Annotated in this window: 44 protein-coding genes and 4 pseudogenes (2 of these 48 only partly in view); 19 read left to right on the top strand and 29 right to left on the bottom strand. The window is 51.3% G+C overall.

Going from position 1 to position 57,671, the window contains the following annotated elements; translation table 11 throughout:
• Positions 1 to 1,072: the 5' portion of a response regulator transcription factor gene (locus ACL02P_RS22955; RefSeq protein WP_009224680.1), read on the bottom strand. 530 nt of this gene lie to the left of the window's left edge; 1,072 of the gene's 1,602 nt are visible here — the first part of the coding sequence; the start codon lies at positions 1,070 to 1,072; its stop codon lies beyond the left edge, outside the window.
• A gap of 269 nt (positions 1,073 to 1,341) precedes the next feature.
• On the opposite strand from ACL02P_RS22955, the gene ACL02P_RS22950 reads away from it, so the two are divergent.
• Together ACL02P_RS22950 and ACL02P_RS22945 are read left to right on the top strand one after the other, a co-directional pair.
• Positions 1,342 to 2,313: an ABC transporter permease gene (locus ACL02P_RS22950; RefSeq protein ID WP_009224679.1), complete on the top strand. Its 972-nt coding sequence runs from the start codon at positions 1,342 to 1,344 to the stop codon at positions 2,311 to 2,313.
• 21 nt (positions 2,314 to 2,334) lie between these two features.
• Positions 2,335 to 3,228: a carbohydrate ABC transporter permease gene (locus ACL02P_RS22945; RefSeq protein ID WP_009224678.1), complete on the top strand. Its 894-nt coding sequence runs from the start codon at positions 2,335 to 2,337 to the stop codon at positions 3,226 to 3,228.
• A 77-nt stretch (positions 3,229 to 3,305) separates the two neighbouring features.
• On the opposite strand, the gene ACL02P_RS22940 is transcribed toward ACL02P_RS22945, so the two are convergent.
• The 4 genes and pseudogenes from ACL02P_RS22940 to ACL02P_RS22925 all read right to left on the bottom strand — a co-directional run bounded on the left by ACL02P_RS22940 (position 3,306) and on the right by ACL02P_RS22925 (position 9,042).
• On the bottom strand, positions 3,306 to 3,794 hold the full coding sequence (locus tag ACL02P_RS22940) for a low molecular weight protein-tyrosine-phosphatase (protein ID WP_412838155.1): 489 nt from the start codon (positions 3,792 to 3,794) through the stop codon (positions 3,306 to 3,308).
• Between the two features lie 101 nt (positions 3,795 to 3,895).
• Positions 3,896 to 4,527 (bottom strand): annotated as a pseudogene (locus ACL02P_RS22935) (GyrI-like domain-containing protein).
• Between the two features lie 307 nt (positions 4,528 to 4,834).
• A complete protein-coding gene (locus ACL02P_RS22930) occupies positions 4,835 to 7,981 on the bottom strand; it encodes a discoidin domain-containing protein (protein ID WP_412838154.1) in 3,147 nt (1,048 codons plus the stop codon).
• A 233-nt stretch (positions 7,982 to 8,214) separates the two neighbouring features.
• Positions 8,215 to 9,042, bottom strand: a complete 828-nt coding sequence (locus ACL02P_RS22925; protein ID WP_260069783.1) for an AraC family transcriptional regulator — start codon at positions 9,040 to 9,042, stop codon at positions 8,215 to 8,217.
• A 239-nt stretch (positions 9,043 to 9,281) separates the two neighbouring features.
• Between ACL02P_RS22925 and ACL02P_RS22920 the strand changes: the two genes are divergently transcribed.
• The 4 genes from ACL02P_RS22920 (at position 9,282) to ACL02P_RS22905 (ending at position 13,979) form a co-directional block, all read left to right on the top strand.
• Positions 9,282 to 10,448, top strand: a complete 1,167-nt coding sequence (locus ACL02P_RS22920; protein ID WP_412838153.1) for a Gfo/Idh/MocA family protein — start codon at positions 9,282 to 9,284, stop codon at positions 10,446 to 10,448.
• 512 nt (positions 10,449 to 10,960) lie between these two features.
• On the top strand, positions 10,961 to 11,809 hold the full coding sequence (locus tag ACL02P_RS22915) for a sugar phosphate isomerase/epimerase family protein (RefSeq protein WP_412838152.1): 849 nt from the start codon (positions 10,961 to 10,963) through the stop codon (positions 11,807 to 11,809).
• 9 nt (positions 11,810 to 11,818) lie between these two features.
• Positions 11,819 to 12,928 (top strand): Gfo/Idh/MocA family protein, encoded by a 1,110-nt coding sequence (locus ACL02P_RS22910; RefSeq protein WP_260069780.1) that lies wholly within the window; start codon positions 11,819 to 11,821, stop codon positions 12,926 to 12,928.
• Positions 12,929 to 12,947: 19 nt separating this feature from the next.
• On the top strand, positions 12,948 to 13,979 hold the full coding sequence (locus ACL02P_RS22905) for a Gfo/Idh/MocA family protein (protein ID WP_412838151.1): 1,032 nt from the start codon (positions 12,948 to 12,950) through the stop codon (positions 13,977 to 13,979).
• Between the two features lie 135 nt (positions 13,980 to 14,114).
• Here ACL02P_RS22905 and ACL02P_RS22900 read toward each other — a convergent pair whose 3' ends face one another.
• The 7 genes from ACL02P_RS22900 to ACL02P_RS22870 all read right to left on the bottom strand — a co-directional run bounded on the left by ACL02P_RS22900 (position 14,115) and on the right by ACL02P_RS22870 (position 21,181).
• Positions 14,115 to 14,306 (bottom strand): hypothetical protein, encoded by a 192-nt coding sequence (locus ACL02P_RS22900; protein ID WP_036644918.1) that lies wholly within the window; start codon positions 14,304 to 14,306, stop codon positions 14,115 to 14,117.
• A gap of 262 nt (positions 14,307 to 14,568) precedes the next feature.
• Complete coding sequence (locus ACL02P_RS22895) at positions 14,569 to 15,066, bottom strand: hypothetical protein (protein ID WP_412838150.1); 498 nt, start codon at positions 15,064 to 15,066, stop codon at positions 14,569 to 14,571.
• Complete coding sequence (locus ACL02P_RS22890) at positions 15,063 to 16,160, bottom strand: carbohydrate ABC transporter permease (protein ID WP_260069777.1); 1,098 nt, start codon at positions 16,158 to 16,160, stop codon at positions 15,063 to 15,065. Before ACL02P_RS22890 ends, ACL02P_RS22895 begins: the two co-directional genes overlap by 4 nt.
• Positions 16,160 to 17,245: a carbohydrate ABC transporter permease gene (locus tag ACL02P_RS22885; protein WP_407673853.1), complete on the bottom strand. Its 1,086-nt coding sequence runs from the start codon at positions 17,243 to 17,245 to the stop codon at positions 16,160 to 16,162. Before ACL02P_RS22885 ends, ACL02P_RS22890 begins: the two co-directional genes overlap by 1 nt.
• Before the next feature lie 151 nt (positions 17,246 to 17,396).
• Positions 17,397 to 18,815: an ABC transporter substrate-binding protein gene (locus ACL02P_RS22880; protein ID WP_260069775.1), complete on the bottom strand. Its 1,419-nt coding sequence runs from the start codon at positions 18,813 to 18,815 to the stop codon at positions 17,397 to 17,399.
• 363 nt (positions 18,816 to 19,178) lie between these two features.
• A complete protein-coding gene (locus ACL02P_RS22875; RefSeq protein WP_323075868.1) occupies positions 19,179 to 20,207 on the bottom strand; it encodes a LacI family DNA-binding transcriptional regulator in 1,029 nt (342 codons plus the stop codon).
• 458 nt (positions 20,208 to 20,665) lie between these two features.
• On the bottom strand, positions 20,666 to 21,181 hold the full coding sequence (locus tag ACL02P_RS22870) for a DUF6273 domain-containing protein (RefSeq protein WP_412838149.1): 516 nt from the start codon (positions 21,179 to 21,181) through the stop codon (positions 20,666 to 20,668).
• 385 nt (positions 21,182 to 21,566) lie between these two features.
• Between ACL02P_RS22870 and ACL02P_RS22865 the strand changes: the two genes are divergently transcribed.
• The 3 genes from ACL02P_RS22865 to ACL02P_RS22855 are packed head-to-tail and all read left to right on the top strand — an operon-like array spanning position 21,567 to position 23,190.
• Positions 21,567 to 21,926, top strand: a complete 360-nt coding sequence (locus ACL02P_RS22865; protein WP_036644910.1) for a PadR family transcriptional regulator — start codon at positions 21,567 to 21,569, stop codon at positions 21,924 to 21,926.
• On the top strand, positions 21,923 to 22,600 hold the full coding sequence (locus ACL02P_RS22860; RefSeq protein WP_036644908.1) for a permease prefix domain 1-containing protein: 678 nt from the start codon (positions 21,923 to 21,925) through the stop codon (positions 22,598 to 22,600). Before ACL02P_RS22865 ends, ACL02P_RS22860 begins: the two co-directional genes overlap by 4 nt.
• On the top strand, positions 22,597 to 23,190 hold the full coding sequence (locus ACL02P_RS22855) for a DUF4825 domain-containing protein (protein ID WP_412838148.1): 594 nt from the start codon (positions 22,597 to 22,599) through the stop codon (positions 23,188 to 23,190). The genes ACL02P_RS22860 and ACL02P_RS22855 overlap by 4 nt, the downstream gene beginning before the upstream one ends.
• Before the next feature lie 154 nt (positions 23,191 to 23,344).
• On the opposite strand, the gene ACL02P_RS22850 is transcribed toward ACL02P_RS22855, so the two are convergent.
• Both ACL02P_RS22850 and ACL02P_RS22845 read right to left on the bottom strand, forming a co-directional pair.
• Positions 23,345 to 23,515, bottom strand: coding sequence for a hypothetical protein (locus tag ACL02P_RS22850; RefSeq protein WP_412838147.1), 171 nt, complete (start codon positions 23,513 to 23,515; stop codon positions 23,345 to 23,347).
• Positions 23,516 to 23,517: 2 nt separating this feature from the next.
• Positions 23,518 to 23,862 (bottom strand): DUF1492 domain-containing protein, encoded by a 345-nt coding sequence (locus ACL02P_RS22845; protein ID WP_009224658.1) that lies wholly within the window; start codon positions 23,860 to 23,862, stop codon positions 23,518 to 23,520.
• 179 nt (positions 23,863 to 24,041) lie between these two features.
• Between ACL02P_RS22845 and ACL02P_RS22840 the strand changes: the two genes are divergently transcribed.
• Complete coding sequence (locus tag ACL02P_RS22840; RefSeq protein ID WP_412838146.1) at positions 24,042 to 24,194, top strand: hypothetical protein; 153 nt, start codon at positions 24,042 to 24,044, stop codon at positions 24,192 to 24,194.
• 263 nt (positions 24,195 to 24,457) lie between these two features.
• Here ACL02P_RS22840 and ACL02P_RS22835 read toward each other — a convergent pair whose 3' ends face one another.
• From ACL02P_RS22835 to ACL02P_RS22805, 7 genes are all read right to left on the bottom strand, one after another.
• Positions 24,458 to 25,495, bottom strand: a complete 1,038-nt coding sequence (locus ACL02P_RS22835; protein WP_412838145.1) for a glycoside hydrolase family 18 protein — start codon at positions 25,493 to 25,495, stop codon at positions 24,458 to 24,460.
• A 62-nt stretch (positions 25,496 to 25,557) separates the two neighbouring features.
• Positions 25,558 to 28,185 (bottom strand): transglutaminase domain-containing protein, encoded by a 2,628-nt coding sequence (locus ACL02P_RS22830; protein ID WP_412838144.1) that lies wholly within the window; start codon positions 28,183 to 28,185, stop codon positions 25,558 to 25,560.
• A gap of 6 nt (positions 28,186 to 28,191) precedes the next feature.
• Complete coding sequence (locus tag ACL02P_RS22825; RefSeq protein ID WP_412838143.1) at positions 28,192 to 29,238, bottom strand: carbohydrate-binding family 9-like protein; 1,047 nt, start codon at positions 29,236 to 29,238, stop codon at positions 28,192 to 28,194.
• Between the two features lie 39 nt (positions 29,239 to 29,277).
• Positions 29,278 to 30,717: an alpha-L-fucosidase gene (locus tag ACL02P_RS22820; protein ID WP_412838142.1), complete on the bottom strand. Its 1,440-nt coding sequence runs from the start codon at positions 30,715 to 30,717 to the stop codon at positions 29,278 to 29,280.
• Between the two features lie 60 nt (positions 30,718 to 30,777).
• Positions 30,778 to 32,418 (bottom strand): extracellular solute-binding protein, encoded by a 1,641-nt coding sequence (locus ACL02P_RS22815; RefSeq protein ID WP_412838141.1) that lies wholly within the window; start codon positions 32,416 to 32,418, stop codon positions 30,778 to 30,780.
• 41 nt (positions 32,419 to 32,459) lie between these two features.
• Positions 32,460 to 33,365 (bottom strand): carbohydrate ABC transporter permease, encoded by a 906-nt coding sequence (locus ACL02P_RS22810; RefSeq protein ID WP_009224651.1) that lies wholly within the window; start codon positions 33,363 to 33,365, stop codon positions 32,460 to 32,462.
• Between the two features lie 18 nt (positions 33,366 to 33,383).
• Entirely contained in the window at positions 33,384 to 34,346 is a 963-nt protein-coding gene (locus tag ACL02P_RS22805; RefSeq protein WP_412838140.1) for an ABC transporter permease, read from the bottom strand.
• Between the two features lie 358 nt (positions 34,347 to 34,704).
• Between ACL02P_RS22805 and ACL02P_RS22800 the strand changes: the two genes are divergently transcribed.
• On the top strand, positions 34,705 to 37,011 hold the full coding sequence (locus ACL02P_RS22800) for a helix-turn-helix domain-containing protein (RefSeq protein WP_412838139.1): 2,307 nt from the start codon (positions 34,705 to 34,707) through the stop codon (positions 37,009 to 37,011).
• Between the two features lie 76 nt (positions 37,012 to 37,087).
• Here the strand turns inward: ACL02P_RS22800 and ACL02P_RS22795 are convergent, their stop codons facing one another.
• Both ACL02P_RS22795 and ACL02P_RS22790 read right to left on the bottom strand, forming a co-directional pair.
• Positions 37,088 to 38,257: an SEC-C metal-binding domain-containing protein gene (locus tag ACL02P_RS22795; protein ID WP_009224648.1), complete on the bottom strand. Its 1,170-nt coding sequence runs from the start codon at positions 38,255 to 38,257 to the stop codon at positions 37,088 to 37,090.
• A gap of 22 nt (positions 38,258 to 38,279) precedes the next feature.
• Entirely contained in the window at positions 38,280 to 39,266 is a 987-nt protein-coding gene (locus ACL02P_RS22790; RefSeq protein ID WP_009224647.1) for a Gfo/Idh/MocA family protein, read from the bottom strand.
• A gap of 157 nt (positions 39,267 to 39,423) precedes the next feature.
• Here ACL02P_RS22790 and ACL02P_RS22785 point away from each other — a divergent pair, with 157 nt between their 5' ends.
• Together ACL02P_RS22785 and ACL02P_RS22780 are read left to right on the top strand one after the other, a co-directional pair.
• Positions 39,424 to 39,936 (top strand): hypothetical protein, encoded by a 513-nt coding sequence (locus tag ACL02P_RS22785; RefSeq protein ID WP_009224646.1) that lies wholly within the window; start codon positions 39,424 to 39,426, stop codon positions 39,934 to 39,936.
• A 500-nt stretch (positions 39,937 to 40,436) separates the two neighbouring features.
• Complete coding sequence (locus ACL02P_RS22780; RefSeq protein ID WP_412838138.1) at positions 40,437 to 41,045, top strand: DUF1273 domain-containing protein; 609 nt, start codon at positions 40,437 to 40,439, stop codon at positions 41,043 to 41,045.
• 91 nt (positions 41,046 to 41,136) lie between these two features.
• Here the strand turns inward: ACL02P_RS22780 and ACL02P_RS22775 are convergent, their stop codons facing one another.
• The 5 genes and pseudogenes from ACL02P_RS22775 to ACL02P_RS22755 all read right to left on the bottom strand — a co-directional run bounded on the left by ACL02P_RS22775 (position 41,137) and on the right by ACL02P_RS22755 (position 48,835).
• Positions 41,137 to 41,463 carry a hypothetical protein gene (locus ACL02P_RS22775; RefSeq protein ID WP_412838137.1) on the bottom strand — a complete coding sequence of 109 codons (327 nt, stop codon included), beginning with the start codon at positions 41,461 to 41,463 and terminating at the stop codon, positions 41,137 to 41,139.
• A 189-nt stretch (positions 41,464 to 41,652) separates the two neighbouring features.
• A pseudogene (locus tag ACL02P_RS22770) lies at positions 41,653 to 42,809 on the bottom strand (IS110 family transposase).
• 236 nt (positions 42,810 to 43,045) lie between these two features.
• Positions 43,046 to 44,467 carry a hypothetical protein gene (locus ACL02P_RS22765; protein WP_412838136.1) on the bottom strand — a complete coding sequence of 474 codons (1,422 nt, stop codon included), beginning with the start codon at positions 44,465 to 44,467 and terminating at the stop codon, positions 43,046 to 43,048.
• Positions 44,467 to 47,553 carry an AAA domain-containing protein gene (locus tag ACL02P_RS22760; protein ID WP_412838279.1) on the bottom strand — a complete coding sequence of 1,029 codons (3,087 nt, stop codon included), beginning with the start codon at positions 47,551 to 47,553 and terminating at the stop codon, positions 44,467 to 44,469. The genes ACL02P_RS22765 and ACL02P_RS22760 overlap by 1 nt, the downstream gene beginning before the upstream one ends.
• Positions 47,554 to 47,641: 88 nt before the next feature.
• Positions 47,642 to 48,835, bottom strand: a complete 1,194-nt coding sequence (locus ACL02P_RS22755) for a transposase (RefSeq protein ID WP_412838135.1) — start codon at positions 48,833 to 48,835, stop codon at positions 47,642 to 47,644.
• Positions 48,836 to 49,246: 411 nt separating this feature from the next.
• Between ACL02P_RS22755 and ACL02P_RS22750 the strand changes: the two genes are divergently transcribed.
• The 4 genes and pseudogenes from ACL02P_RS22750 to ACL02P_RS22735 all read left to right on the top strand — a co-directional run.
• Positions 49,247 to 50,575 (top strand): IS1380 family transposase, encoded by a 1,329-nt coding sequence (locus tag ACL02P_RS22750; RefSeq protein WP_009227150.1) that lies wholly within the window; start codon positions 49,247 to 49,249, stop codon positions 50,573 to 50,575.
• A 356-nt stretch (positions 50,576 to 50,931) separates the two neighbouring features.
• Positions 50,932 to 52,548, top strand: a complete 1,617-nt coding sequence (glgP, locus tag ACL02P_RS22745; protein ID WP_412838134.1) for an alpha-glucan family phosphorylase — start codon at positions 50,932 to 50,934, stop codon at positions 52,546 to 52,548.
• Between the two features lie 243 nt (positions 52,549 to 52,791).
• Positions 52,792 to 54,012: an IS256 family transposase gene (locus ACL02P_RS22740; protein WP_412838133.1), complete on the top strand. Its 1,221-nt coding sequence runs from the start codon at positions 52,792 to 52,794 to the stop codon at positions 54,010 to 54,012.
• Positions 54,013 to 54,370: 358 nt separating this feature from the next.
• Positions 54,371 to 55,326, top strand: a pseudogene (locus ACL02P_RS22735) (IS3 family transposase); the annotation flags it as partial.
• A gap of 156 nt (positions 55,327 to 55,482) precedes the next feature.
• Here ACL02P_RS22735 and ACL02P_RS22730 read toward each other — a convergent pair.
• Positions 55,483 to 56,673: a transposase gene (locus ACL02P_RS22730; RefSeq protein WP_412837041.1), complete on the bottom strand. Its 1,191-nt coding sequence runs from the start codon at positions 56,671 to 56,673 to the stop codon at positions 55,483 to 55,485.
• A gap of 130 nt (positions 56,674 to 56,803) precedes the next feature.
• On the opposite strand from ACL02P_RS22730, the gene ACL02P_RS22725 reads away from it, so the two are divergent.
• Positions 56,804 to 56,968, top strand: coding sequence for an IS3 family transposase (locus ACL02P_RS22725; RefSeq protein ID WP_412838132.1), 165 nt, complete (start codon positions 56,804 to 56,806; stop codon positions 56,966 to 56,968).
• Between the two features lie 411 nt (positions 56,969 to 57,379).
• Positions 57,380 to 57,671 (top strand): annotated as a pseudogene (locus ACL02P_RS22720) (phosphodiester glycosidase family protein); it runs 929 nt beyond the window's last position.

Below are 57,671 nucleotides of genomic sequence, written 5' to 3'. Positions count from 1 at the left end.
TATCGATCCGCAGCTGGCGAACGTTTATGAGATAATCATGCAACATCGCTTCCGCCTCTTCGCTGCGCAGCTGCTGCAGCGCCTCCAGCCACGCCTGCTCCGGGAAGGGCGGCAGCGTGCCGTAGCGGTATCCCGGTTTGACGTCACCTGCGACCAAAATCTGCCCCGGCCCAAGGAAAAAACGCTCGTCTCGCAAGCTGCGCACCCGTTCATACAGTTGGGCGATGCCGGCCGGTTCGACCGCTTCGTTGCCGATGGCGAGCGTGACTGACAGCCCCAACAATCCCCGGACCGTCTGCTGCAGCGTCCCCCACTGCTCTCGCGTCATGGCGGGCTGGCTTCCGCTTTCGGGTTCAGCCGCGATAAAGATCGCCAGCTCCCCTTCCTGCAGCACAGCAACCACCGCGTCCTTACGGACGGCGTGGAAATATTCCTCCGTCACCTCGGGCAGACGGGAGATCGCGGCTTCCAACGAACCCGCCTCCCCTGTGCCGTCGGGCTCTCCGCCGTTGATGCCGCTTGCGCTGCGGTCCGCGCTGCAAAGCGCCAGCGAATAGGAAGGGCCGGAGGCTCCTCCCCGTTCCAGCTTGCGAAGCTCGGCGGTGAGCTGCTCCTGCCGAACCGGTGATTTTTCGTGGAGTAGCTCTTTCAACAACTTGGCTTTCGTCATCTGAACCGATTTATATTTTAAACGTACCTCTTCGCACTTTTGCTTCACCCGCGCCATTACTCCGGAGATTTCCTCCAGATCCAGCGGCTTAAGCAAATAACCGACCGCTCCGACGTGCAAGGCTGATTTCACATAACTAAACTCGTCATGACCGGTCAGAAATACAATCTGCATCCAGTCATACTGCTCCCTGACCCACCTTGCCAACTCCAGGCCGTCCATGAAGGGCATCTGGACGTCTGTCAGCACAATGTCAGGCTGAATGGCTTGGATCTTCTCTTGGGCATCCTTCCCGTTGATGCCGACGCCGGCGACGTATATCCCCATCTCCTCCCAACGGATGAAGTCCCGCATCATCTCCAATTCCAATTGCTCGTCGTCCACCAGAAAAATGCTGTACATGCCGCAAGCCCCCTTCGTATGTCTTTCTATGCCTGATCACCGTCCTGGGAGGACGGTCCTTTCAACTTACGACTTCCTGCGTCCACTTTAATTATAGCGCTTACATCTTCGGGAGCTGAATCCTCCTTTCGCATGAAAGTTATTTTCAAGCATGATTCGATGTTTTGCTTTATCGACACGGATTTTTCGGGGGTCTTATAATTTTTTTAAGCCATAGGCTGGACGTCCTGACTTGAACTTGAACTAGAAAACCAATGCGAGGTGCCGCTATGCAAACCGACTTGAAGCTACGTGAAGGCACGGACCTGAACCTCCCGCGCCGGAAAGTTTGGCCCGTCTTCAAACAACAAAAATACCTGTTCCTCTTGATGCTGCCGGCGCTCATCTGGGCGATCCTGTTCGCCTATGCTCCAATGGCCGGATTGTATATGTCGTTCGTGAACTACCAGCCCACGCTCGGCCGTTTCTGGTACAGTCTGTTCCACAGCGAATTCGTGGGATTGCAGTGGTTTCGTTATTTTTTTAATAACGGCGATTTCCTGATCATCCTGCGCAACACGTTGGCTTCGACGTTGATTACACTCCTGTTCTCGTTTCCGATGCCAATCCTGATCGCGCTGGCCATTAACGAAATCAAAAACGTCCAATTCAAAAAAATCGTGCAAACGTCCTCCTATTTGCCGTATTTCATCTCCTGGGTTATCGCGGCCAACATTATCGTTACGCTGCTGTCCTCGGATGGTGCGGTGAACGCGTTGCTGAAGTTTCTCCATATTACCAATGAGAGCATCCTGTTCCTGCAAAACGGCAAGTACTTCTGGTGGATTGTCGCCTTGGGCAATACGTGGAAGGATATGGGCTACAGCTCGATCATGTATTTGGCGGCGATCTCTTCCATCAACCCGGAATTGTACGAAGCGGCCAAGGTGGATGGGGCCAACCGGTTTAAGCAAATCCGTTATATCACGTTCCCGCATCTAAAGCCGACGATCGTCATCCTGCTGATTCTGGCCATGGGCGGCATTCTGAACGCCGGGTTCGACCAGCACTTCCTGCTCGGGAACGATTTGACGAAGGATTACTCCGACGTGCTCTCAACCTACTCGTTCCGCTACGGGATCCAGAACGGGATGTTCTCTTACGCTTCCGCTGTCGGCATGTTCAGCTCGGTGGTCGCCTTTATCATCGTGGTGATCGTCAACCAAATCGCGAAAAAAATCAACGGCCAGTCCTTATTCTAAACCTGGCATGGAGGGAACTGCATGAAAAATCAAAAAACGATGACCGAGCATCTGTTTGATGCGGCCTTGTACCTGTTCCTGACGTGCATCTTTCTCGTCACGTTTTATCCGTTCTGGAACATCCTGATCATCTCGCTGAACGATGCGACGGACTCGCTGCGCGGCAACCTGTATTTCTGGCCGCGAGAGTTTACGACAGCCAGCTATATTACCATCTTCCGCAACCCGGAAATCTGGAGTGCGCTGCAGGTGACGGCGCTGCGGACAGTGATCGGGACCGCGGTGTCGATTATCTGTATCTCCATGCTGGCTTACTCCTTAAGCAAACGGTATTTGCTCGGCTGGAAGTATTTTTCGTTCTTCTTTGTGTTTACGATGTATTTCGGGGGCGGCTTGATTCCAACGTATATGGTGATCAAGGCGTTGGGGTTAATTGACTCGTTCTGGGTGTTTATTTTCCCGGGGCTGATCGGAGTGTTTCTGATGATCCTCGTTCGCACCTTCATCGAGCAGTTGCCCGGCGAAATCGAGGAATCGGCCAAAATCGACGGCGCCAACGATTTGCAGGTTTTCGTCCGCATCGTTCTTCCGCTGTGTGTACCGGTGCTGGCGACGATTGGCTTGTTCCTGGCCATCGGCCACTGGAATGCTTGGTACGATTCCTATATTTACACGTATAAACCGGAGCTTAAGACGCTGCAGGCCGTTCTGGTCAAGATCCTTAACCAATTCCAGACCGGCGCGATGATGACCGATGCCCAGCAGCTGGCGCAAAACGCCAAGCGCATCCCGGTCTCCAGCGAAAGCATTCGGATGGCGGTCACGATGGTGGCGACGCTGCCGATCATCATGGTGTACCCGTTCGTGCAAAAATATTTCGTCAAAGGGATCATGATGGGCGCGATCAAAAGCTAACAATTAAGAAACCCGTCGCGGCGATTGCCGGACGGGTTCTGTGTTTGTGGTTGGCTCTTGTTTAGGCTGATCTGGGCTTAGCCAAAGGCGTGCTCCTGCCGGATCAATTCCAGTAAAGCGCGGCAGCCCTGCTGCACCAGGCCGTAGACCTCTTCGAAATTCCCGGTGTAATACGGATCGGGAACTTCCTTTAGCTGCGATTCCGGCACCAGATCCAAGAGTTTCACGATCCGGGCATTGGTCTTGCGGGCCAACGCCTTCAAATCACGTTCGTTCTGGTTATCCATCGCAATGATATAGTCAAACTTGGCAAAATCGTCCTGCGCCACCTGCCGCGCTTTCAGCCCTTCATAGGAAATGCCGTACTGATCCAAAATGCGGCGCGTGCCGTGATGCGGCGGATTGCCTGTATGCCAGTTGCCGGTTCCCGCCGAATCGATCACAAACCGTTCGCTGAATCCAGCTTCGTTCACCAGATGCCGAAAGACGGCTTCCGCCATGGGCGAACGGCAAATGTTCCCCAGGCATACAAACAACACTCCCACTTTGCGCTTCTCGTTTTCCATGGTTCTCCTTCTTCCTTCCTGTCACCTATCTGCTCAACACTCTCTCTTAGCAGATAGTACTATAGGTTAAGCCGGAGAACAACCATAGCTCAGTCGAAGCTTCAGCCTTTGCGCACCACCGGAATCCAGATTTCACTTCGATAGTTGGGCAGGGAGGTGTCCGGGCTCTCGTTCCATAGGAGCTCCGGTCCTTCGGCCAGCTCGTAATGAGCGGACGGGAACCACTCGGAATAAATCCGTCCCCAAACGTTCTGCAGCGCATCCGGGAATGGGCCGACGGCAGTGAACACCGCCCATGTCGAAGCGGCCACCGCAAGCGATGCATAGCCGTCCGGGCAAACCTGCGTTGTCGCCACGCCAAGATAATGGTCCAGCTCCCCCTGCTCCTCCATGCGCCCTTCCGGGAAATTAATCGACGCGCTGATGATCCCGGCCGGTTCGAGATTGGACAACCCCTTCAGCTGAGCGATCTTCTCCGGGGTTAACTGCTGCGCCATTTCTGCGATATGCGGATTTACTCCGTGAAATTGAACCGGTACCCGAAAGCAGCCAGCGTTAATCGGCGGCGGCGGATGTATTCCGTCAGCGAAATCCCGGCCAGGAACGAAAACATCCGTTTAAAATGGTACTCCGAACAAACGGCGATCCGGGCGACTTCCCCATAATCGATCTCCTCCGTCAAATTCCGCTCGATGTAGTTTAGCGCTTCGTTCATATTTTTTAGCACATCCATCGTTTGCACCTCCTCTGGTTCCCATCATACTAGGAGTTCTCCTGCCCCTTCCGACTTTCCGCGCACCAACTTTGCAGGGAGTCTGGACTGGCCGGCGAAATGAGTTTGGTATCAGTATATCGGATCAGGGAGTAGTCACCAAATAAGAAAAACGTCTATCGACGTACATTCAAAGTAGACAGACCGCGTTTAGCGGAAGTTTTTCTTGCGATATCAGGATGCCAATCCCCGTAGTTTATACTTTCTGATATCTTCAAAAAACAGGGGAAAGGCCCCACGGCCTTCCCCCTCTGCTTTTCCGTATGACTTATGGCGTTTCCCCTGTCAAACTTTCGACCGTTGGGCCCAGCTCCTCGTCCACCCAATCTGCGGATGTATATAACGTGAAGATCAGGTCCCGATTCGTTTCCGCGGACCAGGTTAACCCTCCGTCCGTGGACAGCTTGGCTTCCCCGCCCGCATAAGGGTTCTCGTCGCTGTAGGCAAATCCGTAGTTGTTGTCCGTACTTGGCGTATAGTCCGAACCGGGCGATTTTAGGATCAAACCATAGGTTTTGCTCGTATCCAGTCCCTTTAACTGTGGGTAAATCGAATAAGGCGAGATCGAGCCCGGGATGTTGTACGCCGGAAGCGAAGCCGTAAACAGCTTCTCCGCCGGTTGACCCTGTTGGTCCAACACGACCAGCTCGAAATAATAAGCGTCCTTTGGCACCTCATTCCGATAGCTCTCGTAAATGTAAACATCCAGTTTAGGCAAATCCGTATGCTCTAACGTGAAGGTCTGCATCCGCTGAATTCCCGCCCGCACGTCGGAGTAATAATCATACCGGATATCACTGTCGTCCTGATCGATGCGGCTGCCGCTCACCCCAGGAACATAGTAGGCTTCCAGTTCGTAGATCGAAGGCACCCCGTAGTTCGTATTCAGGTAAAGTCTCAGCTTGGTGGTGGTAACCTCTGGGAACGTCAGCGTCCGGTTATCGCCTAGCGTAAATCCTTTTGTAATGTTCCGGTAAGCCGAACCGTCCCAATATTGGAGCGTATAGTTGGCCGTTTTGAAATACGTATCCCGGAACTCCTTCACGACAACCTGATTGACCTTCGTTGCTGTGCCAAAATCAATTTCCGCCCATTGGTCGTTCAGCTGCCCATCCGCAGCGTTCCAGCGCGTTGTAAGATCGCCGTCGGTCAGCTTATCGGCCTCGTAGCCGGGATCGCCCCAGGTCGAGGAGACGTTGACTGGCTTGCCTAACGCCAAATTCGTTGGCAGCGGGTCCGCAGGCTCCGTTTTTCCCGAACCCGCGATTTGAATAACGGCCGAGCCCTTCGCTTCCAGCGAGTACGTTAACGTGCCCTGCACCGTGCCCAGCGACCGCCCGCTGTACAGCTCGGTCAGCCGGTATTTTTTGTTGGGTTTGAGGCCGAGATCAACCAAATCAACCTGGATGTCCTGCGCCTGGTTGGTCCAATTGGATAACCCGACCACGCGGTTGTCCTTCCCTTCCGACAGCACGGTGACCGCAGGGGAATGCGCCTCATGATGGTAAAAATCGGTCATCTGCAGCGGTTTGGCGGCCTGCCCTTTTTTCACCAGATCCAGCAGTTCCTCGTTATGCAGCCAAGCCAACCGATCCTCGTCGATAAAAGGCAGATTGTCGCCGATCAGATAATGCCCTCCGCCCAGCGTCACCGCCGTGTTCAGCAGCTTCGCGTCCTGCTGGCTGAACTTGTACCAGAACCCTTGGATCACGTACTGCGGAATGATCATATCCGGATCGTTGTATTCGTAGAGCGTTCCGTTCGTCCACCAGGAAGCCGCAGTATTAAACGCCTGCCGCTCAATGCCGGAGTAGCTCGCTACGCCAAGCGACGTGTCGCAAGCCGTCCGACGGCCATGGGCAAACGCAGCCGGCAGCAGCGGGGCAATCGACTCGTTGATGTAAATCGGGCGGTCCGCCGCTAGTACGACGTCGCGAATAATGCCCATCCCGATTCGGTAGTTTTGCATTCCGTTCACCGAAGGATCGTAATGTTGTCCCTCGTACATCCCCATATCGATAAAATCCAGCTTAATGTAATCGTAGCCCCAGCGGATATAATCGTCGATATTCCGCTTCACAATCTGCTGAGCTACCGGATGGCTGAGGTCCAGCGCGTACGTGTTCAGATAGGTTTTGATCAAGTTCCCCTGCTCGTCCTTCAGGCAGATGTCACGATGGGTTAATCCCGTCCCCTCGATCGGCAGGTCGATCCACTCCTCATAAATCGTAAACGGCGTCGAATATCCGCCCGCTTTCAGCCCTTTGGCATGCACATAGTTGATGAACTTGGTGATCGATTGTTCAAAAGGCAGGCCGCTTTCCGGTTGAAAACCGCCGTCCAGATTAAAATAATTATATCCCAGCGGCTTCAAATGCTCTGCCACGTAGTCGACCATCGCATACATAGCCTCCGCGGTGGCATAACGGTCATGCGAGTAGAACGTATTGTAACCCATCGGTACGTCGCCGTCCCACTCCATATGAGGCTCTCCGAGGTTATAAACGGTGCCGTATTCCTCAAGGCCATGTTGATAATCGTCGTAATACCCGAGGAAAAACAGATCCGAAGACACCGTCGTACCGCTATGACTCCCACCCCAGTTATACAGGGAAAATGCGGTCAGCGACCCGTTAGGAAGCTCCGCTTCGCCGAGCTTTTGGCTGCTTTTCCAATTCTGGACGGTCGCCGCCCCGCCAACAAAGCCGTGCTTGTTCTCGTTGTCAAACACCGCTGCAACCCAATGGCTGATCCCGTTGAAGTCGTCCCAGGTCAGCTGCTCGCCAGCAAAACGGTCGGCTCCGTTTTGGCTTTTCCCGAAATCGTCCACCGGCGCAACCCCGAAATCGAAGTTGTTGGAATACGGCGTCGTAAAAATTTTCTTCGCATTGCCCGCCCCGATCTCGATCCGCTGTGCGGCAATTGGGGTCAGCTCCTCCACGTTCAGACCGTCCGCCCGCTGCACCTGCATGTCGGTCAACACGTACGAAACCTTCGGGTACAAGTAAAAGTTCAAATCGATTTGCTCACCGCTTGCCAGCTGGCTGTGAATCGTCAGCTTGCGGCCGTTTTTGCCGTACTTGTCCGGTTTCAGCTTGCTCCACTCCGCCGTGCTTTCCACCGCCTCCTGGGTTGAACGCGTTTCGCCGCCTTTCTCGCGAAAGCTTGACTCGAACTGCTGCACGACCGATTGTCCGTTCCACGACAAGCTGCCGATTCCTTCCGCTAAATCGTAAACCAGCGAAACCCTTCCGTTTGACGCCTGCACGATGTTGCCGTTTCGGGCATAAGCCCCGGCTTCTTCCTCCGCCTGTACGGCTTGCGCGGATCCCAAGGGTCCGGAGAAAGCCAATGCACCGACGAACAGCAGGATGAATGCGTGCGCCATTTTCCTTGTCCGTAAACGTCTTCTCACCTTTACGCCTCCTTCAATCGTGAAATGGTGGAACTTCGGTTTGCGATGCCAGAACTGGATGTTTTTTCTACCCCCATTCTAAAAACCCCCCTGTCCCGCAGCTATACCGCAATGTAATGATTCATGCAGGAAAACGCCTTACATCCAAGGTGAGCATAAAAAAAGCCCGCCCCCTGCGCATCAAAGCGCGGAGAGCGGGCGGTTAAGTTCAGTTGGGTTCAACACGGAGCAGATTACCGCGTGCAGGCGCGGTACGCGGTCGGCGAAATCCCGGCATGACTTTTAAACTGGCGGGAGAAATGCGCCAGCTGCATGCCCAACCGGTCGGCGATGTCCGCGATGCTGTCGTCCGTATAGGTCAACAGCCGTTTGGCCTCCTCCATCCGTTTGCGCTGCACGTAATGCATCGGGGTGACTCCCATGATTTTTTTAAAATAGGGAATAAAATAGTTCGGATGCAAATGCACCAGGTCGGCCAACGTCTCGATTTCGATCGGCTCGTGCAGATGCTCCTGGATATATCTCAACACGCCGTTCAGCTTGTTCCGTTCCGTAAACTGCATATAGTCCTTCAAATAATCGTGGTAGCCGCCTTCCTCCAGACAGCAGGCCAGCAGATTCAGCAGACAAGCCTGCATGCGTAACCCGGCAAAGGGTCCCCCGGACTGAAACTGACGGATCAGCTCCTCGAAGGTCGCTCGGACGTCCTCGGGATTGCCGGCATCGCTGATGTACAGCTTGCTCCTCGCATGAAACAGCGGCCATTCCCCCACCTGAGCGTCGAAATGGCAGAAATACCGGGTATAGGGATTTTCCGGATTCGTAAACGTCGTTTGACTGCTCCCCGCCGGCATGATCATCAGCTGACCCGGCCGGGGATAATACGTCTCCCCGTTGATGATGACCGCCCCTTCCCCCTCCGCGATAAAATACAGCCGATTAAAGCTGGGGGCCAGCTCCGTCCGGTTCCATCCGGGAAAGCCGCTTCTCAGCTGTGCATGCGTCACGGTGACGGTTAAGCTCTCGGGCAAACGCCCGGCAAGTTGGTCCATCTCATTCATCGGCTTCTTCACCCTTCCCTATGTCTCGCTGTAAACCTTTTCATACCGAAGGATTCTTATCCCATTGTATCAGTCTTATTTATCGAATACACCTTAATTTTGTGCAAAACCGTCTTAATTCGTGCCATTCTCAACCCTTCCGATTCAAGCTAAGCTAAGAGCGACAGGACTATATAGAAGCTGACAGGACGTTCATATCAATTATGGTACTACTTATATAGGAGGCAGGGAGCGATTATATGGACAAAGTACGTTTCGCCATCATCGGGATTGGCAATATGGGAACGTCACACGCATTAAACCTCAGCAGCGGCGAGATCCGGGGCGCGGAGCTGACCGCCGTATGCGACACGAACCCCGACCGCTTGAAGTGGGCGAAGGAGCATCTGCCGGAGACGGTGCTGACTTTTGATACCCCGGAAGCGTTGTTTGCTTCGGACGCGATGGATGCGGTGCTGGTCGCCACGCCGCACTATGATCATCCGACGCTGGCGATGCAAGCTTTTGAGAGCGGTTACCATGTGCTGGTAGAGAAGCCAGCCGGCGTGTTCACCAAAGCGGTTCGCGAGATGAATGAAGCGGCGGCGAAGTCCGGGAAGCAGTTCGGCATCATGTACAATCAGCGGACGAATCCGCTGTACGCCAAGCTGCGCGACCTTGTGTTGTCCGGGGAGCTGGGGAGGATCCGCCGCACGAATTGGATCATCACGAACTGGTACCGCTCGCAAAGCTACTACGACTCCGGCGGTTGGCGCGCCACTTGGGCCGGAGAAGGCGGCGGCGTGCTGCTGAACCAGGACCCGCACCAACTCGACCTATGGCAGTGGACGACCGGTATGATGCCCAAGCGGGTGCGCGCGTTTTGCCACTTTGGCAAATACCGCAACATCGAGGTCGAGGACGACGTGACCACCTACGTGGAATACGAAAACGGCGCCACCGGGCTGTTCGTCACCACGACTGGCGAAGCGCCGGGCACGAACCGTTTCGAGTTGACCGGCGACAACGGCAAAATCGTCGTGGAAGACGGCAAGCTCACGTTCTGGCGGCTGCGCGTGCCCGAGCCGAAGTTTAACGCGGAGTATACCGGTGGCTTTGGACAGCCGGAATGCTGGAGATGCGAAATCCCGGTGAGCGGCGGCGACGGCCCGCAGCATAAAGGGATTCTGCAAAACTTCACGAACGCGTTGCTGCACGGCGAGAAGCTGCTCGCCCCCGGCGAGGAAGGCATCCTCGGCCTGACGCTCTCCAACGCCATGCACCTGTCCGCCTGGACCGACGACTGGGTGGAACTGCCGCTGGACGAGGAGCTGTTCTATGCCAAGCTGCAGGAGAAGATCCGCACCTCCTCGTTCCGCAAGGAAGCCGACAGCGGCAAGGTGCTGGACGTGTCGGGTACGCATTAAAGCGGTGCGGGAGAGAGATGGGCGTGACGGGTGCGCAGTGAAGTGGCGCTAGAGCGTGCGATGGGACGTGGCTGGCACGCACTCTGCGGCACAGGAGCGCCATGAGACGTGGCCGGCACGCACTCTAGCGGCACAGGAGCGCCATGGGACGTGGCCGGCACGCGCTCTAGCGGCACAGGAGCGCCATGGGACGTGGCCGGCACGCACTCTAGCGGCGGGTGACCTGCCCACAGGCTGCCTTCCGAGCAAATAGCGGACTTTTTTTCCTCTATTTGCTCCAAATCAGCCCGTTGAGCCGAAATAAGGGTAAATTTGGGCCTTATTTTCCGGAAACACGCAAGTTTCGCCCGCTTCGCACGCTTCCCATTCAAAATAAGGACAAAAAAGTCCCTTATTTCTCCGTATCCGCTCAAACCTTGCAAAATAAGGCCATTTTTTACCTTTATTGAAAATTGAGCCGTTAGTCTAGCACACGAGTAAGCATTAAGGATTTCAAAGAGGAGCGATAGCCCATGAAATTGTCCGTATTTACCGTATCCACCCCGGATTTGACGCCGGAGGAGTTGGTGCAGGCCGCTCGCGAAGCCGGGCTCCACGGCGTGGAGTGGCGTTTCAAGGAAGTTCCCGCCGAAGTCGCTGGTGAAAAGCCATCGTACTGGCGCAACAATCTGTGCTCGATCGACCCGTCTTCCTCTGAAGAGCAGCTGCTCCGCTTCAAACGCATCACCGAAGCCGAAGGGCTTGAGGTCACCAGCATCACGCCTTATTTGAACTCGCTGGATCTGGAGGAAACGGAGCGCGTATTCTCCGTCGCCCGCCTGCTCGGCGCCAAAATGATCCGCGTCGGCGCGGCCGGATATGACGGCACCACCCCCTATCCTGAGCTGTACGACAAAACGGTGCGCTATCTGAAGGAAGCAGAGCGCCTGGCCAAGCAATACGGCGTCAAAGGGGTCGTGGAAACGCATCATCTGACGATCGCGCCCAGCGCCAGCCTGGCCCATCGGCTCGTCAGCCACTGCGATCCCGATCAGATCGGCGTCCTGTACGATCCGGGCAACATGGTGCACGAAGGGTATGAGCAATTCAAAATGGGACTTGAGCTGCTGGGCCCCTATCTCGCACATGTCCACGTCAAAAACGCCGCCTGGTCGCAGACCGGTACGCGCGAGGACGGCACCGCAGCCTGGCGCTGCGAGTGGTCGCCTCTGGCGGACGGCGTGATCGATTACAGCCGCCTGCTCCGGGACCTGAAATCCGTCGGCTACGACGGCTACCTGGGGATCGAGGATTTCAGCGGCCACTACGGCTCGAAAGAAATGCTCCGCCAATTTGCCGAGTTTATCCACGAAAGGATGTAAGGCGATACGATGGATGCACAACAACAGAACCCCTCTTTTCAAGCGAAGGACGGAATGAACTATGCGCCGAAGGGACGTCCCCATGCCGTCGTGAAACCCGGCGAATTTATATTTGCTGCGGTGCACCTCGACCACGGGCATATTTACGGCATGACCGGCGGCCTGGTCGAAGCCGGAGCGACCTTGAAGTGGGTGTATGATCCCGACCCGGCCAAAGTCCAGGCGTTCGTGGAGCAGTACCCGCAAGCCGCCCGGGCAGACAGCCTGGATCAAGTGCTCTCCGACCCCGAGGTGCGGCTCGTCGCTGCAGCGGCGGTGCCGTCGGAGCGCGGTCCGCTGGGGCTTAGGGTGATGGACGCCGGGAAGGATTATTTTACCGACAAGACGCCGTTCACCCGCCTGGACCAACTGGAAGCTGCGCGTCAGAAGGTACGCGAAACCGGACGCAAATATATGGTCTATTACAGCGAACGCCTGCACGTGGAATCCGCCGTGTATGCCGGTCAGCTCGTTCAGCAAGGGGCGATCGGGCGCGTGCTGCAGGTGACCGGGTTTGGTCCGCACCGGCTGAATGCGGGTTCGCGGCCGGAGTGGTTTTTTCAGAAGGAAAAATACGGCGGTATTCTCTGCGACATCGGCAGTCATCAAATCGAGCAGTTTCTGTTCTATACTGGGTGCAAGGATGCCCAAGTGCTGCACAGCAAGGTAGCCAACTATCATCATCCCGAATACCCCGAGCTGGAGGACTTCGGCGACGCGACGTTGGTTGGAGATAACGGGGCGACGCAATATTTCCGCGTGGACTGGTTTACGCCGGACGGACTCAGCACCTGGGGAGACGGACGGACGTTCATTTTGGGCACCGAAGGGTATATTGAGCTGCGCAAATACGTCGACCTCGCCCGGGATGCGGAGGGCGACCATGTCTACCTGGTGAATCAGGACGGGGAGCAGCATTTTGCCGTACGCGGGCAGGTGGGCTATCCGTTCTTTGGCGAGCTGATTCTGGATTGCCTGAACCGCACGGAAAACGCCATGACCCAGGAGCACGCCTTCAAAGCCGCAGAGCTGTGTCTAAAAGCTCAGCAGCAGGCACTTCGCGTCACCCCAACTTACTAGGACAGGAAGGGACCTTACGATGACGATGCAAGAACCGATCGGCGCGGCGATTATCGGCTGCGGAGCGATTTTTCCGCTGCATGCCGGGGCTGTGCAGCAACTGGACGGCGTGAAGCTGAAAGTGGTCGTCGACAGCGATGCCGCCAAGGCAGAGCAGGCCGCAGCGGCGTATTCCTGCGAAGCGGCCAGCGATTACCTGACCTTGCTGGATCGTGACGATATTCAAGTCGTCCACCTCTGTACGCCCCATCACCTGCATGCGGAGATGGCGACGCAGCTGCTCCGTGCCGGCAAACATGTGCTGACGGAAAAACCGCTCGCACATGACCTCAAAGCGGCGGAGAACCTGGTGGCAGAAGCTCGGCGCAGCGAGGCACAGCTGGGGGTTGTTTTTCAGAATCGGTATAACGACTCATCCCGAAAAATCCGCGAATTCCTGGAATCGAAAACGCTGGGCCGGCTCATCTGCCTGAAAGGCATCGTCACCTGGCACCGGGACGAAGCTTATTATACCGACAGCCCATGGCGGGGCCGCTGGTCGACGGAAGGCGGCGGCGTGCTGATCAATCAAGCGATCCATACGCTTGACCTGCTCCAATGGTTCGGCGGCGAAGTCCTCTCCGTCCAGGGGAGCGTCACTGCCGACGCCCTTGGCGACGTGATCGAGGTGGAGGATACGGCGCATGCCAGCCTCCGGTTTGCGGACGGCGTTCACGGGTTGTTTTACGCCACCAATGCGTACCTCACCAACACCCCAGTTGAACTGGAGCTGGTGTTTGAAGGCGGCACGCTGCGTCAGCGGGACGATTGCCTGTATTTGACCCGGGACGGTCAGGAAAGCCTGGTCTGCGAACCGCCGGCGAACCTTAACGACGCAGGACAAATCATCGGCAAATCCTACTGGGGCTCCAGCCATCAGTTGTTAATCGCCGACTTTTATGACCGCGTCCGAACAGGAACTCGCTTTGCGATTGACGGCGAAGAAGGCCTCAAAACGCTGCGGCTCATCGATGAGTTGTATCAATCCTCTCGGACGCGGAAATCCATATAAACACTAGATACTGAGAACCGGGAACTTACGACATAAACAAACGGAAAATGGAAAATCGTTGCGAAGCGAAGGACCGTTCCTTACGAGGGGCGGTCTTTCTTGTATCGGGGAACATACCAGAGGGGATGGCCGAGGTTACAGCCGTTTTCTCATCCTGGTGAGGATGGTAACCAGTACCGAGTTGAAGCCTATGGGTACTTTAGACCGCTCACGCTTTGACTTCTCCCGCTCCCTGCGCCGGATTTGCTCAGCCAGCAAACACCGGTCCAGCTCCTGGCGAAGATCCCGAATATACTGTTTGGCAACGTCCAAGTCGTTCAGATACATCGTGCTCCACCTCCTTTTCGTCATTAGTTAAAGATCTCCATAATTGGATAAACACTTCCTGCTTGATCCTTCCCTATCATAACGCCGCAGTTGCAGCCGCGTAAGGGTACAAAACACCTTAAGTTCTTTTTTCCTCCCTTCTTCCTCACAAAATAAAAGCGGCCACCTTTGTTTTATGCAAAGGGGTCGCTTTTGTTCACGGCGTTCCACACGCCAGCGGCTTTATAGATAAAAATGGCGAATCCAATCGGTAGAGTTGACGCTACGTTAGCTGACCAGGTGCCCGCCGGGAAATAGGCGGAGTTCTCTTCGCCCGCTGCCGCGCTTGCTCCAGCGTGCGGTAGCGGAACTCCAGCAAGGCTCGGCCGATCTCCGGCGTCGTAAAGGTAAAGAAGGGCAGCACGTACATTTCGGTATCCCAGAAATAATGCCCTTCGTACCCTTCGCCGGTGAGCCCCTTCGCGGCCATGCTGGTCATGCCGTCGCGTCCAGCCGACTGCAGCAGGCCAAACGCATTAAACCGCAGCCCCTGCTGGAGCGCGGGATCGCTGGCAATTTCCACGTCGGCGCGGCTCCAGAACGCGTCCAGGTAAGCGTGCTGCTCCTCAGCCAGCCCGTCAAAGCCGCGGCTTTCGGTCAAGCGCAGCACTTCTTCGCTTCGCATCCGCAGCTCTTCCTCCCGGGTATCCCGGGTCGTATGAACGCTAATGAATTTGCTCAGCGACAGGTCCGCCGAATGCTCATAAGGCTGCTCGTTCATCCTTTCACCGAGCCTCCCATCAGCCCTCTAACAAAGTACTTCTGCAGGAGGAAGAAGATCGCGAGCGGCATCAGCATCGAAATAAACGCGGCGGACGTCAGCAAATGCCAGTCGTTGCCTCTCGAACCCACGAGATCGGCGATTTTCATCGACATCACCTGTACGCTTGGCTGGTTGCCGATGAAGATCAGCGATACCAGGTAATCGTTCCAGACCCACAGGAACTGGAAGATACTGATCGAAGCGAGCGCCGGCACCGACAACGGCAGGATCAGCCGGGAGAAAATCGTAAAATGGCTCGCCCCATCGATAAAGGCCGACTCAAACAAATCCTTGGGCAGCTGGCTGATGAAGTTATACATAAAGTACGTGACGAGCGGCAAACCAAAGGCCGTATGCGCCAACCAGATCCCCAGATAGCTGCCGTTCAGACCCAGCGCCGTATAGTCCTTCAACACCGGGATGAGCGCAACCTGTAGCGGAATGACCAGCATCGCGATGATCACCACAAACAGCGTTTTGCGGCCAGGGAACCGCAGCCAGGCGAAGGCATAAGCGGCAAACGAAGCGATCAGCACCGGAATCACCGTTGCCGGAACGGCGATCGTTAGCGTGTTCCAGAACGCCTGAGACAACCCGGTCCCTTTCTGAATCGATTCGCTGCCATCGGCGAGCTTCAGCTTATATTCCTTACCGGACAGCACGTTCTTATAATTCTCCAGCGTCAGCGCCGGCTTGAACTCCCAGCCCTGCTCCTGGACGTGGATCGTGCGGGCCCGGCGATTTTCCCAGATCAGCCGCTGTCCGTCTTTTACTACCCCGGCTTTCAGCTCGTCGTCACTGTAGGTTTCTCCGTTCACTTCAATCGGTTCGCGCAGGTCGATATCCTTGGAGAGCTGAATCGTTTCCGCATTCGTCCATTCCCGGTGCGGGAACACGTTCCACCAACCGGTTTGCAAAATGTCTGCCGCCGGCCGGAAAGAAGAGATCAGCAGCCCCAGTGTCGGGATGAGCCACAATAAGCAGATGAGACCGAGAACGAGGTTAACTACCGTTTTGCCGCGTTTGCGTTTATGCAATTTCGTGCCCGCCATTAGAATCCCCCCTGCTTGCGGATCTGCCGCAGATTAAAGAAGATGACCGGCGTTACGGCAATCAGCAAGACGATCGCCAGCGTGGACCCGTACCCGAAATTACGGTACATGAAGAATTGCCGATAGAACTGCGTGGCCACCACTTCCGTCCCGTATTGTCCGCCAGTCATGACCATGACCACGTCGAAAATTTTGAGCGTAAACACAATGATCGTCGTCGTCACCGTCAGGATTGTCACCGAGATATACGGGATGATAATGCGGAAGAAGATTTTGATCTCACCGGCCCCGTCCACACGTGCCGCTTCCAAAATATCCTCTGGAACCCCTTTGATCGCCGCGGAGAAAATGACCATGGCGAACCCGGTTTGCATCCAGATCAGAATTAAGATCAGAAACAGGTTGTTCCACGGCTGCAGCATGCTGGTCCAGGCTTGCGCTTCACCGCCTAGAGCGGTGACGATGGCATTAAACAGACCGATTTGCTGGTCGCCGGGCTGATAATAATAAACAAACTTCCAGATGACGCCCGCCGCCACAAACGAGATCGCCATCGGCATAAAGATAATCGACTTGGCGATTTTCTCGTAGCTGCTGCGGTCGGCGAGGATGGCAATCAGCAGCCCAAGCGTGACGCAAGCAAGCGTGCCTAGGAACACCCACAGCAGGTTGTTGCGCAGCGCCGTTCCCATCAGCTTATCGGTGAAGATCGCCGCATAGTTGGCGAGCCCAACGAATTTCTCCGACGAGGCGTTAAAGAAGCTCAAGTACAACGTCCGTACGGCAGGCAGCACCAGCAGCCATCCCAGCAAAATCACGGCCGGACCGATGAAAATATACGGCAACACCTTCCGCCGCACCTGCTCCGGATACTGCTCCACCGCCCAGTTAAAGGTATAGAAAAGTAAGTACACGCCGAGTACGCCCCATAAAACGGCGAAGATCGCAGTCAGCAGCGGATTCAGCGTCGAGTCGCGGAAAAATCGGAAGATCAGGCCGTGTCCGGCGGCATTTGCGACCAGGACGATCAGGGTGAAGAGCACGGCCCTCAGGCTGACGATTCGCTTGGCCTCTGAACTCATCATGACCCCTCCTAAATGTTTTGTGAGCGTTACTTCCTGAACCGGTTGGATTGATGAAAAAGGAAGGGGCGTGTGTGCCGGAACCCACGTTTCGGCTCGCGCGCCCCTCCGCGGTGCTTTAGTTATCGTTTATGCCGCAGATCCAGAATCGGGCTTAGTTATTCCAGCCTTCCTGAATTTGCGCCAACGCTTCATCCAGTGTGGACGTACCGCTCACGTAGTCGGTCATGCCTTTCCAGAAGGTACCGGCACCTACTTTACCCGGCATCAGGTCAGAGCCGTCAAACCGCAGCGTGGTCGCATCCTGCACGAGCTGAGCCATACGACGATCGGCCTCAGAAGTATACCAGTCAAGCGAAGCATCGTTCATCGGAGCGATCACGCCGCCGGATTGTACCCACGATTTGATCGATTCGCCTGTCGTAAAGAATTCCATAACCGCACGAACTTCAGGACGATCGTTGAACATGGCATAGATATCGCCGGCTACCAGCACCGGTTTCCCATATTGCTCGTCGATCGGCGGCAGATAGAACCAGTCGTAGTCTTCGTCGATCTTCGCCGTTTCCGGGAAGAAGCTGGTGATAAAGTTCGCTTGACGATGCAGCCAAATCTTCGGCGGGTTGTCGAACATCGGTAACGCCGAATCCCCAAATGCTGTCGTTACGATCGATTTCGTTCCGCCATACACGTAATCCGGATTCATCCAGATTTCCGACATTACTTCAACAGCATGCTTCACTTCAGGGGAAGTGAACGGCAGTTCACCGCTAACCCATTTATCATAGTTTTCCGGCGAGGTCGTGCGGAGCATGATGTCTTCTACCCAGTCGGTAGCCGGCCAGCCTGTTGCCGCGCCGCTTTCGATACCGATCCCCCAAGCCGTGTCGCCGTCCTTGGCGATTTGCTCCGTCAGCGCCATCAGCTCATCCCAAGTTTGCGGAATGGTATAACCCGCTTCCTCAAATTGCTTCTTCGGATACCATACCAAGCTCTTTACGTTACTGCGGTTCCAAATGCCCGCCATAATTTTATTGCCGTCCTTATCTTCCATCGTCGCCATGTCAAGCCAGCTTTGGTTGTAGTTCGCCTTCAGCTTCTCCTGGTCGAGTATGTTGGTCAGATCGATGACCTTACCGGTCTTGGCAACGGCAGCCAGCAGACCCGGTTGCGGGAAGTCCGCGATGTCGGGGGCGTTGCCGCCGTCTACACGGACGTTAATGGTCGCTTCGAACTCTTTGGAGCCTTCGTATTGAATGTCGATGCCTGTTTTCTCCTCGAACTCTTTGATGCTGGTTTCGAATTTCACTTGGTCAGCATCTACGAACGGACCAAACATCGTAACTTTCGTCCCTTTATATTCACCTTTCAACGCCAACTCCAGCGGAGAGCCGGTGGAAGTGTCATTGGTTGCGGCGGTATCATTTGTGTTCTGTTCCGTGGTTCCCGTATTAGCCGGAGCCGCCGGTTCATTATTTGCCGCATTGTTCCCTCCGCCGCAGGCGCTGAGGAGAAGTGTGAACGATAACCCGCTAACGAGCAATAAGGAAGTCCATTTTGATCTTTTTTTCATTGACCCTACATCTCCTTCGATATGATTTAGGAACAACCATCTGTAGGTCAGACGACCTTTATTCGATTCCGGCGAATCACCTCCTTAATCAAGCTTTTCAGCAGCAGGCGACGATAAATATAGGCCTGTATCCGTTTTCAATTCGGTATAAGTGTATGACCTACCCAGCCGGAATGTTCCGCTTTTTTGAAAAGCTTTTCAGAATACGATTCAAATGGTTCGTGGTGAGTGTTGGAATGTGTGAGTTGTGTTACATTGCGTGTGTTGTGTTACGATGTGTGTTACGTTGTGTATGTTGTATTGCGATGTATGTGTTGTATTGCGATGTATGTGTTGTATTGCGTTGTGTGTGTTATTACTTGGCTACACCGTGGTTCTTTCCCGTGAGGATTCCCTTACGACCAGCTTGTGTTGGAGGATCTCTCTGGGCACCGCCACGCTCCCGGTCGTCAGCAGCTCATGCAGCTTCTCTGCAGCACGGTGGCCTAGATCATAGATGGGTTGGGATATCGTGGTCAGCTTAGGAATATACATGCTGGCCATGCGGTGGTTGTCAAAGCCGATGACGGACACCTGCCCCGGGACAAGAATGTGCCGATCCCGAAGATACGAAATCGTCCCCATGGCAAATTCGTCGGCAACGCAAAACACCGCGGTCAAATCAGGATGCTCGGTAAACAGCTCATGTGCCGCCTGATACGCATGCTCAAAATAGTGACTGGCAAATTTCACGTTTTCGATATTCGATGTCAGTCCGTATTCCTTCATGGCCCGAACAAACCCGGCGAATCGCGGCGGGCCTGAAATGGAATTGTCGTGATTGAAGCCAATCATACCGATTTGGCGATGACCAAGCTCGATCAGGTAAACGGCTGCGTCATAAGCTGCCGCCTCGTCGTCGACTTCGACGCACGGAATATCGTAGTCGTCCGAATGGGACGACACCATGACACAGGGGATGCGGCAACCAATCAGTTTCTCGTAATACTCCGGAAACATTTTGTCGCTCGCAAATACGATCCCGTCCACCTGCTTCTCATGAAACGTATCGATATACGACAACATCCGCTCCTTATCACGGTCCGTGTTGCAGATCATCAGGCTGTACCCCAGCTTGTTGCAGGCATCCTGCATTCCCCGGATCATTCCCGCGTAATACATGTTCTCAATATCGGGAATCAACAATCCTAAGGTAAAAGACTTCTTGTAAATCAGTCCGCGGGCGAACGCGTTCGGCTGGTAGTTCAGTTCCTGAATCGCCTCCAGCACGCGCTTTCGCTTGCTCTCCACCACCGTACCCGGCGCGTTCATGACGCGCGAGACCGTACTGATGGAGACCCCCGCCTTTTTAGCAACATCACGGATCGTTGGTTTGCTTTTGTTTTTGTTCATCGTTTGTATCCTCGATTTGAAAAGCTTTTCAATGCGATTATAACAAGGGATTTTTTCGATGACAAGATTTTTTTGAAGCGCTTACAATCCTAGGGGTGACCCTAGCCCGTCCGCCCCCTTTCTCACCTTTATCCCTTTGAGTCCGGCTACTCGTAAGCGCTCCCCCATTGGCATTTCCCTACCTAAGAAGTTCAAATGCAGCGTAAACGGACTGACTGGGGGCCAGACGATATACCTCGTTCTTGCTCTAACGGAACCAGATGACGCTAAAGTCCATTTCCCGCGAGATTTCCCGTTCTAACGGAACGTAAGGCCGTTATTGGACGTAAATCAACCTCGCTCTAGCCTATTCGAGCCAAATAACGTCATCTGATTCCGTTAAAAGTTCCGACCAGCTGCTTCCATGCGAAATAAGGGCTGTACGTTCCGTTAAATCCATTCATTAAACATAACTCAACTTAATTGCTGGCCGCACGCCATCCCTTGCCAGACTGACGTTGATAGCTGCGGATGCTGCATCCCGTACCGATAAAATGGGCGCGCGAAGGTAAATTGCCCTGCGTGCGCAGCCACCACCAGGAACAGCCCATCTTCTGACCGTTTCGCAGCACATAATTGACTTCCTCGCCCTTGTCATAGACATAAAGGCTGCAGCCGTCGGGCTTCTTCAATTTCGCATAATCCGTCCCTACGGCGGTCATCCAGTCCTTGCCAAGGCTTGCGGTGAATGCCTTCACCTCCGCTACACTCAGCAGAAACACGTTGTCCTCCGTATCGGGGCAGCCTTCCCCGTTATCTGTGCAATAAGCCGGCTCGATCAACGCTTGCTCTTCCGGGCTAAAGGCAGCAGCGAAAAACTCCTCGTTTAACCACTGCCGCAAATCGCAGTCGCGCCAGATGATGTCTACGGCATCCCGCCACGAAACATCCGCGCTTTTCCCGTGATAAAAGCTTGCAGTCCAAAATCTCTTCACTCAACAGAAACAACTCGTTGCCTGAATTTTGGAGAATCCGCCATACGATCGGCTGAACTGTTCCATCGGCGAAATGGGGATACGAGCCAAAGGTCATCTGTTCCCCCGGATGAATCGCATGATGGAGCGGCATAGAAGCAGGTTGATGGTTACCATCCATAAGACTCCCCTCCTCTTCTTCAGTCTATCTATTTTACAACAAGTTCCCAGGGGGGCCGCAACAACTAATCGATGAGACTTCTTCTTCGGCCAATAACAAGCGACCATAGGATCTAGTGATCTAGTAACTTACTGACTTAGCGATCTAGTGACAAAGTAACCAAGCATCAACTACATTGACACACATAGTAATATGTATTACATTGTTTCAAAAGAGGTGAACAAAGTGAACGACAGCGCCATCAGCCGGGATTTGATCCGCGGCCACATCGATACGATTATTCTTCGGGTGCTGCTGGAGGAGGGAGATAACTACGGGTATGAGATCATGAAATCCATCTCCTCCATTAGCCAAGGACGTTACGAATTGAAAGAGCCGTCGCTCTACACCAGCTTAAAGCGATTGGAGGCCCAGAAGCTGATCGAATCCTATTGGGGGGAAGATCGCAGTTTGGGCGGGCGGCGCAAATATTACCATGTCACCCCTGCGGGAGCCGAGGTTTACAAAGCCAATTTGGCGGCATGGAAATTTTCCCGCGAGATCATCGACGTTCTGATCGAGAAACAGGAGGGATCCCCATCATGAATTCGTTGCAAAACCACGTGGATCGTTTATTTGCCGGCTACCCGGCAACCGGACGAAACCGTGAGATGAAAGAGGAAATCATCGGTAATCTGGAAGCCAAAGTCGCCGATCTCATGGCTGGCGGAATGGATTACGAACAAGCCGTCCGAACGGCAACATCCAGCCTCACCCGCATCGACGGGCTGATCGACGAACACCCGCTGATCTATGTAAACCGCTATCGTTTGGAATGGATGCAAAAGATGCTGTTTTTAGCCATCATTCTGTGGATCTTCACTATTCCATTACGTTTGATCGAACGCACGCCGTTAAGTTTCTTCCTTCTGGGCTTCGTCCTGGTTCTTGGCCTCTTTTATCTCGTGCTGCATTTAACGTGGCGCGGCCAAGCGCTTGAAGTAACGGCTCCGCGACATATCGCGGCGGCCCGGCGGCGAAGCCGGATCGTGTGGCTGCTGTGGGGGCTGTTCATTCTTGTCACCCTGCTCGCGATTACGGCCCTCCGGTTCGGGAGCAATATCTGGTTTGGCTATCAAGTGAAGATCGGCGGTCCTTATCAGTTTGCGCTACTGGGCATCCAATACGCCAAGCCGTTTCTCACGATTGGGATTCCGCTGGCGTTCCAGCTGAGCGCTTCGTTGCTGACAAAACATGAAGTAGGTGATTGGGAAGCATGACGACGAGACAAACCTTCAAACGTTGGAACATCGGAATTTTCGCCCTGCTCCTTGCCGGATTCGTCTGCTTGGGCGTGGTGGAAGGCGTGGCGCTACCGCGCCAGGATAAGCAGGGGGCGCTCTACAACGAAGCGCAAAACAATCCGCTGACCCATGACATCACCCGTACGGCCTCTTTTGCGACACCTTACATGGGCAATGCTTCTAAAGTTTCGGGCCTCTTCCTTTCGCTCCCCCTGGGACCGATTCGTTCTTTTGCCCTTGATCCGGACGTGTTCACCGTGCAAGTGAATCTGGATTCTTCGGTGCCGATGGCGGATGTCGATCGCGATCGAGCGTATTTATACAGCGCCACGGCCGCTTTTGCTTATATCGATAACCTGGAGGCCGTGATTTTTAACGAAGGTTCGGCGGCCTACCGTGTAACGCGTGAAGAACTGCTAGACTGGTACGGCGTAGATCAGTTTTCGTCTTTAACCACCGACCATGTCGCTTGGCAAGCTGCGGTGCAAAACAAGCTGACAGATCGGGATTACGCGTGGCGAGCGTTCCAGGAGCTTTTCCATGAGACCGAGACTCTATCCGTTTAACGCTTCCTTCTCCCAACGCTTTTATCTGATAAAGCCCTTCTAAACACACTCATCTATAAGGGAAAATCGGATGCCGCATTCACAACCAGATCTCAAAAAAAATAAAAAGTCGATCAGGAGTGAACTTCCTGACCGACTTTCTGAGGTATACTCATTACTTCTCTTCCCGCCTCTTAATCATCTCCAGGAACTCGAGAATGATGTCGGAAACGGCGTCCTCTTCGGACATATGAATATACTTGCTTATATGCACAATATCGCCTTTAAACAGCTCGATTAACTTTAACGTCGCATCGGGATCGTTATCCCTTGCTTTTTGAAGCAAACTCAGGAACTCTTCATCATCCGGGATAACTCTTTGATCATCTTTCGTTTCCATTTGTTCACCCCTTGCTGACTCATATTCAACTCGCGGGCGACTTCCCCCTCCGTTTTGTCCTGTAAATAGATTTTGGAGATGATCGTTTTTCCCGTCGTAGAAGGAAGCGCATTGATCAGCTGTCTCACAACAATTTTGTTATCAGAAGATGAGGTGAAGCAGGTTACGGCCGGCTCGACTCCATTGAATGAACATTCCCGTTTTCTGACGACTCTCGCTCTGTATTGAACCCTCCATGCAATACGATAAACTTCTTTCCGATATTGCTCGTACACGGTATGTTGTTCCTTCAAAACTACCTCCCCCTTTCATTTTCATCTTCTATGTATAGGGAAATTTTCAAGGGGGTTATACAACCATAATTATATAAGTAGTAATGATTATAACATTTTTTCTAGAATTTGGTTGTACTAAGACGAACTTTTTTTCCCCATATAGTGAAGGGCCCAATAAAAAGTTCAAGGAGGTACCCATGATGCAGGTTGCAGATATTGTGTCGTTGGTTGCGAATGTTGGCTTTCCTGTCACACTTTGCTTCATCCTGATCAAATATGTGCTGCAAACCGTTGGCGATAAATTGGGCAACATCGAGGCTTCCTTGCAGGCTCTCTCCGAAGAAGTATAGCGGCTGGATGATATTCTGGGCGAAGATCGACAGACCTCAGGAGCCTCTAGCAGTAAAGAATCTAGGAAACTGTGAAAATCCTCAGGCCTAAGGTTGTACCGCAGTTGCGGGTAAAAACACCCCTATTTATATCTATGACGGGCCCGGCAAAGTTAGAACGTTTGATGTCATCACAAAAAGCCCCATGCTGCTCGCGATCCTTTTGGTTCAAGGTTCACGAAGCATGAGGCTTTTTGCGGGCTGGAAACGTTCAGGATTGTCCCTTACGATGATTGTAACCCTTGGTACAGGGCATCAAGCAGCCGGTGCGTCCGATCGCAGCCATACTCCCAGAACATCACACCGGCCAAATCTTGGGCCTTCACATAATCGCATTTGCAGCGAATCGACATTTCATCGTCATAGGAGATAAACGTTTGGCCGTCGAACAGATACGGCGCTTTCGCTTCCTCATCCCAGTAACGGACAAATCCATTGCGATCGATATACTCAGCGGCTAATTCCGTAAAATCTGGACCGTAGCCGCCCGATCCGGGGGACATTTGATACAACCCGCGGTTCACGTTCGGTACGTCCTTCCACATGCGCGAATAAAACGCTGCGCCGATGACGATTTTCTCCTTAGGCACCCCGGCCCGAACAAACAGGTTCACCGAGGCGTCAACGCTGATGCGGAAGAGGTCCCCGGTTCCGGTGTACAGGTTGGTGTGATGCCCGGTCAACGTCTGGAAGCCGCCGCGCATGTCGTACGTCATCAGCTGGACGAAATCAAGGTAACGCTGGACCTCAGCCATCTCCGTACCGTCAATGTAATATTGGTCCGCCCCAGCGGCGATTGTCAGCCCATAATGGCGGCCATCCCGTTCGCCTTGCCGATCCAGCGCCTCTCTCATCGTCCGCAGCAGCAGCGTGAAATTCGCCTTGTCGTCCGGGCTGGCAGCAATCCCCGCCTCGGCATAGCAGGGATACTCCCAATCCAGGTCGACCCCGTCAAGCGCATATTCCGTGACGGCGCGGACCGCCGACTCGGCCATTGCCTGCCGCCCGGCTTCCGTTGAAGCGGCCTCCGAGAAGCCGCCGGCGCTCCAGCCGCCTACGGACAGCAGGACCGTCAAGTCAGGATTCTCCCGTTTGAGTTCGGGCAGCAGGCCCAAGTTTTGCAAATGTCCCGTTTGAATCCGGTCCTCTCGCACATGGCCAAAGGCGATATTGATATGGGTCAGCTTCTTCAGCTCTTCCTTCGTCAGTTCAGGGAGGTGGCGGTCGCTAACGTATCCCGCCACCACATAGTTCCGGCTCATTTGGTGCTCCTCCCTTTGCTTGCGCGGCTACTCGCGCAAACCTGAGTTGTCGTCGTACACAGTTACAAATCGCTTAAAATTTGAAGTGCTTCCTTGCCGCTTCCCGGCTTATAACCCGATTGCACGTAACGGACGTTCCCTTCTGGGTCCAGGACAAATAGGTGCGGGAACCCTCCGCTCCCTAACCGGATGCCGGCATCCGTGAACCGGCGCAGCGCCCTGTGACCGGGATCGCCGGCAAACACCGCGCGATTCGGCAATCCTGCAGCAGCTTCAGGGATGGCAGGAGCCGGTGAGTCCTCCTCACGCCCAAGGACAAAAACAACCGGGATTCCCAAAGCGTCAAACGTTTCCGCGAGTTCTCCTGTTTCACGCAGCAGATGCTTCGATGGCTCCCGCTCCGGCTCCAACCAAGCGATCATGGCGCCGCGCGGACCTTGGCACAGCGCCCCCAGCGTTGTCTCTGTCCCGTCGTCTTGCCACAGCGGCGTCTTAAGATCAGGTGTCCCGTATACCGGGATATGCCGTGAAGGAGATGGGAAGGTCAGCGTGACCTCAGTTTGCTCCTGCTCCGCCACCCGGAAGTACGTCAGCCGTCCCAGCACAGTGCCGTCCTTCAGCCGCACGCCCGAGGTAATCCGGTAATCCCCCGGCTCAACCTCAAACGTCGTATCGTACACATCGGTTTTGCCGTGCGGGTATAGCAGCGTTTTATAAAACCCATTTTCCAGCCGGGCGATGGTGAAGTTCTCCATATAAGAGGCGGTTGGTGCGTCGGTTCCGCCATCGGCATCGCGGCGAAGCAGTAACTGTCCGGTGCGGACCTCAGCTTCCTCCTGTCCTTCTCCGGCGCTTCCGATTGCCGCATCCACCCAGGCACCAGCCGCGTAATACTGCGGCTTCAGCTCGCTTGGATGCAGCCTTGCCGGAATGCCAAGGCTCCGGCATAACGCGACGAACAGAATGTCCAACGCCCCTTGATCCGCAATTCGCAGCTGGAATGTGCCCAGCGGTCCGGCTTTACCGCGCAGATTCCCCGGTCCCGCATGCACCTTCCAACCTTCATTCAGGAACTCAGCCATCCGGGATGGGTCGGCTTGATAGGATTCGATCTCCGCTTCGGTAAATTGAGCCTGCAGCGCCTTCCGATAAGGAGTAATCATCTCAAACAACACGCGCGGGCACATCACGTACGTCACGAACAGCTCCTGGTCGTACGAATCCTTCCACGGCAACGATCCGGTTAAATGGTCTTCCAGCGTCTCGCGCATCGTATCGGTCAAATCTTTCTCACGCAAGCTTTCGAGCAGAAGGAGCGGCCATACGCCATGTTCCGGGACTTGCTCTTCTAGGAAAGCGGCGATTTCCCGACTGTTGCCGCGGGCGGGCTCAAGCACTTTCCACACCCGATCCGCCGGCAGTTTAAGCTGGGCAGCAAGTTGCTTGGCATCCTCCTCGGTTAAGAACGTCTCCTCGTAAGCCCGGCGCAAGGCAGCCCCTTCGGCCACACGTTCTTCATGCCACTGCAACTGCTCCGCAGGGAGCGGTTCGGACTCCGGACCGTCCAGCTCCGGCGGAGGCACCAGCTCGAAATCCTCGCTGTCAACCGGCTGCTCTCCAACCGCTTTGCTTAATACGACCTCGAACCGGTCGCCGTCCGCGATTCGGATCTTCCGCTGCCCCCAAGCCCCGTCACGCACGGCCCGAACGATCAGATCCCCGTAACCGGTCGTGAACCGAACTTCGCCATGCTCATCCGTGATCAGCTCAGCCAGCGGGAAGAGCTCGGCATAGTTGTACAGTTGGAACTGCACCTTAGCCCCAACCGCCGGCGTGCCGTCCGTCTCCCGCACCTCCACGGCGATGGTCCGGGTTGGCGCGTAATTCGCCAGCAGGTTCAGCTCGGCATACGGGCCGCTCTTGACGGTAATTTCCTCCGGCCCGGTATAGGTGGCCGGGACGCGGGTATGCACCAGCATCGCCCGTCGTGCCGGACCGCTGAACCAACCTTGGTCCAGACGCGCCTCCGGCTCGCAAGCGCCGATATAATGCCATTTGCCGTCTGCCCAAGCCTCGACCCAAGCGTGATTATCGTCGCAGTGCGCCCAACGCGGCGTGTAGCACTGCCGCGCCGGAATGCCGATGCTGCGCAGCGCCGCAACCGCCAGCGTGGACTCCTCGCCGCAGCGCCCGCGCGCGTTGCGAATCATACCGATCGGCGACAGCGTGCGCAAGTCGCTGCCGATGTAGGTGGCTTTTTCATGGCACCAGTAATTCGCCTCGAGAATCGCCTCCGCCATCGATAAGCCCGCCGTCCGCGGCCCCAACTCCGCATAAATGACCTCACGGAAATCCTCGAGGTTCTCGGTGTTCACCCTGGCCGGCAGCACAAAATGCAAGAACAGGTAGTCCGGCACCCGGGCGCCCCAAGGTACCTGCTTACGGATGGCAAGCGCCTGACGAACATGGGTCAAGAAAAACGTGCCGTCATAATCGGCCAGATCATTTAGCGGCATATGCACATATAGAAATTTTAAAGCCCACGCCTCTTCGGCAGTTAAAGGGCCGTCAAAAACGTCAAACAATTCCTTCTCCCGGCCCTGTGCCAGCTTTCGGATGTCCGCAAACTTGCGTTCAATCTGCTCCAGCTCCTGTTCACTTAACGAAAACACCGGCGTCTCCACGCTCATCAACGCTCACTCCTTCCACAGTTTTCCGTCTTCCCGGATATAATAGATTCCCTTGCCGTCCGAAGCTGGCGCGGAAATCTCAAATCTTCTTCTCGCGGCCTCGACCGTCGGATGAATGCGTAGCGGATCCCTTTCTTCCGCGCTGACGAGCTCCGTAAGCTCCGCCGTAAATCGGCCATGACGGGCATAATAGTTCCGCTGGCGATAATACAGTCGGCGCAGCTCCCATTTGATATATTCGTCCTGCGGCAACGGGAACCCGGCAGACCCGCCGCTGATATCGGCCCCCTCGTCCGCAAAGACCACATAACCCCACAGCTCGGGGTAATGCATGTTGATGATGCCTTGCGGCGACCATACCCAGTTGTCCTCGGGATAAGGCTTGCCGGTCTCAGGGTTGATTTGCTTGACGTATCTGCCGTCTTGCACCTCAACCCGCCATTCTACCCGGGAAAAATTCACCCGCCAGAACTCCCCCGGCACCGGCGGACGTCCCTCCGGCGCGCATTCGCGCAGCGCCGCCCATGGGAGGGCCACCTCCACGCTCCACCGTCGGTTTTGGGCCGTTGGATCGTTTAGCCTCCCATCGATATATACCGCGGTGCGCAGCCCGTTAATATCCCAGCCATTCACCGGCGGCCCGCCGTCCCGATACGGCTTGACCAACAGCAAATCCCAAACCGTATTCAGGGCGTTGATTTCAAATTCATAGTACAGATGGCTGTCGCCATCAGGATCGATAAAAATTTCAAAGTCGTTGTCATGGAAAATCACCGAATCCCGTTCGGTCAGCGTCGCCCAAATTTCGTCCTCTTCCATTTCGGCCGCCACGTAGAAATATTCGTCATCCCACAGCATTTTGGCCCGCGTTCGTTTGCTTGGCTTAGGGCGTATATCGCCTTCGATATCCACGAAGTCATCGGTCCATGCTGCAGCATCCCAGAACGGCTTGTCGATCCGTCCGTCCAGGACAAGCGGCCCGGCGGCCCGCTTGCAGACATAGGTTTTGGGCGCATATTCGATTGAAGGTTCAGGCACCTCGCTGTAATTCACCGTTGTTCTCTCTCCCTTCCTGACTTAAGTAAAGACTGCCTAGCGGATGCGCAGCACGATCGCGATCGGCGTCTCCCCTTGCCGCGCGGCGTCGGGCAGGCGCACCGCCACCCCGTCTTCGGAAGACGGTCGGAAGTCCAAGGCTTCGGCGCCGCCGACCAGGTCGATCCGGATGATGCCGGAAGCGGATAGCGGCAGAAGCACTTCCTCCGGAATTGCCTCGGCGTCCTCTTGCACCAGCATCAAGGCGTATCTTGTCTCTCCCTTGCGGGTGAAGTAAATGTTCCCGGAAGCATACGGCTCGCAGATTCGTGTCCCGTAGATCGCTTCCCCGTACACCTTCAGCCACTCGCCTAACCCTTTCATCCGCTCCAACGCCGGCTTGGGCAGCCTCCCGTCCGGCTGCGGCCCGACGTTTAACGCAAGATTGCCGCCTTTGGCGACGATTTCGACGAGCAGATGCACCAGCTCGCGGACGGACTTATAGCTGTCGTTATAGCTGAACGAGAACGAATGCCCCATGGTGATGCAGCTCTCCCAAGGGACGGTGAGCGGCCGCTCCGGCACAGTTTGCTCGGGGGTGATCAGGTTCTCGTACGGCCCGCCGACCGTCCGGTCCGCGGTCAACAACCAAGGTTGGATTTGCCGCGCCTTCTCCACCACTTCGCCGAGACGAATGTCCTGACCGCGGCGGGCATTCACCCACCCGGCGTCCAGCCACAGCATATCGATGCGGCCATACCGCGTCATCAGCTCCATGATTTGCGCATGGGTAAACTGAACAAACTGCTCCCACAGCCAAGGGTACTGCTTCGGATCGTACGAAGGTCCGCGCCACATTCTGCGGCCCCGTTCCATGCCCGGCGCCCAGTAATACGGCGTATGCCAGTCCGCTTTGGAGAAATAGGCGGAGATCGCCAATCCTTCGGCGCGGAACGCATCGAACAGCACCCGGCAAATATCCGCATAACGGTGCATATGGAACGGACAATCCGGCCCGGTGATCCGGTAGTTGGTGGTATGGGTATCCCACATACAAAATCCGTCATGATGCTTGGTCGTAAACGTTAAATACTTGAACCCGCCATCAGCTGCAGCTTTCGCCCATAATTCGGGCTGGAAGCGGATCGGATGAAACGTACGATTCAAATCAAAATATTCCTGCTTAAACTGTTCCATGTCATCGATCCAGTCAATGTCGTTCCGGGACCAGTCCCCGTCCTCATCGCTCAGCGCCCAGGACTCCACCAGGCCAAGCTGGGAGTATGGCCCCCAGTGCATCATCAGGCCCAGCTTCTGATCCTGGAACCATTCCAGCCGCTCGAGGATGAACGGATCTTCCGGTTTCACCCAGTTCCGTTCACTGCTGTAATTGTGCACGCCTTGCTCCACTGCCGGTTCAGCTGCAAAAGGCGCCTCGGAGGGCGCCTTCTGCGGCTCGGCCGACGGCTCCTGATACGCGATTTCCTTCTCGCTCATGGATGCCTCCTTATCTCGGTCCGATAGATTTATTTGTTCGTATTAGCTACCTTAGCTGCCTTAGCTGCCTTGATTCCAACGGTCATAAGCGGCTTGGTATACTTCGGCAATGCGATCGCTGCCCATTTTCTTCAGCTGGCTGACATATTTATCCCAGTTATCAAGCGATTCCTGGCCGGTAACGAACTTCGCTTCCATTTGCGTCACATACGTATTCAGGTCAGACAGCAACGCAGACACCTCGGATTGCTCATCGGTCGTCAGGAAGGCGTTCGGGAACGGCGGTTTGCCGATCGGAGCCAGCTTCTCTTGGGTTTGCTGTTCAATCCATTCGTCAAATTCTGTCTTCAAGCCGTTCGTCAATTCGCTCAGGTTGACCCCCGGCGTCAAAATACCGTAGTTTGGTGTAATCGTTCCGCGATACTCCTCACGGTCTTTGCCATCCGGCACCGGCAGCCATTCCTTCACTTTGTTCTCTTTGTCCTTGTACTGCCACAACAGTCCTTCCGGACCTTGCGTCCACAAGGTTGCGCCTTCATAGCTGTATTGATAATCGATCCAACGCATCGTCGCTGCCGGATTCGGGTTGCTCTTCGTAATGGCGAAGGTCCCGTTGGCCGACATGCCCGGATGCTTGCCGTAAACCGGCGTACCGGCAATTTCACTCGCTACCGGCGTCATCAGCGGATGCTCATCACTTGGTTCCCCGCCGAGCGTGAAATAGGGATGATAATCGCTGAACAAGGCGATTTGGTTATTTTTCCCTTTTGCCTTCTTCTGGTCATCGGTTTGCGAGAACGTCTCGTGATCCAGCAACTCTTCCTTCCACAGGCGGTTCATAAAGGTCAAATACCCTTTATAACCTTCTTCTTGCGGCGCATAATGCACTTTGCCGTCCTTATCGGCATAGATGGTCGTGTCATACATCCCCCAGAACCCGAAGAAGAACATCCGCAGATCGTCCAGCTTCACGGACGAGAGCGGGATTTCGTCGGCTTTGCCGTTCCCGTTCGGATCCTCTTCCTTCACCCGTTTCAGATAGGTGTAGAGCTCTTCCGTGGTCTTTGGCTCTTCGGCGTTTAACGCCTTCAAGAACTTGCCGTTATACCACATCGGACCGCGATACCATACCGCTGCGGTATCGATGAACGGCAGGGCATAAATATGCCCATCCGTCGTCGTGATGTTCTTACGAATATCTGGGTTCTCGTCGAGGATCTTCTTCAAGTTAGGAGCGTAGTTGTCAATCAGATCCTCCAGAGGAATCAGAATCCCTTGGCTGCCATAGGTGACTTGCTCAGCAGGGGTAATGTCCGCTGCGTACAGCGCATCTGGCAGGTCACCGCTGGCGAACACCAGGTTTTTCTTCGTACTGAAGCTATCGATAGGAGCCGTTTGGAACTCCACTTTGATCCCCGACAGCTTCTCCATCTCTTGGACTACGGGCATCGTGCTCCAATCAGCCATCCCGGCATCGGGCGCAAAAATCGTCAGCGTAAGCGGCTCATCGACGATGGGGAATCCCTCTTTCTTAACGCCCTTCACTTCACCAGCTTGTTCGGAATTGGATGCGTTCGTTCCCGAATTCGCCCCATTTCCCGCCGTGTTGCCCGAATTGCCGGACGAACCGCAGGCTGCCAGCAACGAGGCCAGCAGGAGCAAGCTTAAGGCTAATGCTCCCCGTCTTTTCAGCTTCTGCATGAATGAATCCTCCTTTTGAATATTTTGAATGTATGGCAAGATCATCCCTTAACGGAACCGATCATGACACCTTGCACGAAATAACGTTGCAGGAAAGGATACACCACAATGACCGGCAGCGTCGCTACAATAATCACCGCATATTTGACCAGCGCGGCCACTTCCGCCCGGTTATTTAAGGCAGTTGCGGTAGCGGCGTCGATCGAACCGGTTTGCGCCGACATCTCCTGCAGGACAAGAATTTGCCGTAGCACAAGCTGCAGCGGATATTTCGCATCGTCATTCAGATAAATCATGGCTGAAAAGTAGCTGTTCCAGTGACCTACCCCGAAGAACAGAGCCATTACCGCGATAATCGAAGTCGACAAGGGCAGCACAATTTGGAAAAATAGCCGGAAGTTGCTGCAGCCATCGATTTCTGCGGCCTCCTGGAGCTCCTTTGGGATGTTGGACTGAAAAAACGTCCGGCAAACGATAAGATTCCAAACGGAGGTGGCCCCCGGTAGGATCAAAGCCCACATCGTGTTGACCATGCCCAAATCCTTAATGAGCAAATAGGTCGGGACCAAACCACCGCTGAAGAACATCGTTACCATAAAGATCCCCATAAACAGGTTCCGCCCAACAAAGTCTTTGCGGCTAAGCGCATAGGCGGCCGGGATTGTCACCGCCAGATTCACCAGCGTCCCTACAACGGTATAGAGAATGGTGTTCCCGTAGCCGGTCCAGATTTGCGGATCCCGGAACACCCGTTCATACCCTTCGAAGGTAAGGCCCATCGGCCATAACCACATTTCCCCGGAAGAGACGTATTTCGGGGTACTGACAGAGGCGCTAATGATGTAAATAATCGGATATGCGACGATGACCAGCGCCAGAAACAAAAACGCATAGTTGCATGCTAGAAAAATGCGATCCCGCCGAGTTTCCTTAATTGCCGATACCACATGCCCCACTCCTTTCTTCTACCATAGGCTGTTTTCACTGACGCGCCGAACGATCTGATTGACGGTGACAAGCAATATCGCGTTAACAACCGAGTTGAACAAGCCAACCGCCGTGGAGAAGCTATACTGCGCATCCAGCAAGCCTGACCGGTAGACGAACGTCGAGATGACGTCGGAGGATTCCATGTTCAGCGGGTTTTGCAGCAGCAGGATCTTCTCGAACCCAACGCCCAGCAGACTGCCCATATTCAGAATCATCAGGATGGTAATCGTGGGCAGAATCGCCGGAATATTGATGTACCGAATCCGCTGCATACGCGAGGCCCCATCCAAAATAGCCGCTTCATGAAGACCCGGATCAACCCCGGTTAATGCGGCCAAATAAATGATCGTGCCCCATCCGGTTCCTTGCCATACGTCAGACAGCACATACACCGTTTTGAACCAGCGAGGATCGGACAAGAAGTCAGGAGCCTTGATGCCAAACGCTTCAATCAAGTTCACGATCATCCCTGTTGAAGGCGTCAGGAACGTAATGATCATCCCCGCCATTACGACCATCGAAATAAAGTGCGGTGCATAGGTTACGGTCTGAACCGTACGTTTAAAGAAGCCGTCCTTCACCTCGTTGAAAGCCAAGGCCAGGATAATCGGGAGCGGGAACCCTACGGCCAGCCCGTATAAGCTGATCCCCAGCGTGTTCCATAGCAGATCCCAGAAATAATAAGAATTAAAGAAACGAACAAAGTGATCGAAGCCAACCCATGGACTGCCCAAAATTCCGTTCACGGGAATAAAGTTTTTAAAAGCGATTTGAATCCCGTACATCGGCACGTAGCTAAAGATCAAAATACTTAATGATGCAGGTGCGATAAAAATGTACAATTGCCAATTCCGGAGGATTTTTGTCCTATGTTTACTTTTGGTAGCGATTTGGGTTATAGGCCTGGTGTCGATCGCGGTTGGTGCGCTTTTCTGCATCGGCGACTCCTCCTTTTTTTCTGAAGTGTAATGGGGCCGCCAGGCCTTCGTAAATATGTCATTTTGCTTCGAGATAACAAAACGCCGTGGCAATTTTAACAAATTGATTGATTTTCATATCTTTTCATGTAAATAAACTTAACACTTAGTTGTCCTGAACAAATGGAGGAAATGTGTATTTTTTTACGGTTCATGCCGCGATCTAAGCCGAATAAAGCCAGAGAACAAGCGCTGGCAAGCAAAAATAACATGTTTTTACCACCCGCTTCCGCTACTTTCCTCCCTTGCGTTATCCGGCAAACTCCTTTACATTTTATATAAAAAAATAAAATAGAGCGGGCGAGGGGGCAGACGTAACGTGAAGCTGAATTACTTTAAGTCTAAGCTTTTTCAAAAATACACCTGGTCTTACTTGTTCATGCTACTGGTTCCACTTGCATTGTTATCGGTCTTCATCTATAACAGCGCGGTCCGCAATCTCCGCTCCGAAATTGAACAATCCCATTTGAACCAGTTAACGCAGGCCAAGACGATCGTGGACAGCCATGTTAAGCAGCTCAGCGATATCGCTTCGCGGGTTGCTTATGACGATCAACTGGCCCGTTATCGCGTGCATGATCCGTATTACAGCTTAGAGGCGATCAATGCGCTCAAAAATTACAAGGCGACCAGCCCGATCATCGGGGAAATGTTCCTTTACTTCCATGGCGATGAGAGGATTTATTCCACCGCCGGGATGACAAGTCTGGACGTGTTTCACGAACGTTATCATTTTCTGAACTGGGAAGGCTCTACACTGGTTGAGGAACTGAATTCCGTCAAGTTTCCTGTCATTCACTCCACCGAGATGCTGAACCAGAACGGAACGATACAGCATTCGGTCTTGGCTTATCTCGTTCCGATTACACCGAACAACCCGAACCCGCACGGGACATTAATGTACTTGATCCCAAAATCGGAATTGACCCGACTGATCGATACAATTCTTGGCAACTATGAAGGATCTTCTTATATTTTCGATAACCACGGTCGTGTCATGGCTTCCAAGAACAATCAAGAACAATCGCTTCAGGGATCGGACTTGCAACAATTGGTTGCGCTTTCAACAGGAATCCACAGCATCGAGATAGGCGGGGTATCGCATTCCGTGGTTTCGGTCAAGTCAGAGACCAACGGCTGGGAATACGTCACCTTGATGCCCAGCTCGCAGTTCCTTGACAGCGTGATGCATCTGCGCAGCCTAATGATTCTGCTGCTGGCTGTGCTGACCGTCGTCGGAACCTTGGCGGCTCTGATCTTGGCGCGGCGTCAGCTTCATCCGATTCTTGACCTCGTCAAGTTTGCCGATTCCAAATCGAAGCCCGGCGTACTGGCTGCCAAACCGCACAAAACCGGCAACGAGCTGGACCGCATCCGTACGGCGCTGCAGGAATACAGCTCGCGCGCCGATCTGCAGGAGCCGTATGCACGCAATCATTTTCTATTGATGTTGCTGAAATACGGAAACGCCCGCAGCCTGATGCCAGAGCTGTTAAGCTCGCTGGAGATCAACCTGAACAAAGCGCATTATTTCGCCATGGTAATCGGCCGGGATGAAGCGGCGAAGAGCCGGCTGAACACCCACGATTGGCAGGCGATGATCGGGCGGCTGGCCGCGGCGGAAATTCCTGAATATGGCGCGTGCCTTTACAGCGTGGAGCTGCCTAAACCCGGACAAATCGCTCTGATCGTTGGCTTTGACAAGGTCGACTCCTGGTCCGGACCCGACCAGTTCCGCCGGATCGTCCAACGCATCCACGACAATCTGCTGGAGCAGTTCCGGATCGACCCGGTTATCGGTGTAGGTACTTATTACAGCGATCCTGATCAACTGAACCAATCGTTTATTGAGGCTTGCTCGGCGTTTGAATCGCGGATGTTTACCGGGCATGGCAGCATCACCTTCTTCGAGAAGCTGTCCCATGCGCCGGGAGAAACGTCCTGGGTGCCTAAGAACGAGTTGCTGAAGCTGTCCCAAAGCTTAAAGCAAGGCAGCTACGAAGTGGCCGCCCAAACGATCGGCGAATCGATGAAGGTGTTGCAAAATCCGGAGCTATCCGTCGAGATGAAGCGCTGCATTAGCTTTGACATCTTGAATACAATTCTGCGAACGGGAATGGAGATGGATATTCGCGATTGGACCTACGAAATCCCAAGTTCCGATGCGTTTAATTCCCTGCAGGAGCTGGAGCGCCATTTCCTTGGCCTTGCTTCGCGGATCTGCGAGTTGGCGCTGCATAACGAACGCAAGGAAGAGCATTCCCTGATGGACCGAATTATCGCCTACATCGACAGCAATTATATGGATCACTCGTTAAGTCTGGAAGCAATCTCCTGCAAATATTCGATTTCGGTGTCCCATTTCAGCCGCTCCTTCAAAGATCAGATGGGAATCAATTTCGTTCAATACATCTGGCAAAAACGGATGATGGCGGTGATGAACGATCTGACGTCCACCAACGATCCACTGAAGGACATTATTCAGCGGGTCGGCTACCTCGACACGCCTAACTTCATCCGTAAGTTTAAGAAGGAAACCGGTTTAACTCCGGGCCAGTACCGCAAACTGTACTCCCAGGTGGAATCCAGCAATCCACCGATTTCGGACTCGGCCGATGTCGGATAAGACGGTGGTTCCAGAATGAGAAGAAGGCTGCCTAAGCTTGAGTGCTTAGGCAGCCTTTTAGAATTGATGCTTTGGTTTATTTTCCACAGCATTTCTTGTACTTCAAACCGCTTCCGCAAGGGCAAGGTTCGTTGCGGCCGATCTTGTTCGACCGGGCTTGCTTAACGATATGCCCGCGAATGGAAGGTCTCGCTTGCGAGCTTCCGGAATTGTCCTGCATCCGGCGCAGCTCGTCCAACGTGTGTCCGGCATTGGACCACATCCGGGTGTGATCGTATACGTCGCCAATGAGGGCTACCGCTTGCTGTGCCTGCTTCTGCGACGAGAAGTTCAGGTCCCGACGTTCGAATTCGTAGAGCAGATCCTGCAAGGAAGCTTCCATCGAGCAGCCGAGTTGAATGTCGTCTACTAAATACTCCGCGCTTTCCGCATCCAAATGAAACTCCTTCGTCACAAACTCCCGCAACGCCGTCAGTTGCGGAGTCATCTCAAAGTAGTCTTGATCCGCATATTTAAGCAGTTCCTGCGCCTCCGGCACGTAGTAAGGTTTCCCTTGCACTTTGCCCTTGAGCTCGTCAAATTCTTTGTCTTCCATGTCCAAGGAGGCGATATAGCCCTGATGAAGCTCAAAATACTGATCCGTCCGGAGTAAAAATTGGTTCAGCTGTTGCAGCAATTCCTCTTCTGTGATGGATGCATGGCTGTTCTGCGCGTTATAGATTTCCGTAAGCTTCGCTGGCGCGATGATTCCATACAGATTAATCGCGGCCATCAAGTAATTGTAGAGCCGGTGGCTTCGTTCCAGTGCTTGCCGGAAAGCCGGTTGATCCAGCTTCCGGAAGGCTGCCTTCACTTCGTCCGGAATCACCAGGTGCAACTGGTTATCAGTGAAAAAAGTAAACAGCAAGCCGCGATCCAGGAAATAATAGTAGTATCCGAAAGGTGTCGCGTTGCTTGGTTGATAGGAACCGTAAAGCAGCGAGGCGAACAGCTCCCATTCCTTCGGTCTGCTATTTCGTAAAGCAACCTCCAGCGATTCGGGATTCTCAATGCTTGCTTGAACGGCGGCGGCCAGCTCCTCCTTCTTCATCTTGGAGCGGCCAGGGATGCTATAAACGGCGGCTAACGCCGCCAGCCTGGTCTTGGTCAGGCTGGGCAAGATGTCCGACAGCCGATGCATCACCTCGCCAATCATTGCATGCTTAATATTGTTCTCCTCTAGCAGTTGGTTCGTCTGATCAGTCATGTAAAACTACTCCTTCTTCATTTCATTCAAACGGATATTTCAGCCCCCATTGCCCGCGAATCTGATCCATCAAGCGCAGGATAGCCAGCGATTCATCGAGCGAAATGTCGCTGCTTTCGGTCAACCCGGCGTTCAGGGCCAGACCGACGGCTTCCGCCTCATAGGTGTAACCTTTAAAGGTCCGATCATCGGTCACGGTCTCAGGCTCTTCCCCATCGATATACAACGTGGCCGTGGTCGCGTTAAGGAACCCGGGAATGTATATCTTGCCGTTCGTTCCATGAATATAAGCATCGTTGCCGATCGCCAACCGCACGGCGCCGTTTAAGGAAGCGACAGCCCCATTTTCATAGGTCAACAATACGGAGAAGTGCTCATCGACCCCGGTTTCCCCGATATGCGCCGTACTTTGGATGCTTTGCGGGTGCGGCCCCAGCACCATCGACGCAAACGAAACCGGGTAGATGCCGGCGTCCAGCAGCGCCCCGCCGCCAAGCTCGGGGTTAAGCAGCCTCCCGGCCGGATCCCAGCCGGCGCGGAAACCAAAGTCCGCTTTCACCATGCGCACTTCGCCGATCCGTCCGGCCGCCAGCCATTCCCGCACCCGGCGGATGACTGGCAGGAACCGCGTCCACATCGCTTCCATCAGGAACAGCTTGTGTTCGCGGGCATAGGCTACCAGTTCCTCCAATTCGGCGGCATTGACCGTAAACGGCTTCTCGCATAAGACAGCTTTTCCCGCACGCAGTGCCATCATCACATTTTCCTTATGGTAAGGATGCGGTGTAGCTACATAGACGGCATCGACTTCCGGGTCGGCGACCAGTTCCTCATAGCTTCCATACGCTTTAGGAATCCCAAATTTCTCAGCAAACGCCTTGGCCTTCTCCAGATTTCTCGAACCGATGGCATAGGCTTCGCCGTTGCTCGCATGCGCCAAATCCCCCGCAAACGATTCGGCAATTCCCCCAGCCGCTAAAATTCCCCACTTGATCGTCGCCTCTCCCATTCGTTCCTTCCTCCTTTGCTCGATTCATCTTCCATTCATTATAACTGCTAACCCGCCGATGGGGAAACGGAACGAATTGGAGCGTCCGATATGCTATAATCAATAGACGCGGGAAGGACAAGCCCCCGCAATTTCGCCATTTGAGAGGTTGGGCTGCATGCTGACATTTGAGCAGAAACTGGAAATCTTCAAATCATTCCCTGAGCTGGAACAAAGAAACGTATCGCTGGGCCGGGTAAATTTCCACTATGAAGGCAGCGTTTATGATAAAAAGACCGTCGTCTACCACCTGCACCCCAACGGGAACGGGTTTGTTTACGCCGGGCTGCTGGACGGTTATGAGACCGATGCCAAAGGATTCGTGAATATTCGGGACATGGCGGAGCCCGAGCTGCGCCGCCTGGTCAAGGCGTCAATTACCGCTTTGTCCGTCCGGAAGGACGAAGACAGCGTTTCACCCTCTGTGAACTCCGGATCGAAAGACGCTTCCCTGCAGAACACCTCAACCGGGGGTGTGTGGGCAAATGCCAAAGGCGAGAAGCTGACGCTCAAATACGAGGATGATTTGTGGTATATCTACTCCGGATTAAGCCTGGAGATGGCCTTCGAAACCCGCGAGGAAGCCGGAGAGTATTTGGCGGAGGAAGGCTTTTCCCCATTTAAAGGATAATAACTGAAACTCGAGCGACCGACCATGCCTTACGGGGCATGGTTTTTTGTTGATTTCAAAAAAAGTTTGAATTCGTTCAATAAATTGTTTGATTTTTGACACAAAATGTTCAATAATTAAGTCAGACACAATTTGTTCACATTTGTAAGTCCAGTGAAACGTAAAGGAGCGAGTCCTCATGTGGCAACCGGAGAAATTGAAAGGCAACGCTTTTCTATGGATTGTTGGGCTGGGTGTTTTTTACGCAGTGTTCTACACGGTATTTACCCTACTCTCGATTCACGGTTAATGGGTCGCGTTTTTTGTAACCGCTGCCATGGGCTTGGGCGATCTGCCTGATCCCGCGTATGATCAATGTCAAACATCTACCGCCGAGCCGGTGAGGTCTTCCTCCTGCGCGAAGCGGTGTTTTTGTTTTTGCCGGGAAGGGATAGCAAGGTATAATACGTTACGTGGCCGCGATCGGCCCTAGGAACAACTGAAGCTAAGGAGTTATCAACTTGAAAAATCTGCTCGTCACCGGTTACCGCGCCCATGAGCTCGGTATTTACAACCAGAAGCACCCAGGCATTCCCTATATCCGTCAAGCGATCACCCATCGCCTCATCCCCTTGTTGGAAGAAGGGTTAGAGTGGGTCATTACCCCCGGCCAATACGGCGTGGATCTGTGGGCTTGCGAAGCTGTGTTTGAGTTGAGGAAGCGGTACCCCCAGCTGAAATGCTCGATCATCACCGCCTACAGCCGTCAAGAAGAGAAATGGAGCGATGAGAAAAAAGACTACTATTCGCAAATCCTTCGCCAGGTCGACCATTATGCAGCCGCAAGTAAGGAGGGATACCTTGGTCCTTGGCAGTTTACGGGCCGGGACGAGCTGCTATTCCGGAAGACCGATGGTATTCTGCTCGTCTATGACGAGGAGTCGGGCGAGGCAAGCCCGAAATATTTTAAGGAACGTGCCTTAAAGAAGCAAGCCCAGGACGGTTACGTCTACATCAACATCGGTTCCGAAGAAATTCAAGCAATCGCTAGCGAAGAACAGGAGCGGGCTTACGTTGACAGCGACATCCGCCCGGATGAATTGGGCCCGGCTCTCAATGATTATTACTAAATGTTGACTGATTATTATTTTCACATTCAAGTTACAAAAGCCCCCATTCGATCGATAAAATGGGAGCTCTCATAATGAATTTATAAAAATTTTAGCTACATAACCTTTTTAACTCAGATTCTAAGGACTCAATTATTTTTAATTGTATTCTTTGATATCCTCCTCTTACAAACATTGGCATACTACCACCTAAATCTTCATCAAGAAACTTGTAGTATGTTGGCTTATTTTTATCATCCAATGCAAGATGATGGGTAGAGTGTCTGTACAACTTTATTTTATGTAAAATCTTTTGTAAGTCAGGATACTCATTTTTAAATCCATTCCAGAAATAACCCTTTAGATTATTTCGAGTCCAATAATTTTCAACATTTTCAACAAGTGATTTATTAATAAGATTGAAAAAATCTTTATACATCTCCTCATTTTTAACGAGTCCATAACTAACTAATTTTCTGTGAAAGCCGTATTTCCTCGTATTACCGTTGTCGCTGGAACAAAGCGGGGGCCAAGAACACTTGAGTCTAAAGAAGGCAACAGGATGCCCGGTAGAACGAAATTTCGTCTACAAGGTATAAGAGTCTAAATTGCTGGACATCATGCTAATTTAGCTGGCTGCTTGCTTCGGAGGGCCGCCATCAATGTAATCTTGCTTATTCTTTAACATGTGATAAGCGATGGTAAGTATTTTATGTGCCACTGCTACAACCGCTTTTTTCTTCCCTCTTCTTGAAGCGAGTTTCCAAAACTTAACGGACAGTGAACAGTTTCGTGTCTTCGAGGCGGCCCATGCAGCCTCACATAGTGCGGTTTTGGAGTGAGGGTTGCCTTTCACCGATTTTGTACTTTTTTTTTGCCAGCACTTTCGTGATTTCCTGGAGCGACTCCTGCCCAAGAAGCAAGATGATCTGCTGTTGGAAACTGATCCATGTCGACGCCAATCTCTGCAACGAGCGTTGCAGCGACAATACGATTGACACCTGGAATCGTGTCCAACCGAGTTACTTCTTCTTCGTATGGAATCAAATACTGTTCAATTCGATCTTCCAACTTTTTGAGGGACTCTTCCAGGAAAACAATGTGATCCCAGGAACCCCGGATCATAAAGATTTGATGCTCGGTTACGGTGCCAAATAGGGATTCTGCAACTGCGGTTACATTTTTCTTGATGTTCCCGTGTACACGGTGATCGATATCGTCCGCATCGATGTATCCCTGTTCCACTAGTCGTGTCAATAAGTTTCGACCGGAAACACCAAACACATCGGAAATCACGGCACCCAGCTTCACATTGGAGCATTCTAGATACTTCTGAATGCGGTTCTTTTCTGCTGTAAGGTTGCTGACCCATTTCTTACGCAGACGCACCATATCCCGGAGTTCGCGCAGATCTTGCGAAGGAACAAAACTGCGTTCGATCAGCCCGTGACGCAATAACTTGGCGATCCATTCTGCATCAGAGACATCTGTCTTGCGGCCGGGAACATTCTTGATTCGGTAAGCATTCGCCAAGGTGATGTCGAAATACCCTTCCAAGATGTTGTACACCGGACGCCAATAAATTCCCGTGCTCTCCATAGCAATGTGAGTAATCCCTTTGGATTCCAGCCATGTGAGCATGTCGAATAATTGGCGAGTTGTTGTTCCGAATGTCTTGGTCTCCGACAGCACTTCAGCTTCTGGTTCATCACTTACAAGTGTGCAAACGACGATCGTTTCTTGATGGACATCCATACCTGCGCAATGATTTAACAACGTTTCCATCCATACCAACTCCCTCGAATATTGGCCGCAGTCGGAGGCAATCGATTGATCTGGACATTTTTCTGTCCGTGGTCACCATTCCAGCGGAACAGGCCAACATGGGGTTGTGCACAAATCGAAAGCCTTACAGTTTTTGTTACAGGGTCGAACCACCAAAAAAAGCTGCGTACCTGTTCCGACAGCGGTTATTAGCAGTATTGGAGTTTAGTACTGGAATGAAACATAGCCCCTAGCTTTCATGCCGGGGATGTGGCGTAAAGCCATGATTGTTTTTGTACATCCGGAATAGCATCTTCTTCTAGCCACCCAATGTTGTTTTTCTGTTTTATAGTATCATCAAATTGGTAATATAAACTAATAATACTCAGCATTTTCTCTCTATACCATTTCTCATTTATATCTTTTGAGATATTCGTTTGTACTCTTCTTAAGCCGTTTATTCTCTTTTTTATAAGACTAATAGCATCTTCAGAATGTATTTTGTACCCATACTCAGCAAAACATGCCTTACTATGAACTAAATTCAACTCAGTTTTACGGAAATCAGAAACAACCGCCGTAGTATCATCTATCATCAGTATTTTTGAATCAAAGCATGGATAATTAGAAACTGTTATTTTGTTGATATTTAACAATTTTTCACATTGTCTCTTTTGATATCCATTTGTAAATTCCCTACCAGTAATGAAAACCTCCACATTTACTCCTCGGCTAGAGCATTTTGCTAAAGTTTCAATAAAGTAATCTGATATTTCAGCCATATCAACCAGAGGTAACGAGATACAAACATTAGTTCTCGCTTCACTTAGCAACTTTTCCCACTCTTCTGATAATACTCCTATATTCATTTCTTGAGATTCATCTAAATTAGGTAACAATTCACTAAGAAGGTGAGATTTATTATCTTCGAAGTATGAACTCATATTTATTTTAATTACAGATGATCCTGAGTTATCGAGTTCTAAGATACAATCTTCGTAATTTTCCATTCTCTGCCACCCATCAAAGACCATATATCTAAAGTTCTTGTCTCCACTGAAGTCAGCAAAAATTAATAAGAATAGACGCTTATAGTTAGTTGCTTTCGCAATAACATTGTGTAGTCCCATTAACTCCATTTCATCTTCGTCATTATTCAATTTTCTTAATTTTCTAATAGTTTGTTTTAGTTTCCTCAGATCTATATTTTCAATGTTAGGAATATCTATTAGTGGCATAACTGATTTAAGTCCTAACTCCCTAAGAGATCTACTTGACATCATATTTGAGTTATCTACTTCGATATTACCGTTCAACCCATTTATTGCAACATTCACTTCTAATATTTCATAGTTATCTAGTTTATAAGTTTCTAAATACTCTCTCCCTTTCTTTGTTAATACATTAGATCTATCGATTAATTCCTTTGACAGAAGGTTATACCAAGACTGTTCTATTAATTCCCTTGGAAGCCCCATTACACTACTGATATCATCAAAAGATAAATTTAATGTGGAATATCTAAGTACAAACTCATCTACAACCGCTAATCGTTTTTTTGATACCATTGAGCAATATAATTTCCGCCTAAACATTGGTATACCTATTTCGCAATATCCAACAAGCTTAAATCCTGGAAACTCCGAGCTATTATTTTTTACATGTTTCTCTAGGAACATTATCTTAGGTCCTCCAATAAGCAATTATTAGGATAGTTTCGAATGAAATCAATGACATCTACAAATGGATTTCTACCAATTACTCGAGCTCTTTCCGCAAATTTCGCATCACCGACTAATATTAAACATGTTTTCCCTCTAGAAAGGGCAACATTTAAACGTCTAGCATCATCCAAAAATCCAATTTTACCCTTGGAGTTGTTCCTTACAATACTATATATAGCTATATCTGATTCCGATCCCTGAAACGCATCAACGTTATTGATTTGAATCTTCAGGTTTTTCCATTTTTTATTATCATTTGGTTGAACCAAATTAGTTATTATTGATCTTTGAGCATCATAACCTGATATAACCGCTACAGATGCTTTAATATTCTTTTCACCGTAAATATTTTCGATCTCAGATAACAATTTTGATATAACAGTGGCTTCAGCATCATTTCTCTTTGATACACCCACATTTTGCTCAATGTTATTAGCTAAACCATGAGTATTTAGCCATATAATAGTTTTAGGCCACCAATCTAAAAAATGTTGTCTCTCTTGAGGTAATTTTTTTGAAACTATATTTTCTGTAGGATAAAAAACATCATTAATTAATTGTCCGATTGTAGGGTGCATCCTAAACTGTGAAGTAAGGACAATTTTTGCTTCATCTGAAATTCTTTCAAAAAGCTCTTCAAATAAACTCTTTTCCAGATCGCTTTTTCTGAGTCCCTTTTCTTCTTTCTTATATTGTTCAATATTCGAATTGACTACAGGAGGTAACTGCTTGTGATCTCCAACTAAAATAATTTTTTTCCCTCTAACTAACGGTACAAGTAGTTCAGGAGTAGTAGCTCTTGCTGCTTCATCAACAATAACCCAATCAAATGCCATTTCGTTTAAAATATGACGAGAAGCTATTCCGAGACATGTTGCTGCAACTACTGAGGCATTCTGGGCAAAGATTTCATCAAATTCATCTAAATTCCCTAAGCGTTTATGCCATTCTCTGGTAATATTGGTCAACTCATATAATTTCTTCTCGTTTTTATTTAATGTAAGTGTACTGTGATCTTGCTCTAAATTTTCGTTAAATTTTTCAATCTGACTCATCTTTTCACTAATTTGTTCCTCGCTTAAAGTAAAATTAGATTCTAAATAAATTTGGAAATTTTTTTTAGAGGTCTCTCGAACTTGCGCAACCCATCTATTTACTTGATTTGTCATCAATAACGATTCGGATTCTTCGGAGATCTTTTCTAATCTTCCCACTCTAATTGCTTTGTGTTTGCCAATATGTTTTACAATATTAGCAAGTGCATGATCGACAGCAACATGTGATTGTGAGGCAAGTAAAATTCTCGCTTCAGGATCCTCTTCCAATATTTTTAAAATTATTTCAGTAATTACTGTCGTTTTCCCTGTTCCTGGCGGCCCTTGTATTAAAAATACATCTTTTGTTGATAGTGCCTTATTAACTGCTACTTTATTAGAAAAATCAAGAGTCTGTATAAAATTTTTCCGCTCTATAATAGAATTCATCGTGGCCAACTCCGGGTCGCGGATTATTTCAATCAAATTAGGATTAACGGTACGACCATCCGTTACAGCTCTGGTAGCGTTTTGTAATCTTTTTAGACTCGCCTCAGCTTGAACTAAATCTAATCCAAGCTTTCCTCTTGTGGAGATTTCCTCTAAATTTACATTTGGTTTAATATTTATAATAACATTGTCTTGTTCAATGCTATCAAGCACTCCCACTGTTATTTGGCTTGTACCATTTTTTGAAGTTAGTTGAATCAAATCATTTTTCTCTAGGCCAACATCAGAATTATCAACTGTAACTACAAGTTTTCCAGACATTTCATCATAGATAAAATTTGAGTATTTACATAGTCTTTTCTTTTCTTGAATTATTAATTTTTCATCTTGTAGGTAATCATCCCATTTTTTAAGTAGCTTATTCTCCTCATCTTCCCTCGCCTTACTTACCTTTCTTTTCCTTTCCTCGTCATTTACATGTAGTAATACCTGACTGAGCGCCTCAGATCTTTCCATTTCTTGCATGTTTTTTACAACAAACCACTTAGCATAAACTCTGATGCCGCGCCGTAATTCTTGCTCTTTTAAGTTAAAATCATCATCTAAGTTGTTAATTAAACCAACAATAAAACAACTTTGGTCTGGTGAAAGCTTACAATGATATTTCAACGAATTTCCGATTAAATAGTAGTTGTTATTATTTTTGTAAATAACAGACTGTTCTAAATCATTAGAAATGAAACTAATTGCACTCTCAATGTTCATTTGTCTAATTTTTCCTAAAGAGTACAAATCCTTTGATATTTGACCTTTTATTTTTAAATACAACTTTGTTCTTCTGGATAATAAATTCATGTACTCCGACCTAACTACATTTATTATCTGATGTATATTATCAGGTCTCTTACTAGAATCATTTTGTAATAGTAAAGTAAGCAATTCTTTAATAGAATTAGAGCAATTAATCGGATCAATTTTCGTTAGTAATGAGCCTTTATCTTCTGGTGGGTCTTGGGCTGTTAATAAATAATAAAATAGGCAACCAACGGAATAAAAATCACTCGTAAAGCTTATATTACCTCGTAAAAGTTGTTCCGGCGAAGCATATGCTACCGTCATCATGTCCTTTAAAGTTTGATTATTATTATAAGTTACACCAAGAATTTTGCTGATTCCAAAATCAATAATTTTGACATTCTCAAAAATATCAACAAGTACATTGGTTGGTTTTAAATCTCGATGTACTACCTTGTTCTTATGGGCTTCAGATAATCCAGAAAGTATGTCTAACATTATTTTTATTTTCTTTTCATAAGAAATATCAGGATTATTATTTATGTATTGATATAAATTGTCTGCCTCAAACCATTCTGTAACAATATAGAATAAATTATTTTCAACTCCTGAATCTTTATATGTAATTATATTTTCATGTCGAATACGGGATAAAGACTCGGCTTCCCTTCTAAAAAGCTCTTTTACTAGAAGTTGTTCATCAGCATTACTAAATCTGAGTGTTTTGCATAATTCCGTTTCAGAGAAGAAGCGATAGCATATTCACTGTCGTTAAGGGGTAATTTTCGAAAATGGTATTATATGGATGAAGAAAAGGGCAGACTTGCAGAATTTTAGAACAGCTCATTTTTTAAGCGGCAGCCCGTTTTGAATGATGAGAAACGGCGAGCGCAGATGCAAGCAGAACAATGGCATTCAAATACTGGTGAGTTGTGACTTTCTGAATGCCCCGGACATGTGCGGCGTCTGCCGTCAAATAGGTTTTCAATCGGGAGTTGCAGCGTTCTACGCTGGTTCGTTCATTGTAAAGTTCCTTCCAACGCTTTGTATCCCGATGAGGGATGCTGTATCGCCGGAGATCATCCTTCGCATTTACTTTGACGACCATTCCATAGTTTGAAGACGAGCAGGCAGCCATGCCAAGCGGACAGTCGACTTTACCCGTGGCATGCGGGCAGCGAAATTTATGCATATCGCCGTCAACTCCCCAGTATGTCATCGCATAACCCATGGAACAGCACGGTGTTCCGTTCGAGGTCATGCCAGCAGGCGGTTCCTTCTCCCCCCGAAGATTAAGGGGAATGATGGCTTGTGCCTTGACGTTGCGGGCGGCCTCATAAACTTTCATTTGGTCGTAGCCCGCATCGAGTATGAAAAATCGTGTGCTCGTCCTGGACGCTGTTTTCTCGATCAGGTCCGGCGCCATTTCTCCATCATTGACATGCGCCGGCGTTACTTCCAAGGCGATCGGCAATTCACTTTTCGTATCGACCGCCAGATGAATTTTGTAACCAAACCATGTGATTTTATTGCCGAAGGAATCAATTTTTGCGCCCCAGTTCGCATTACCCGTTTGCTCGCTTTTGCGTTTGGGCTGCTTTTTCTCGTAAGCGCGGAGAGCGGCGCTGTCTATGGCGACGTTACTGCCTTCTATGATACCTTCCTGCTGACAGCGTGTGACCAAATCCTCAAAAAGCCGTTTTGCCAAGTCCTTTCTCGTCAGTTCTGAGAAGACTCGGCTTAATGTGGATATGGAAGGAGCTTCTCGATCCAGCGGAAGACCACACTGATAACGAAACCGGAGATCCGTATCCAAACGCTTATGCAACCCTGAAAAGGTACTTATTCCTTCAAGCGGCGCAGCCAAGAGTGCTCGTAGAATCCCTTGTCTGCAGTATCCCTCAGCGCCTCGGGGTGAACGGCTTCTCAGTTCCTTGGCATACGGTCTCAGATCGAGAGAGCTGAAGAAGATCGGCCATCTCTCCTTGGGTTGAATGTTTAAAAGTTCTTCGAAGGAAAACAGACATTCTTGGAGAATATACAAAGTGACTTCCTCCATCCTTGAGGTTTTTGGGTTCGGTCACTTGAAAACTTCTCCAAGTTGGGGTGAAGTCCCTTTTTTATGTCCGAAAATCCTTACGGCTCAAGGCCTCAGATTACTGCAAAACGCTCAAATCTAAGTATCTTAATCACAACTTCTTCTTCATCGTTTCTAATGTCAATTGCACTCCATATTTCTGTCGTAGCTGCCTTATATATTTCAGTAACAAGTTGATATCTTTTCGAAATTAACAAATCTATTCCTCCCTTGCATACTACTTTTGGTTTATTATCGAAATCCTGAATCCGTGATAAAGGTTCTTTGAAAATTAAAGATAATTGAAGGAAAAAGCACCTCCGGTAAAGAAATTAAAAGAAAATCATAACTTTTCCAATTTCACCTGAGAGGTGCTCTATGAAGATCCAATTTGTCCGCTCGAAAGAGTTAATTCTCTCTACTCACGCCGGTCTTGCAACCGTTGGCGCTTTGCTTGCGCATACTGGACTTAGAAAGCGCCTGAATCATACAAAGATCAAAAGTATGAAAACACCGATTCATTCCCACGCCGATGTCATGAAGAGCTATCTGGGCCTGCTCTGCCAAGGCAAGAGCGACTTTGACCATATTGAGCCGTTTCGAAAAGACGATGTATTCACAATCTGCCTTCAGCTCCAAAAAGTCCCCTCCAGCCCGACTCTTCGCCAGCGTCTTGACGCCGCAGCACAGACGCCGGAATGGAACCGGATTTTACTTGAGGAATCCGCTGATCTCATTCGCAAGGTAAAGGCTCCATTAACAGGGCTGACAGCAGGTGAAAAGGCTTATGCGCCGCTGGATATCGACGTATCTCCTTTCGACAATTCCGGCACAAAGAAAGAAGGCGTATCTCGTACTTACAAAGGGACTGACGGCTATGCTCCCATCTTTGCCTACCTGGGCCAAGAAGGCTATGGCGTTAATGTGGAACTGCGTGAGGGCAGTGTGCATTGCCAGAAGGGAACAGCCGCATTTTTAGAACAGAGCATCGCATACGCCAAACGTGCAACGGACCTGCCGCTGCTCATTCGCATGGACGCTGGAAACGACAGCGCCGAAAATTTGCATGTTTGTCATCGCGAGAAAGCCGACTATATCATCAAGGCCAATCTCCGCAGAGAACCGAAGGAAATGTGGCTGCGCATTGCGGAAACGACGGGAATCGCCTGCCAGCAGCGCGAAGGAAAAGTCGAATATATCGGCGCGATAGAATTTCGCGAAAAGGGATTCGACCGCCCCCTTCGCCAAGTGTTCCACGTCATTCATCGAACGATTGATCGGGATGGACAAGTGTTGCTGTTCCCGGAAATTGAAGTGAGCGTCTATTGGACGTCGCTTCGCTGTGCCCCGTCACGAGTGATTGAGCTTTACCGCGATCATGGGACAAGTGAGCAATTCCACAGCGAAATCAAAACCGATTTGGATTTGGAGCGTCTGCCTGCAGGAAAATTCGCAACGAATGATCTCGTACTGCATGCCGGCTTGTTTGCCTATAACCTTCTTCGAATCATCGGCCAGGAGAGTCTGCGTGAGCATGACTCGCCGATTCGAAACAACGTGCAGCGTCGCCGTATTCGTACGGTTATCCAGAATATTATTTACATGGCGGCAAGATTGGTTCGACATGCGCGAGGTATTCGATTCAATTTCGGCTGCAACAGTCCGTGGTTTCCCGTTATCCGTCGTATTTACTGTGCCTTTACCTGACAGGATGGAATGTTATAGGGGTCAATAAGGCCTTGTCAGCCAAGGTCTGTTTGATCATGCGCTCCATCAGAGTGCGATCTCATTAAACAGTTTGTCAGCGTCAAAAATCGCACATTTTACAATAACAACCAGATTTTCAATCGAGCAATACAAAGCGTCACGGATTCAGGGAAATATGTCACTAGGCTAAATATACTACATTCATCCAATATATCCCATAAAAAAATATTCATTTATCGTTGAATAGACTATAAACTACCCAATAAAAGTCACCTTCCGCCCGCCTCCAGACTACACTAATAGCGTAAATCGCTTTCAGTGCAACACGACGTTTGCATAGCAAAGGAGGTATTCCCATGGGCGAAAGGCAACTCCCTACCGTTGCTTATTTCAGCATGGAGTACGGTCTTCATTCCGATTTTAAAATGTATGCGGGAGGGCTGGGCATCCTCGCCGGCGATTTCATCAAAGGGGCCAAGGACATCGGCGCTCCCCTCGTCGGCATTGGTATTAAGTGGAAGCAAGGATATACCGACCAGCGAATCGGTGAGGATGGACGGCCTTACGATACGTTTACTGATCATGAGTATGAGTTTCTGGAGGACACCGGCATTACCGTCACGGTGACGATCAAAAATACCGAAGTTCCATGCAAAGTATGGAAAACCGAACAGTTTGGCAATAATCCGCTCTATTTACTGGATACCGACCTCCCGGGCAGCGAGAACGGCTGGATCACCGCCCGCTTGTATGGCGGCGGCTTCGGGGAGGAAAGAATTGCCCAGGAAATTGTGCTGGGCATCGGAGGCGTAAAGGCGCTTCGCGCACTGAACATTCCGGTTGAGGTGTACCATTTCAACGAGGGTCATGCGGTCTTGGCCGCCACAGAGCTGATCCGCGAAAAAATGCAAGCCGGATTCACCTTCGAATCGGCTTGGCGGACTACCCGTGAATCCGTCGTTTTTACGACGCATACGCCGGTTAAGGAAGGTAATGAGGCTCATGGGCTGGACCTGCTGGAGGCGATGTCAGCCTTTAACGGGTTAAGCCGCGACCAGATGGAGCGGATTGGCGGCAACCCGTTTAACATGACCGTAGCTGGTCTGCGGCTCGCACGCCGTTCCAATGCGGTGGCCGCCTTGCATGCGGAGACCGCAAACCGCATGTGGAAGGACGTGGCCGGTCGCTCGGAGATCATCGGGATCACGAACGCGATCCACCTGCCGACGTGGGCCGATCCGCGGATGCTCCGCGCTTATGACGAGGGCGGCGATCTATGGGCCGTCCACATGGAGTTAAAGCGCGAGCTGATCGATTTGATCCGCGAGCGCTCGGGAGTGGAGCTGAACCCGGAGCGGCTGCTGATCGGGTTCTCGCGCCGGGCTGCGCCGTATAAACGCAGCGACCTGATCTTTTCCCGGCCGGACCTGATCTCTCCTTATCTTGAATCGGGACGGATCCAGCTCGTCTTCTCCGGCAAAGCCCATCCCAATGACGAAACGGGCAAGCGGATCGTCAGCAACCTGGTGGCGATGATGAAACGGTATCCGGGCAGCGTCGTGTTCCTGGAAAACTACGATATGACGATCGGCGCCAAACTGACCCGCGGGGCGGACGTCTGGCTCAACAACCCGCGCCGGCCGCTGGAAGCGAGCGGCACCTCGGGCATGAAAGCCGCCGTCAACGGCGTGCTGAACTGCTCGATCCTTGACGGCTGGTGGCCGGAGGCGTGCTTGGACGGTGAGAACGGCTGGCAGATCGGCGACGGCTTCGAGTCGGCCGACCCGAACGAGCTGGACCGGCATGACAGCGCGGCGCTCTACGACACGCTGCTCAACCGGGTCGTGCCAACCTACTACAAGGACCGCCCCCGCTGGGTGCAGATGATGCGGCGCAGCATCGAAACGACCCGCGAGGCATTCTCCACCAAGCGGATGCTGGAAGAGTATTACCAGAAGCTGTATATGCGGTGAAAGGCGAACGCGGTGGTGAGCGTGGCGAGAGGGGCAGATGCTGCGGGTGAATGATGCGTGAGCGTGGCGAGAACGGCGGAGGCTGCGGGTGGATGAAATGCGCTAACGTGGTGAGAGCGGCGGAGGCTGCGGGGATGCAGGTGGCGAAAGTGGTAGATGAGCTGTGAATGGAGTCTGTAAAATAGTTTGTGTAAACTCCTAAACCCAGTAAAATGGAAGACATAGAAAGGTTGGGGAGAATACATGGGACTTTGGACGAAAGAGCAATTGCGAGCCTTCATTAAGGAGAACAAGCTGGTAACAGCACAAGACGCGCAGAATGCTTTGAAAGAACTGTTTGCTGAAACTCTTCAAGAAATGCTGGAAGCAGAGCTCGATACGCACTTAGGCTACGAGAAGCACGAGGTCAAAGCCAAGATGACGCCAAATAGCCGAAATGGCAAGAGCAAGAAGACGGTGGTCAGCGAATACGGAGAGCAGGAAATTGCAGTTCCACGGGATCGGATGGGTGAGTTCGAGCCCGTTGTTCTGCAGAATCACCAGAAGAATGTAACTGGCATTGAAGATCAGATCATCGCCCTGTACGCCAAAGGTGTCAGTACACGAGAGATTCAAGACCATCTGCAAAACCTTTACGGTATCGAAGTCTCGCCTACGCTCATTTCCAATGTCACCAACAAAATCGTGCCTCTCATTAAGGAATGGCAGAATCGGCCGCTTCAAGGCGTCTACGCGGTCGTCTACATGGATGCGATTCACTTTAAAGTGAAGCAGGACGGGGCCATAGTTAACAAAGCGGCCTACATGGTGATTGGCATCGACCTGGACGGGAACAAGGATGTACTCGGTATGTGGATCGGGGAGAATGAATCCAGTAAGTTCTGGCTCAGCGTGCTAAATGACCTGCGAAATCGTGGTGTCCAAGACATTCTCATCATCTGTGTGGACAATCTGAGTGGTTTCTCCGAAGCGATTGCGGCCTGCTATCCAAAGACCGAGATTCAAAAGTGCATCATTCACCAGATCCGCAACTCCACTCGTTACGTGTCGTACAAGGATTTGAAGAAGGTGACTGCCGACCTCAAGCCCATTTACAAAGCCGCAACCGAGGAAGGAGCGCTGCTAGAGATGGAGCGCTTCGAGGAAGTCTGGGGCGCTAAGTATCCGCTTATAGTCCGCTCTTGGCGCAACAACTGGGAGGAGCTCTCCACCTTCTTCAAGTATCCGCCTGAGATCCGCAAACTCATCTACACCACAAATATGATTGAGAGTTACCATCGGCAGCTTCGCAAGGTGACCAAGGGGAAGAGTATTTTCCCTACCGATGAAGCCCTGCTGAAAATGCTCTACCTGGCCACGATGGATGTGACACGAAAATGGACAGGCCGTATCCAAAACTGGGGGCAGATGCTCCTTCAGCTTTCGGTCTTCTTTCCGGATCGGGTCAGTAACTATTTACGTTAGAAGCGCCAAATCCCCCCTCGGGGGGATTGCTTGGAATGAGTTTACACAGAAATCTTGACAGACCCTGTGAATGGCGAATGTGGCAGATCAAGCCCATAGCGCGGTGTGAGGGACTGCCCCTTGCACCGTTTTTTTGTAGTCTGAATGCCAGCACTATCCCCTCGCATTGTTGCTATTTGCCCTGGTTCCCTCCCCACTAATGTTCATCCGCAACTACTCCCTCTCGTATCACTGTTACTCATCCACTCTACCCTTTCGCACCACTGTTACTCATGCTCTGGATCGGCTACACTTAGTTGGACAATAAAAATAAGGGCTTGTAGAATAGACCTATCATGTTAAGGAGCGGATCTCAACAATGCCTAAACAACCACGACGCACGTTTACAACCGAGTTTAAAAAGCAAATGGTGCAGCTCTATGAAAACGGGAAATCCCGCGCAGCGATTGTGGAGGAATATGACCTCACTGCGTCTGCTTTAGACCGCTGGATCAAGCAAGCCCAGACCACAGGCTCCTTCAAGGAGAAGGACAATCGCTCTTTCGAAGAAAATGAACTCATCACTTTACGTAAAGAGATTCAACGACTTAAGATGGAGAACGATATTTTAAAGCAAGCCGCGCTGATCATGGGACGAAAGTAGCTATCATCCAGAACAACCGTGATAAATACTCGGTATCAGCAATGTGCGACGTCCTACAAATTGCAAAGAGTACGTTCTACTATGAAGCAAAGGAACGAGCGAAGGAAGATGAACTAACAGAAACGATTGTGGAGATCTTCCACAAGAACCGCAAAGCCTACGGCACGCGCAAGATTAAAGCCAAGCTAAAGGAACAAGGAATAGTTGTATCTAGACGTCGCATTGGCCGCATTATGAAGGAGCAGGGGTTGGTCTCCACCTACACGATCGCTCAGTATAAGCCCCACAAAGCGGCCTCCAATGAAGCAAAGACGGCAAATGTGCTGGCTCGTGAGTTTGAGCAGACAGAAGCAAAGCGCTTCGTCGTTAGCGATCTAACGTATGTAAAGGTTCAAAACAAGTGGCATTACATTTGTGTGCTGATCGACTTGTTCAATCGAGAAATCATCGGGCATAGTGCGGGCCCAAACAAGGATGCGGCTCTGATTTCCCGTGCCTTCTCTACCGTACAAGGTGATCTGCGTCAAATCCAGTGGTTTCATACGGACCGCGGTAGTGAGTTTAAAAACGAAAAGATGGACGAGCTATTGGAGACCTTTAAAATCGGTCGATCTCTCAGCATGAAAGGTTGTCCCTATGACAATGCCGTGGCTGAAGCTACCTATAAAATTGAGACTTTTGCATAATTCCGAATCGGAGTTAGCGTTATAGCGGATTTTCGACCGGCAGCAGGTCGTTTATCTGCTGAGTTCTTGTATTGTATGGCTGTTGGAATTTATTGGATAAGAAAATAGGCAGACCTGCAGAATTTTTGAAATCGCTCGTTTTTAAGCGACCGCTTTTGCTGAACGAGATGTGGCTATTGCAGATGCAAGTAAAACAATGGCGTTCAGATATAGGTGAGTCGTCACTTTCTCGATCCCACGCACATGCAGGGCATCTGCTGTCAAGTGGCTCTTTAGCCGCGCATTGCAGCGCTCAACGCTCGTACGCTCATTGTAAAGTGCCTTCCAGCGTTTGGTGTCTCGATGTGGATTACAGTACCGTCTAAGGTCTTCCTTCACGTCCACTTTGACGACCATACCATAATTTGAGGACGAGCAAGCGGCCATGCCGAGTGGACAGTCGACTTTGCCGGTTGCGTGCGGACAGCGAAACTTCAGGATGTCGCCGTCCGCTCCCCAGTACGTCATGGCATAGCCCATGGAACAGCATGGCGTCCCATTGGACAGCATGCTGGCTGGCGGTTCCTTCTCGCGCCTGAGGTTGAGCGGAATAATGGCTTGAGCCTTGACGATTTGCGCGGCCTCGTAAACCTTCAACTGATCATAGCCTGCGTCCAGCATGAAAAACCTCGGAGCGGCTCTGGATGCGGCTTGTTCCATCAGGCTTTGCGCCCGATCTCCGTCATTGACGTGCGCAGGCGTAACGTCCAGGGCAAGCGGCAATTCGCTTTTCGTATCGACAGCTAGATGGAGTTTGTACCCAAACCAGGTGATCTTGTTGCCGAACGAATCGAGTTTCGCTCCCCAATTGGCATTGCCGGTCTGTTCGCTCTTTCGCTTGGGTTGCTTTCTCTCGTAAGCACAGATGGCGGTGCTGTCAATCGCCACGTGGCTGCCGTCCAGAATACCTTCTTTCCTCAGGTGGGCAATCAGATCCTCAAACAGCAGCTTGGCCAGTTCTTTTTTCGTGATGTCGGCAAACACGCGGCTGAGTGTGGAGATGGATGGAGCTTCCCGATCAAGCGAAAGCCCGCACTGGTAGCGAAACCGAAGGTCCGTGCTCAACCGATGATGCAAAGTCGTAAAGGTATCGATGCCTTCAAGGGGGGCGGCCAGAAGCGCACGTAAAATGCCCTGTCTGCAATGCCCTTCAGCGCCTCGGGGTGAGTGGCTTCTCAACTCTTTGGCATAGGGTCTTAGATCGAGCGAGCCAAAAAAGATCGGCAATCGATCTTTTGATTGCATGGCGAGCAATTCCTCGAAGGAAAACAAGCTTTCTTGGAGAATATACATTGTGACTTCACTTCCTTTGGGTTTTCTTGTTAGGTCACTTGAAAACTTCTCCAAGTTGGGGTGAAGTCCCTTTTTTATACCCGGAAATCCTTATAGATCAAGGCCTCAGATTACTGCAAAACGCTCAATTATGAAAACGGAGTTCATTAACCAGATGAGCTTCCACAGCCTTCTTCATCTAGAGGTGGAACTGTACGATTACATCAACTGGTTCAACAAGCATCGGATTCACGGAACACTGGGATACCTGACACCTGTTCAGTATCGTCAAGAAGCCCTTAATAAAGTTGTCTGATTTACTGTTGACAATCCATACTCATGCTCTCTACTCTCTCGCACATTGCCATTACCCCTCTACTCTACTCTCTATCACCGCTGTTGCTCATCCACTCTACGCTCTCTACCCCTGTATATCCGTCCTACTCTCCCTCACACCGCTGTTTATTCGCCGCACTCCCTCTCTCGCGCCCAATGTATATGAAAAATCATATACAATTTAACGATTTCTGCGGTTTTAAGGGAATGTATATGAAATTTCATATATATTTGCCCAGTTTCGAGAGAATTGATCGAAATCTATATGAAAAACCGAATATATTCCAATTTTTTCGTCGTTGGCACCCTTTTGTATATGAAAAATCGAATACATTTCCGATATTACCTAAAGAAGCGATTCCCAATATACATAAAAGGAGAAACCAACTTGATGAACAAAACGAGCATATTCTATCGCGCCTTTGCGAAACGCCTGCTGCTTCTAGGGTTCGCCCTGGTCTGCCTCATCTCCGGCGGCATCAGTTGGGCCTCTGCCCCCGCTCCCGCCTCCGCCGCAGGCACGGCGACGGCGGCGCCTGCCAAAAACGTCGTCCTGCTGGACGCTTCCAGCGGACATGCCTTTGTGCCCAGCCGGGCCTTAAACGGACTGAACGGTATCCAGGTTCAGTGGGATGCAGCCCGGCAGCAGTTGACGATCGCGCAGGGCGAAGCCACGTCCGCGA

The sequence above is a fragment of the Paenibacillus sp. MB22_1 genome (assembly GCF_047200555.1).
Classification (GTDB): domain Bacteria; phylum Bacillota; class Bacilli; order Paenibacillales; family Paenibacillaceae; genus Fontibacillus; species Fontibacillus phoenicis.
The sequence above is the reverse complement of the archived record's forward strand: the minus strand, read 5'-3'. Positions and strand labels throughout refer to the sequence as shown.

What these genes read in the sequence shown, in the direction of transcription:
- ACL02P_RS22950 (WP_009224679.1), top strand. Translation starts at nt 1,342, where the DNA reads ATGCAAACCGACTTGAAGCTACGTGAAGGCACGGACCTGAACCTCCCG.
- ACL02P_RS22945 (WP_009224678.1), top strand. Translation starts at nt 2,335, where the DNA reads ATGAAAAATCAAAAAACGATGACCGAGCATCTGTTTGATGCGGCCTTG.
- ACL02P_RS22940 (WP_412838155.1), bottom strand. Translation starts at nt 3,794, where the DNA reads ATGGAAAACGAGAAGCGCAAAGTGGGAGTGTTGTTTGTATGCCTGGGG.
- ACL02P_RS22925 (WP_260069783.1), bottom strand. Translation starts at nt 9,042, where the DNA reads ATGAATGAGATGGACCAACTTGCCGGGCGTTTGCCCGAGAGCTTAACC.
- ACL02P_RS22920 (WP_412838153.1), top strand. Translation starts at nt 9,282, where the DNA reads ATGGACAAAGTACGTTTCGCCATCATCGGGATTGGCAATATGGGAACG.
- ACL02P_RS22915 (WP_412838152.1), top strand. Translation starts at nt 10,961, where the DNA reads ATGAAATTGTCCGTATTTACCGTATCCACCCCGGATTTGACGCCGGAG.
- ACL02P_RS22910 (WP_260069780.1), top strand. Translation starts at nt 11,819, where the DNA reads ATGGATGCACAACAACAGAACCCCTCTTTTCAAGCGAAGGACGGAATG.
- ACL02P_RS22905 (WP_412838151.1), top strand. Translation starts at nt 12,948, where the DNA reads ATGACGATGCAAGAACCGATCGGCGCGGCGATTATCGGCTGCGGAGCG.
- ACL02P_RS22900 (WP_036644918.1), bottom strand. Translation starts at nt 14,306, where the DNA reads ATGTATCTGAACGACTTGGACGTTGCCAAACAGTATATTCGGGATCTT.
- ACL02P_RS22895 (WP_412838150.1), bottom strand. Translation starts at nt 15,066, where the DNA reads ATGAACGAGCAGCCTTATGAGCATTCGGCGGACCTGTCGCTGAGCAAA.
- ACL02P_RS22890 (WP_260069777.1), bottom strand. Translation starts at nt 16,160, where the DNA reads ATGGCGGGCACGAAATTGCATAAACGCAAACGCGGCAAAACGGTAGTT.
- ACL02P_RS22885 (WP_407673853.1), bottom strand. Translation starts at nt 17,245, where the DNA reads ATGATGAGTTCAGAGGCCAAGCGAATCGTCAGCCTGAGGGCCGTGCTC.
- ACL02P_RS22880 (WP_260069775.1), bottom strand. Translation starts at nt 18,815, where the DNA reads ATGAAAAAAAGATCAAAATGGACTTCCTTATTGCTCGTTAGCGGGTTA.
- ACL02P_RS22875 (WP_323075868.1), bottom strand. Translation starts at nt 20,207, where the DNA reads ATGAACAAAAACAAAAGCAAACCAACGATCCGTGATGTTGCTAAAAAG.
- ACL02P_RS22860 (WP_036644908.1), top strand. Translation starts at nt 21,923, where the DNA reads ATGAATTCGTTGCAAAACCACGTGGATCGTTTATTTGCCGGCTACCCG.
- ACL02P_RS22855 (WP_412838148.1), top strand. Translation starts at nt 22,597, where the DNA reads ATGACGACGAGACAAACCTTCAAACGTTGGAACATCGGAATTTTCGCC.
- ACL02P_RS22840 (WP_412838146.1), top strand. Translation starts at nt 24,042, where the DNA reads ATGATGCAGGTTGCAGATATTGTGTCGTTGGTTGCGAATGTTGGCTTT.
- ACL02P_RS22835 (WP_412838145.1), bottom strand. Translation starts at nt 25,495, where the DNA reads ATGAGCCGGAACTATGTGGTGGCGGGATACGTTAGCGACCGCCACCTC.
- ACL02P_RS22830 (WP_412838144.1), bottom strand. Translation starts at nt 28,185, where the DNA reads ATGAGCGTGGAGACGCCGGTGTTTTCGTTAAGTGAACAGGAGCTGGAG.
- ACL02P_RS22820 (WP_412838142.1), bottom strand. Translation starts at nt 30,717, where the DNA reads ATGAGCGAGAAGGAAATCGCGTATCAGGAGCCGTCGGCCGAGCCGCAG.
- ACL02P_RS22815 (WP_412838141.1), bottom strand. Translation starts at nt 32,418, where the DNA reads ATGCAGAAGCTGAAAAGACGGGGAGCATTAGCCTTAAGCTTGCTCCTG.
- ACL02P_RS22805 (WP_412838140.1), bottom strand. Translation starts at nt 34,346, where the DNA reads ATGCAGAAAAGCGCACCAACCGCGATCGACACCAGGCCTATAACCCAA.
- ACL02P_RS22795 (WP_009224648.1), bottom strand. Translation starts at nt 38,257, where the DNA reads ATGACTGATCAGACGAACCAACTGCTAGAGGAGAACAATATTAAGCAT.
- ACL02P_RS22790 (WP_009224647.1), bottom strand. Translation starts at nt 39,266, where the DNA reads ATGGGAGAGGCGACGATCAAGTGGGGAATTTTAGCGGCTGGGGGAATT.
- ACL02P_RS22785 (WP_009224646.1), top strand. Translation starts at nt 39,424, where the DNA reads ATGCTGACATTTGAGCAGAAACTGGAAATCTTCAAATCATTCCCTGAG.
- ACL02P_RS22775 (WP_412838137.1), bottom strand. Translation starts at nt 41,463, where the DNA reads ATGTATAAAGATTTTTTCAATCTTATTAATAAATCACTTGTTGAAAAT.
- ACL02P_RS22765 (WP_412838136.1), bottom strand. Translation starts at nt 44,467, where the DNA reads ATGTTCCTAGAGAAACATGTAAAAAATAATAGCTCGGAGTTTCCAGGA.
- ACL02P_RS22750 (WP_009227150.1), top strand. Translation starts at nt 49,247, where the DNA reads ATGAAGATCCAATTTGTCCGCTCGAAAGAGTTAATTCTCTCTACTCAC.
- glgP (WP_412838134.1), top strand. Translation starts at nt 50,932, where the DNA reads ATGGGCGAAAGGCAACTCCCTACCGTTGCTTATTTCAGCATGGAGTAC.
- ACL02P_RS22740 (WP_412838133.1), top strand. Translation starts at nt 52,792, where the DNA reads ATGGGACTTTGGACGAAAGAGCAATTGCGAGCCTTCATTAAGGAGAAC.
- ACL02P_RS22730 (WP_412837041.1), bottom strand. Translation starts at nt 56,673, where the DNA reads ATGTATATTCTCCAAGAAAGCTTGTTTTCCTTCGAGGAATTGCTCGCC.
- ACL02P_RS22725 (WP_412838132.1), top strand. Translation starts at nt 56,804, where the DNA reads ATGAAAACGGAGTTCATTAACCAGATGAGCTTCCACAGCCTTCTTCAT.